Genomic DNA, 49,557 nt, shown 5'->3' on the forward strand with positions numbered 1-49,557 from the left:
CTCTAGCGCCGATGGTACTTGGACCGCAGGGTCCTGGGAGAGTAGGAAGCCGCCAAGCGAAGAACCACTGCCGATGTAATCGGCGGTGGTTTTTATTTTTTTATAGATATATTTAGTGAATTTATTCATCAAAAAAAGGCCTTATTATATAGTACATTTTGACAAACATACCATTCCAATTGGAACGGTAATTTGTCTCATCTTTTCATTTGTCCTCAGTGTACATACATATGTGTTCAACAGACAGTACACCCTATAGAAGAGGGCGGTTTTCCTTGACAGTCTAAATAGCGCTTTGCTATCATGGCAATAATAAATTTTTAAGTAACGTACTTTTTAGGAACATACAGCCTGGAATCAACAGATTTTGGACCGTAAAGCAGAGCACATATTAAGGAGGAACACCCGCGTGTGGGAAGACAAATTTGGTAAGGAAGGCTTGACCTTCGACGATGTTTTGCTGGTGCCACGGAAATCCGAGACACTGCCTAAAGAAGTAGACGTATCCGTTCGTTTGAGCGATAACGTGAAATTGAACATCCCTTTGATCAGTGCCGGGATGGATACCGTAACAGAAGCAACAATGGCAATTGCCATCGCTCGGGAAGGCGGCATTGGTATCATCCATAAAAACATGTCCGTCGAACAACAGGCTGAAGAAGTGGACCGTGTTAAACGTTCCGAGAGTGGCGTCATCACCAATCCGTTCTCTCTCACTGCCGATCACCTGGTATCCGATGCCGAAGCGGTTATGGCTAAATACCGGATTTCCGGTGTGCCGATCGTGGATGCCGATCAAAAGCTGGTCGGTATTTTGACAAATCGCGATTTGCGTTTCATTCACGATTACGGAATCAAAATCAATGATGTAATGACTCGTGAAAACCTGGTAACTGCTCCTGTCGGCACAACGCTGCAAGAAGCCGAGGGGATTCTGCAGAAGCATAAGATCGAGAAGCTTCCTTTGGTGGACGAGACGAACACCCTTAAAGGGCTCATCACCATTAAAGATATCGAAAAAGCAATTCAATTCCCGAACGCAGCCAAAGATGCTCAAGGACGCCTGCTCGTCGGCGCAGCGATCGGCATTTCCAAAGATACGTTCGAACGTGCCGAAGCATTGGTACAAGCCGGCGTGGACCTGATTACGGTTGATTCCGCTCATGGTCATCACATTAATATCCTAGATGCGGTTCGCCAATTGCGTGAACGTTTCCCGAACCTGACCATTGTTGCAGGCAACGTTGCAACGGGTGATGCAACACGCGACTTGATCGAGGCAGGTGCTTCGGTAGTCAAAGTGGGTATCGGCCCGGGTTCGATCTGTACAACCCGTGTTATCGCGGGAATCGGCGTTCCGCAAGTAACGGCCGTATACGATTGCGCAACGGTTGCACGCGAATACGGTGTACCGATCATCGCCGATGGCGGGATCAAATATTCCGGCGAGATTACAAAAGCTCTTGCTGCCGGGGCTCATGCAGTTATGCTGGGAAGCCTGTTTGCAGGTACGGAAGAAAGCCCGGGCGAGTCGGAGATTTATCAAGGACGCCGCTTTAAAGTATATCGCGGAATGGGTTCCCTCGCTGCCATGAAACAAGGCAGTAAGGACCGTTACTTCCAAGATGACGACAAAAAGCTCGTTCCTGAAGGGATCGAAGGCCGCGTTGCTTACAAAGGGCCGATCTCGGATACGATTCACCAGTTGATCGGAGGTCTGCGTTCCGGTATGGGATACTGCGGGACAAGCAACCTGGAGCAGCTGCGCAACGATACGGCGTTTATCCGCATTACCGGAGCAGGGCTTCGCGAAAGCCATCCGCATGATGTACAAATTACAAAAGAGGCACCTAACTACTCCTTGTAATCAGAAGGGTGTCATTTATTCCCAAGGCAGGCTCGGCGATTTTCGCCGGGCTTGTCTTTTTTTGCGGATACCCCTGTGATAGAATAGTAAGGGTGGTTACGGACCATTGGGCAAACGAGGGCGAAGCGACATTGTTGTTAAAATTGCCCGGACAAGCCTGTGGCGTTTTTATGAAGGGTTTCTCGTTTATTGAAGTCCTTGCTGCATGGGCCTTATTAAGAGCACCGATGCAGTTTCTGTTTTATCATTATGAAGCGCATATGTCCTTCTACATAAGCATGTAGATATGCTGATTAAGTGACGATCGATCTTGTACTTTCAGAGCGACGGCATCGCTCTTTCGATACAGCGCATATACAAAGAAAAAGATTCACACCAACATCTGCACGGTTCAGGGCAAAAAAATATCACAGTTCAAGCTGTTCCACAGCTTCGGATGTGAAGGGAGAATTTACTACATTGAAAGCTAAACGAACGAATAAAAATAAACGCCAATTGCTCAAAAAAAGCGTAGCGTCGATGATGCTGGTCAACATGCTCTGCATGTCCGCGGTCATGCCGGTCATGGCGGCAGCGAATAATTCGGGTCAGGTTCTTACTGCGGCAGCTACCAAAACACAAACGGTAAAAGCAGCACAGATTCCATCCGTGGATTCCCTCGGGCTGAAGGTTAAATCGGCGATTCTCATGGAGGCCTCCACAGGGGAAGTTCTTCTGAATGTGAATGCGAATGAAGCTATGCCACCTGCGAGCATGACCAAAATGATGACGGAATATATCGTGGCTGAACAGGTCAAGCAAGGAAAATTCAGCTGGGATGACGTCGTTGAGGTTAAGGATAACGCAGCAAAAAGTATCGGTTCCCGCATTTTTCTCGCCAAAGGGGACAAGCATACAGTTAAGGAGCTGTACATCGCGATGGCCGTAGGCTCGGCAAATGATGCTACTGTTGCGCTGGCGGAATATGTCGCTGGCTCTGAAGCCGAGTTCGTAAAAATGATGAACGAAGAAGCACAGCGTATGGGCATGAAAGATACGTATTTTATTAACTCTACAGGTCTTGATCGTGCTGACATGCCGGAGGATTACCGTCCTGCCGAAGACAAGGAAACGGTGATGTCGGCGTATGATGCGGCGATCCTATGCAGATACATCATTAAAGACCATCCGGACTATAAGGATTTTACGACGATTCAATCCTACAAATTCCGTCCAAACGACAAGGCGCCAATCATTAACTACAACTGGATGCTGGAAGCAAATAAAGATATCACCAACTTCAAAAGCTTTGCTTACGAAGGTTTGGACGGCATGAAGACAGGTCACACTACGAAAGCAGGCAACAATTTCACGGGAACTGCTGAGCGTAATGGATTGCGTTACATCAGCGTAGTAATGGGCACCACTTCTGAAGCAGCACGCTTTACGGAAACACGGAAGGTACTGGATTATGGATTTAACAATTTTGAGGTCAAGCAGGCAGTTGCTGCAAAAACGAAGGTAACCGGTCTGGAATCCGTTCCTCTTAAAAAGGGGAGTGAAACAACAGTTCCTGTCGTGACCGATAATGCGGTAAGCTTTGTCGTTCCGAAGGGTACGCAGAACCTGGATGTTACGTTCAAGACGAACGTATCGAACGATAACGAACTGGTGGCCCCAATCAAAGCAGGAACCAAGGTTGGAACGGTAACCTACACCTATAAAGCGGACGGCATGGAGCCTCAGGAGAAAACGGTAAACCTGATCACGGCAGAAGACGCGGAAAAAGGCGGATGGTTCCGGTTGTTCTTCCGTGCCATTAAAGATTTCTTCGTTGATCTGTTCGACGGAATCAAGAACCTCTTCTAACGAGCAGGGCCGATCCGAACCATCCATGAATATTACGCAAAGGTGGCAGCAGAGGATAAGCCTTCAGCCGTTTGCGTGTTATTCGATCGGATGGATTGTAACTTGGTTGGTTTTCCGGTAAAATATCAAGTTAGGATTCTACGTATAATCTGATGATTTTCCAGCTTAACCACAGTAATGAAATCTCCAAACTTGCCCCTTCCGAGCGCATGCAGGATCGTGGCATGTAAGGGAAGGAAAATGCGAAAATGAAGATTGGCGTTTTGGCACTTCAAGGTGCGGTAACCGAACATATACGCAGCATCGAACTTGCCGGGGCAGAGGGCGTACCTGTCAAGCAGGTTGAGCAATTGGCTGAATTGGACGGCCTGATCCTTCCTGGCGGAGAGAGTACGACGATAGGCAAGCTTATGCGCAAATACGGCTTTATGGAGGCCATTCGTTCTTTTGCAGCTGAAGGAAAGCCTGTTTTCGGCACATGCGCGGGATTGATTGTTATGGCAGAGCGTATAGCTGGACAGGAAGAGGCTCACTTGGGCCTTATGGACATGACGGTATCCCGGAATGCGTTTGGTCGTCAGAGGGAGAGCTTTGAAACGGATCTGCCTGTCAAAGGCATTGAAGGACCGGTAAGGGCCGTATTTATACGCGCGCCTTTGATCGAAAGCGTAGGGGAAGGGGTAAATGTGCTTTCCACCTATAACGACGAAATCGTCACAGCTCGTCAGGGGAACTTGCTGGCATGCTCCTATCATCCGGAGCTTACGGACGATTATCGTCTGCATGCTTATTTTGTAGACATGGCTCGTTCCGCTAAGAATGCTGTACCTAACCATGAATAAATAATGCACAACCTATGATCTCCCGATATCGATCACCCCTGTGATGGTTATGCCATTGCTCAGGAATTGTATGTGATCAGATGCCTGATGTTGCCCGTATCTGCTTGATGAGACAAAGCGGGGATCGCAGCGTGGGGTATCTTGTCACCGGGAGATAAAGGTTGTTTTTTTGGTTCCATGAAAAGCGAAGTTATAAGGGCTCCCTAATAATGCCGATAAAAGAGTAAGGGGCTTATTACGCGGAGGATTTAGGAGGGGTAGTAGTGCTTGATGTAAGAATTTTGCGAAATGAATTGAATCGAGTGGAAGAAGCGCTTAACAACCGCGGCAAGTCGTTGGACCTGATCTCGGGGTTCACCGAGCTGGATACCAAGCGCCGCGAGCTACTGCAGGAGAGCGAAGCGTTGAAAAACCAGCGAAACACCGTTTCCGCCGAGGTGGCCAAACGCAAAAAAAACCGTGAGAATGCGGATGAACTCATCGTTGAAATGCGTGAGGTTTCTGATCGGATCAAAGCAATGGATGAAGAGGTTCGCGAACTGGAAGCCCAAATCAATGACCTGACCATGGCTATTCCCAACATTCCAAACGAGAGCGTGCCGGTGGGCGCATCCGAAGAGGATAATGTGGAAATTCGCCGCTGGTCCGAACCGAAAAGCTTTTCTTTTACACCAAAAGCACATTGGGAAATTGCGCAGGAGCTGAACATCCTTGATTTTGAAGCGGCTGCGAAAGTTACAGGTTCCCGGTTTACTTTCTACAAAGGGCTTGGAGCACGTTTGGAGCGTGCACTGATCAATTTCATGATGGATCTGCACAGCGATCAGCATGGATACGAAGAAATCTTGCCTCCTTATATCGTCAACCGAGATAGCTTGTTTGGTACAGGCCAGTTGCCAAAGTTCGAAGAAGATTTGTTCAAACTGAAGGATACCGAATATTATCTGATTCCGACAGCGGAAGTTCCCGTCACGAACTATCATCGCGAAGAAATTTTGAACGTGGAAGATCTGCCGAAGCATTTCGTGGCGTACAGCTCTTGTTTCCGTTCCGAGGCTGGCTCCGCCGGTCGAGATACACGCGGTTTGATTCGCCAGCACCAGTTCAACAAGGTGGAGCTGCTCAAACTCGCGACGCCAGAAACCTCGTATGAGGAATTGGAGAAAATGACCCAAAATGCGGAGCGCGTGCTTCAATTGCTTGAGCTCCCTTACCGTGTTTTGACGTTGTGCACAGGGGATATGGGCTTTACGTCTGCCAAAACGTACGATCTAGAGGTATGGTTGCCGGAGAGCAATACGTACCGTGAAATTTCTTCTTGCTCCAATTGCGAGGATTTTCAGGCACGCCGTGCCAACATCCGCTTCCGCAGGGAGGCTAAAGCGAAGCCGGAATTCGTACATACCTTGAATGGTTCCGGTCTGGCGGTTGGCCGTACCCTTGCAGCAATCCTGGAAAACTACCAGCAAGAGGATGGTTCGGTTGTGATCCCTGAGGTTCTTCGCCCTTATATGGGAGGCATTAGCGTAATCACCCGCCGTTCGTAGGCAATAAAAACCAAGTGGGGATCCGGCGTAACATTTCGTAATAAAACGCCGGATTTTAATCCCACATTGAGCAAAGTAAAAGGGTTGCTTCCGCATATAATGATGTGGTATGATATGTTTCGTGGCAACTTTATAGTTCTTTATAACCTGGAGAGATACCGAAGCGGTCATAACGGGGCGGTCTTGAAAACCGTTAGAGTGCAAGCTCACGTGGGTTCGAATCCCACTCTCTCCGCCAACTTATAATAATGACAAGGATTTGGGCGTATATGCCTGAATCCTTTTTTGATTTTCTTGGCTTTATAACGCTAACGGCAGCCTTCCATTCGCGTTCGAAGCAGATGCATAAAAACATGCTCAACGCCGCAACTTATAGGGGTGGAGGTGGTCAATAATGAACCGCGAGTTGAACATGGATCAAAATGAGCTTGTGGACGCTTGGCAGGAAGTGCTGCCCCAGGTCTTGAATGTAGGCGATCAGGCACAGGTAATGGCCGATGAAGCCGATCAGCAAGCGATACGCATACACATCGAGACGGCAGGGCATCAGATGTATTCCTTCGACTTTAAATGTGCTTACGTGGACTCGCGTGAAGTCGAGGTCCAGCTCGTGGACGTTGAACGGGATGGCAGAACTACCGATGAGCGCACCGAATCCATACAAGAACTAGCTTACGACTATAAACGTCACATCCATGAATGTGCCCAGTCTTTGCAGTCGAAAACGAACCGATAACTTGTGATCCAAAGGAGTGAGGAACTTGAGCAAAGCCAAAGCAGGCGTGGACAAAAATTTGCAAAACGTTGCCGCCGATCTGGAGCAGACTGTCGTCAATAGCCATCATGCCCAACAGATACAGCAGGATACCAACGACCGTCGCCATCAGGATTCCTTGAATCATGATAAAACGGAAGACATGGACCCATCCCATTCCTAATCTCTTGTACTGGAGGTAACCATATGAGCAAACCAAAGGCTGTGCCCGTACCCGAAGCTCAAGATTCCGGACAAAATCATCGGGATTCACGCAAGGATTCGACCATGCAAGAGCCATTATCCGGGTCGAAAAAAGTAAAAAACCGGAACCATGTGGGTCACTTGAATCCTGAAGGCTAGGCAGAATCAAAATATAACGGATTTTATATATTTAGCAAGACATAAAACTCTGGTTACCTAACCAGAGTTTTTGCGTATTAATACATATACCTTGGGATGGTAACGGTGCGCGCCTAAACCTAACATAGGTCTTTCTAGCTATTTTTCCGTGTTGGGACACAAATTTCCCAAAATGTGTTTCCGTTTTTCAATTTATGGTTTATCATTGAACTTGAATTGCTTTTTTGGGGGCAGACACACGAGAGGAGAGAAACAAATCAATGACAAAACGTATGGGGGCGCTTCTTCTTACATTGCTGTTGACGGTATCTTTGGCATTAACCGCATGCAGCAGCAAACAAGAACCGAAAGAAGCGTTAAAAACAGCAGCAGCGAACGCATCCAAACTGACTTCGTATGAGATGAAATCCAACTTTACCATTAACGAACTGAGCTATAAACCACAGGACCAATCGACGCAGGATCCGACCGTAACTCAATTCATGAGCATGCTGAAGGATGCCCAGCTGAATATTACGGGTGTATACCAAGCTGAGCCAATGCAAACCGAAATGACTTTAGGCATCGAGCTTAAAGGCGACATGGGCATGACGTTCAACATCCCGATGGTCTTAACTGCGGAGAAAATGTATGTTAAGGTTCCAAGCATTCCGTTCTTGCCGATTCCGGAAACGTTGGTAAACAAATTTGTCGAGATTGACCTGAAGCAGCTTGCTGAACAGGAAGGTACCGAATGGAACCCAAGCGCGATGGATGCGGCCAAAACGCAAAAGCTGAGCAACGAATTGATGGATGCCGTACTTAGCGAGTATGACCAAAACAAGTTTTTCAAAAACCTCGACACCAAGGATGCAAAACTGCCTGAAGGCGTAGATGCAAAACAAGTGGTTCAATTCACGGTAAACAATGACAACGTGAAGGAAGCCGTTACCGTATTGGTAACCAAAGCTTTGCCTAAAGTGATCGACATTATTTCCAAAGACGAATATCGCGAAGTGCTGCAACTGACGCAAGAAGATATCGATCAAGCTAAATCGGATTTGAAACTGACCGAGGAAGATAAAGCGGAGATGGAAAAGGATCTGGATAAACTGAAAGATGTACTGACCATCAATGCGTTCAACATCGATTTTGCTCTGGATAAACAAGACTTCCCGGTATACCAAAAAATGAATGCAGACGTTCTGATCAAAGATCCGGATACGAAGGATGAAATCAAACTTGCATTTACCGCATCGAATACGTATACGAAAATCAATGAAAAACCAGCATTCCAAATTAACATCCCTTCTGGCGATGACGTCATCAAAATGGATGAGTTGGAAGAACTGATGAATAGTTCTTACGGCTATTAAGCCTATCTGAAATAAAAACAAACCGTCTTTTCGTAAAATGAAGGAGTGATCCTTCATTTGAACGGAGGCGGTTTTTTTCTATACAAATGGGAAAGGCGAGAGATAAACTAAATAAAAACAATATTACGCAACGAAACAGGAAGGAGAAGGCAAGCATGACCCTTGGAGATGAACAGCTTGCGCTGGAATTCGCCCGGCATCCTGTTCGTGTTTACGGTGTTTATCGCACGTTACTGGAAGCAGAAAAATACTATGATGGCCACAAAGAAAAGCGAACCGAGAAATGCGCATTGCTCTTGGTGCTTAATGGTCGGGCGGAATTTCGTTTTACGGATATTCAGGGCCAACTGTGCAGGCTTTCACTACAGCCCGGGAATTCCTTTATTGGTGGTTTGAATATGAATTTGGAAATTCAGGTTGGGGAAGAAGACTTCGAATATGTACTAATTCATTATATGCCAGTATCCTTAATGGAGGGAGGGGGTTATCCGGCCCATACGCATATGATCCAGGAAATCAATATGGATCAGAACGACTCTGAGGTGAGCCTGCAGGCAGAGCTGATGCTGGCCCTTCTTGAAGTAGCTGCGAAGCCGGGGCATATGGAACAGTTGGAGAAACAGACATTGTTCTATCGTTTGCTCGAATCGGTGCTGCGCGCATCAAGGAACACCCGGAATCGGGAGAGCGGCAGAATAATGAATGCGGCGCAGGAGTTTATTCATCGTCAATACATGGAGCCGTTGACACTGGAAGGCTTGGCGGCGAGGTTCGGGATGAGATCCAAATATTTTTCTCACAGATTTCAACAGTATTCGGGAATGGGTCCGATGCGCTACCTTTCTAAATATCGCTTGAATCGGGCACGGGAACTACTTGAAGTAGGCAACTATAGCGTAAAGGAGGTTGCGGCCAAGGTAGGTTATGCAGACCCGTATTACTTCAGCAGGGTTTTCAAATTGCATATGGGCTTGGCGCCTTCCGAGATAAAAAAGAAGGGTAGGGAAGGGAAAAATCCATCCTGAATCGGACGATATCCATTGTATAAACAAGCTTCATCCGTATAATTGATAATGATAATTGTTATCATATTCGAGTGCGATACACACTGGAGGAATAATACGGATGTACAGAAAAAAGTATAAAAATAGAGGATTATTAGCTGCTCTCATCGTTTTGGTCTTCATGCTGGCGGCTTGCTCGGGACAATCGGAATCGGGTCAAACGCAAACAGATACACGACAGAGCGCTAACGAGAAGGCCGAAAACTCGAAAACCTCGGTGGATCCGGAATCGACGGAAGAGGCAAACGTAACTTATCCACGTACGATTCAGGATGCTCGTGGAAGCGTAACGTTGGAACAGCAGCCGAAAAGGGTAGCTCTCGCTCATTGGGGATTGAGTGATGATCTGTTGGTTTTTGAGCTGGATTCGATCGCCATCACGCTTCCATTTACGAAGAACCAATCTTTGTTGGATAGCGATATTTATAAACCATATGTCGAAGGAAAGAAACAGATCGAAGTGGTAGGTGAAAATACGCAGGTTAACCTGGAAGCACTGCTCGCCTATGATCCCGATTTGATCATTGCCGGAAGCGAGACCAACAAGGATATTATCGAGCAGCTTGACCAGATCGCTCCGACCATTGTTATAGATGAGACCAAAAGCGATGTTTTCAAGGAGTGGCGTGCCACCATTAACGAGTTCGGTAACATTTTGGGACAAGAAGAGACAGCGCAGAAATACATCAGTGATTTTGACGGCAAGCTGGCCGAGGGCAAGAACAAGTTGGCATCGATGGATGGCACGGTTGCCTTTCTGCAAATTCGGGAGAAACAAGCTTACCTGCAAGGGAAAGACTATATTACCGAGTATTATGAAGGTCTGGGATTGACACCGCCATCGACCGAGGCTGGAGAGTTAACGCTGGAGGGGCTGGCTGAGCTCGATCCGGATTATCTCTTCCTGGGATACTTCAATATGGAAGACCCGTCATTGCCGGCAGTTTCCGATGAGTGGGAAAAAAGTGCTGTCTGGAAGGGGCTCAAAGCCGTCCGAAATGGACATGTGTATAAAATAAACGGACAGATTGCATTCGGATTTGGTCCTATTAGCAAAAATTACGGAGTAGAAGCGATCGTCCATGCGGCCCAGGCCGAATAACGTCATAAAAAAACTGCACTGCCAACAATTCTGTGTTGAGGGTGCAGTTTTTTATGTCCTCACAAGATCATTCGTGTTCTTCGGGCAGATCCTCAGCAACAATAGCATAAATCCGGTGATCCTGATATTCGCCGTTGATTTTGAGATATTTACGGGCGATGCCCTCGGCCTGAAAGCCGTTCTTCTCCAGTACGCGCTGCGACCCCATATTGGAAGGCAAAATGGCGGCTTGAACACGATTCAGCTTTAATGCCCGGAAGGCATACGCTACAGCCAGCTTGACAGCCGCAGTCATGCGTCCGCCGCCTTGATAGTCGGGGTGAATAAAGTAACCCAAATCCGCATAGTTGGCAACGCCATGAACGACGTTGTTAAGACTCACCTGACCGATGAGGGCGTCGTCGCCTAACGAAAAAATCCCGAATTGATACCCCGTTCCTTGTTCGGCCGCATTCATTCGATCTGCAAGACGCCTGGTCTGGGCATCCAATGTGTAAAACTCGTCGTCTCGGATCGGTTCGACAGCTTGGTAGGGGACACGAGTAACCCGGATCATGTTCAAATAGGGCTCAGCATCCAAAGTGGTAAGCAAACGCATGCGGATCCCGTTAGGGGTATCATAAAGGGTCAAAGGCATATACAGCACGTCCTTTCATAAATAAACCAGTGTTATTTTTTTCGTAATCGCCTGAAAAACTCAGTTAAAAGCGAGGCACATTCCGGCTGCAAAATGTCCGCGATGACTTCGGTTTGATGGTTAAAACGAGGCTCCTGCAACAAATTCATCAACGTTCCAGCGCAACCGGCCTTGGGATCGGCAGTACCGAAAATTACGCGCGGCACCCGTGATTGCACAATAGCTCCCGCACACATTGGACAAGGCTCCAGCGTAACGTACAGGCTGCAGTCCAATAGGCGCCAAGCACCAATCGTTTCGCTGGCTTGCCGAATGGCTACCATCTCTGCATGAGCGGTTGAATCGAGAGTGGTTTCCCGCAGGTTGTAACCGCGCCCAACAATACGATCGTTTTGAACGATGACGGCACCGATCGGAACTTCCCCCAGCGATTCGGCTTGGCGTGCTTCGGCAATGGCTTCCCGCATCCAGAATTGATGCCGCTCCTCCTCGGAATAGGATGAGAAGTCAGTAGGGATGGAATGATCAAACATGCTTTAGTCAAACTCCTTCCAGAAGAGAACAATGTAAGAGAACAAACATTCGTTTGTTAACATGTTGTGTATAAGTCTGTGGATAACATAGTAGTTGCTCACATAGTTATAAACAGGATATCCACAAGCCTGTGGATTTGTGTATAAAATCATGATTGATTTTATTGTAGATGCGAAAATGACAAAAAACAATGAATTTCGACCTGATGACCCAAACGGTAACTTTTGGACTGTGGTCAATTCTCCTTTTCAAATACCCATTCAACCGTTATGATGGATATAGTATTTGCCATATATCGCCAAAGGTACAAGCCAAGAGGTGAACAAAAAATTTGTCTATCAAAACGAAGTTATCCATAATCATGTCGTGCTCGGTGTTTGTCATACTCGTTTTGAACATCGCGCTAAATTATTATACTACGGAAGAAAACCTGCGACAGGACAGTGAAATGAAAATGGTGCTCACGGCCAAGCAGATTGCAATCGCTGTCGAACAGAACCAGTACAGTTCGAATTATGTCACACGGCAAATCGGCAACAATTTGTGGCTTGCATCCATCATAGCTGCCGAAGAGCTGGACCCGGATATTAATAATATCACAAATGAAGAACTGGTTCGCCTGAGCCAAAAGGTCGGCGTTTCCCATATTTCGCTGTTGGAGCAAACCCCGGACGATATTGTCGTCACCCGTTCCTCTGATCCAAGGGAGATTGGATTGTCCACCAAATCAATGAGTTATTGGTATGAAGCATTCAAGCAGTTGTTCGATAAACATCAAGTTACGATTCCGCAAGGTCAAACGAAGGACCATTTCTGGTCAGACGGTTTCGAGTACTCCACTTCAAGCCCGTCGGATGTAGATATATGGGGCTATTATCATGATGGCAAGAGAAACTACATAATCAATCCCTTCTATAATAACGCCGAAGTTGATGACTATGTGAAGATCTCTAGCCCGAATGAGATACTGAACAAAATCAGAGAGGTCAATCCTTCCATTCTTGAAATTACCGGAATCAACCCTCTGACCTTCGGGAGTCCAACCATGAACGTGGACGGGAGAGACGAGAAGTTCAACAAGCTCAATAATAAACCCATCCGTTTCGGCACGTACCAGTACGGCACTGCTGAAGAAGATCATCGAGCCGTAGTCAAAGCCGTACGCACAGGCCAGAACGTCACCTTCGTGAGCCAAGCGCGTGGTCAAAAAGTGCTCAAAAGCTTTATTCCGATCTTTGCGCCGAATCAGTCCTCATACGTTATCAGCATCGTCACGGACTATAGGCAGATCTCTTCCATGATTTCCGAACAGTTGGTCAGCCATGCCTCAATCTCCCTGGTTCTGCTGGAGATTGTGATCTTTGGCAGTTATTTGCTGGCAGGGTATATTACGCGTCCGATTCAATCCATTCTGGACAAGGTGAACGATGTTGCCGACGGGCATTTCGACTTCCGCCTCAAAATTCGAAGGAGAGACGAACTGGGACAGTTGGCCAACCGGATCAATGCCATGATTCGCAATCTCGGACATTACACGAATCGCCTCAAGCAGATGTATGAGGAAAACAGGGCCGTAAAGGAACACCTCGAATCCGTCATCAATCAGACTGCGGATGCCATACACATTACCGATCTGGAAGGTAATGTGCTTAGGGTCAATCGGGCCTTCGAACAGTTATACGGATGGAAGAGCCGGGAGGTAGAGGGACGTAAGCTCAGAATCATTCCTCCGGATGCGGAGGAAGAGATGATGGAGCAGCATGCCCAACTCGTTGAGGGATTATCCATTACGTCCAATGAGACGGTGTGGATGAAGAAGGATGGAAGCCGGGTTGAAGTTAGCGTCAGTACAGCTCCGGTGAGAGACGAGGAAGGGGAAATTACGGCGCTCATCAGTGTATCGCGAGATATTACCAACCGAAATCGCATGGAAGAGCTCCTAAGACGCTCGGAGAAGCTGACGACCGTTGGCCAGCTCGCCGCAGGTGTGGCGCATGAAATTCGCAACCCGTTAACAACGCTGCGCGGATTTTTGCAGCTCCAACAACAGACGAACAAGTTGAACCATCGCCATTTGGACCTGATGTTATCCGAATTGGACCGAATCAACTTGATTGTGGGCGAGTTCCTGATTCTCGCCAAACCCCAGGCTGTGCATTTTCAGGACCGCGATATTCGCTTCATTCTGGGAGACGTGATCTCGTTGCTCGACAGCCAGGCGCATTTGCACGGCGTTGAATTTATATTGAATGCCTCGCCCGAATCGGCTATGGTACACTGTGAAGAGAACCAACTGAAGCAGGTGTTTATTAACGTGCTCAAAAATGGCATGGAGGCCATGCCTGAAGGTGGGGCGATTCGGATCAAGCTGAAGTATATGGAGGAACAGCAGCGGGTGCGAATCGAAATCAAGGATGAGGGCATCGGTATTCCTGAAGAGATTATGCCCAAGCTGGGTGAGCCGTTCTTTACGAACAAGGAGACCGGCACGGGGCTTGGTCTAATGGTCAGCCAGCGCATCATTCAATCCCATAAGGGCATGATGGATATTAAAAGCGTCATGAACAAAGGGACTACCGTAATCATTGAGCTTCCTTCTTCCGGGCTGCAACAGCAAGAGGAGAAACATCAGGAAGAAGATGAGGAAGAGCAGCCTCCTTTGGCAGACAAAGAGAATTAGATGGGGTGAGATGAGCTTTTGCGTATTAACAAGTTTATTAGTGAAACCGGCTATTGCTCCAGACGTGAAGCCGATAAATTGGTGGAAAGCGGAAAAGTGACCATCAATGGAGTGAAGGCGGAGCTTGGAAGTCAGGCAGAAGAGGGCGATGATGTCCGGATTAATGGCAAGCCCATTCGGGAGAAACGGAAGCATGTGTACATTGCCCTGAACAAACCGGTAGGCATTACGAGTACGACCGAGCGGCATATACGCGGCAACATTGTTGATTTCGTGGGTCATAAAGAGCGCATTTTTCCGATCGGCCGCTTGGACAAGGATTCGGAGGGTCTGATTCTAATGACCAACGATGGGGATATCGTTAACCGGATCCTGAGATCGGAGGGCCGCCATGAAAAGGAGTATATCGTGACGGTCGATCGTCCAGTGACGACGAGTTTTTTGAAAGGTATGAGCACGGGCGTGCGCATTTTGGGAGAAATGACGTTGCCCTGCAAAGTAAACCGAATATCGGAGCGAGTATTCCGCATTATTTTAACCGAAGGGAAGAATCGTCAAATACGCCGGATGTGCAGTGCCTTTGGTTATGAGGTTAAACGACTTAAACGCGTCCGCATCATGAACATTCATTTGGGCGAACAAGCTACAGGGGTATGGAGAGAGCTGAGTGCCGATGAGAAAGAGGAACTGGGCCGCATGCTCGACTATCACCTGGAGTGACGTAGCCGGAAATCCGTACGAGCCCTGTTGTCTAAAGATGACAGGGTTTTTTATAAACGGCGAATGTATGCGTTCCCATGGATGCGGGGCAATAAAAAAACCGTCCTCCGCTAGGGAGGACGGTCCAAAAATCAATGGGTCAGCGACCTTAGTTGTTAATTCTGATTCACAGACTGCGTGGCGGTGTTTCCGCTCTGGTATTTACGAATAATCGAGACCTCTACACGCCGGTTTTGGGCTCTTCCAGCCGAAGTATCGTTACTGGCAACCGGATGATATTCTCCATACCCGCTAGGCGTGAATTTGCTGGGATCGAGAGACGCATTCAACAACAATATTTTGAGGAAATTCAGGGCACGATCCGCACTTAAGTCCCAGTTATCCTTATATTGGCTGTTGGAAATGGGAACATTATCAGTATGACCGGATACAACCACCTCGTACTCAGGGAATTCAACCAGCATGCTGGCAATGGCTTTGGCCAATGCGCGCGATTCCGGTTTGACAGTGGCTTGTCCCGAGGCGAACAGCGCGTTGTCGCTGATCGTGATTTTGAGCTCGGATTGGTTCAGCTTGGTGTTTAACTGGTCCGAAAGACCGTTTTGTTTAATATACTGATCCAACCGTTTTTTGAGCTTCTCCAGATCTTCCTGCTCTTTCTGGGCCATCTGCGCATCGGTGATCTGATTGGTTTTATTTTTAGTCACTTCCTGAGGTTCCTGTTTCATTTTGCCCAGATCCGTGCTGGAGTCTGTCGGGTTCATGGACGTGTGGTCCAAAACCCCTGATCCTCCATTCAATGCGCTGCTTAGCGCACTGGCCATCTGCTCGAATTTGGCTGCATCGAGCGAGCTCATGGAGAACAGCGTAATAAACAGGGCCAGGAGCAAGGTCATCAAGTCAGAATACGGAAGCAGCCAGCTCTCGTCGATATGCTCTTCGTGCGCCTCGTGTTTCTTAGCCTTTTTCACCTGAAGCTCCCTCCTTCTCCTCCAGCTGTTTACGTTCGGAAGGCGTCAGGAATACAGACAATTTTTGATTAATGGCGATGGTGGACACACCGGATTGAATGGATAACAATCCTTCAACCATCATAAGCTTGATTTCGATCTCCTGCTTGGATAACCGCTTCAGCTTATTGGACATCGGGTGCCATAACACGTAACCGGTAAAAATACCGAGCAATGTGGCAATAAATGCAGCCGCGATCGCATGGGACAATTTTTCCATGTCACTGAGATCGGCAAGCGCCGCGATCAAACCGACGACCGCCCCGAGTACCCCGAGCGTAGGAGCGTACATACCCGCCTGGGAGAAAATCAATGCACCGGCGCGGTGACGCTCTTCCGTTGCGTGAATATCCTCCATCAGGACATCGCTGACGAATTCCTGATCGTTGCCGTCAATAATCATGCGCATGCCGCCGCGCAGAAACTGGTCGTCGATCTCTTCGACTTTCGATTCAAGCGCCAGCAGACCTTCCCGACGGGTGGTGGAAGCCCAGTCCATAAACGTGCCAATCAGGGAAACGCGGTCGATCAGCTGTTGCTTTTTGAACAAAATTCCGAATAACTTGGGAATCTTTTTGACATCCGACATGGGAAATGCCATAAAAATACTTGCTGCCGTACCTACAAAAATGATCATGTAAGCTGCCGGGTTGTTTACCAGGTTGATGATGGGAGCACCCTTTAGTATCATGCCGACTACAAGGGAAACAAGTCCCAAAACGAGTCCGATAATCGTTGAAATTTCCATTATACACCTCATCCATGAGATAAAATTGAATCCTTTCGAGCGGCTTCATTCGGGCTTCCGGACGAACGTAACGCCGCATTCCGCCTAACCGGGAGGTCTCGGGAACTACCCAATAGTTAAAACGGTCATGTATAGTATTTATCGACCAAGGGGCCTTTTTTTTTAAGGTTTATTTTCAGGTATAATAGGATTAAATCCGCTCCGCAGGGGCCGAACAGGAGTGAAAAGCCAATGGGCGTAAAGCATGGACGGGATTATGAAGGAATATTGACAGATTTGACAGGGGCGATCGGCCGGATACCGGACCGGTATGTTTTCTTCGAAATGGACGAAGAGGACTGGACCCGTTTGGATGCTCCAGAGCAACTGGAGGTCGATGAAGCTTTGGCGGAGGATCTGTTCTATGCGCTCGGCACACAGCCCGTCATACCGGTGGGGAGCGGCGTCGTCATGCACGACAAGGACCTGCACCGGATTAACGTGTTGATCGGAGAAGAGGAACTGACCTTTGTTCCGTTGATCTGACCATGGGATATTTATCTTTGTTGTGGTGAACACAAAAGGTGATGCTTTCAAATCCGAGCCGGCATCGCTGCGAAACCGCGTCCTGGTTGGATTAAAGGCTTCGCCGTGGTAAGATAATAGTCATGGAAATGCGAGCGGGAGTACGGAAGGATGCCTATAATTTCCGTCCAAAGGGGAGGAAGATGACACATGGTTTTTTCGCAAGAGGAGATCGAAGCGTATTTGGAAAGGCTGGAAGGCTGGGAGCTGGAAGAGGGACGCTGGATTGTACGCAAGTTCGTTTTTTCCAGTTACATGAAGGGGATTGCGTTTGTGGATGAAGTAGCCGCGATCTCGGAGGCGTTCAATCACCATCCTTTCATTACGATCGACTATACGACCGTGACACTGCGATTGACGTCATGGGACGAAGGCGGCATTACTTCGGTCGATATCAAGGAAGCGGAACAGTATAATGAAGCTTTCGAGAAAATGAGCTCGGAATAACTGAAACGGTTATTGCATAACGGCTGGAAATGAGTGAAGCATACATGTCAGAACAGAATCAGATGAGGCCTCTTATTGCTGTCGTGGGCAGCTTGAACATGGATCTGGTCGTGAAATCGGATATCATTCCGGAAGAAGGCGAGACCGTGACCGGAGAGGAGCTCCATTACCTGGCCGGGGGCAAAGGAGCGAACCAGGCTGTGGCAGCCGCGCGTCTTGGCGCCGAGACAACGATCATCGGCGCCATCGGCGACGACAGTTTCGGCCAGAGATTGATGGACAGCTTGACCGAAAGCGGGGTAGACGTTGCTCAGGTACGCGTACTGGATGAAATCGGGACCGGTACAGCCTCGATCTGGCTGTCAGGTGGAGATAACCGAATTATCGTCGTTCCTGGGGCGAACGGGAGCGTTGTGCCGGAAATGATGGATGAGGCTGATGCGGCAAAAAGCCTGAAGGAAGCGGCGGCCGTGCTGCTTCAGCTGGAGATTCCGCTGCCTGCGGTGACCCGCGCGGCGCAGCTCGCGGCCGAAGGCAGCGCTCTGGTGGTGCTTAACCCGGCTCCCGCAGTGCCGGGTCTGCCTGAGGAGCTCCTGCGGTGCGTCGACGTGATTACGCCGAACCGCAGCGAGCTCGCCGTGCTTACCGGCCGGGACCACCTCCGGCCGGAAGACGTCGATGCGGCGGTCGCAGAGCTCGCCGCATCCCTCGGGGCCGCCGTCGTCACGACGCTCGGCCCCGAGGGGGCTGCCTACGCGGCTGCGCCAGGCGGCCGCGTACAGGCAGGGCAAGCCGGCGCATGCCGTGCGCCCGGCTATGCCGTGAGCGCCGTCGACACGACCGGCGCCGGCGATTGCTTCAACGGCGCGCTGGCGGTAGCCCTGGCGCGCGGCGAAACGCTGGACGCGGCCGTAGGCTTCGCCATGGGCGCGGCAGCGTTGTCGGTGACCAAGCTCGGCGCCCAGTCCGGGATGCCGACGGCACGCGAGGTAGAGGCATTCCTCGCGGAGCGAGCGTCCAAATAGCCTTCTACAAGGCTTGGCGCTGCAGCAGCCGTGCTGCCTATGTTTTGCAATGGAAAAAGGCTCACGATCCTTCAATAGAGGGCCGTGAGCCTTTCTGCATGTGCACCCCGTGCGAAGGGCCATGCTTGCGTATTATTTCTTCTCCGACAACCACATCGCAATGTTGGCGATTTCCTCTTCTTTCAGCTTGCCTTTGAAGGAAGGCATGCCGCCTTTGCCCTTGAGAATGACGGAGTAGATTTTGTCCACGTCGTCCTGGCTTCCGATCTTTTGCAGATTGGGGCCAACGGCGCCTTGAAGCTGATCTCCGTGACAGGAGATACAGTTGGCTTTGACGGTCGCCTCCGCTTGGGCAGCGTCCATCGTGACTTCCGGCATGGTGGGTTTGGCCTCCTCAGCCACCTCCTCTTTCCCTGGAAGCGTAAACATTAACACGATTGCCAACGCGCATGCTGCAAAAAATATTCCGCTCATGATCCATTTGTGCATCCCTTAAGTCCCCCTCCAGAATGAAAGATCATCTTACTCCAACTGTCCATCTCATTATACCGGAACCGGGTGGGACAGCATAGCATTTTGTGGAAATTATCATAACCAATTACACCTTTGCAGGATTTGCGATGCTGGTTCACATATCATTCAATTCAACCGACTAATAGAGAGGCGGCCGTCCGGTAGAATTAAAAGCCTTCATAAACCATGCAGTGAAAAAGCTTCATTCCTTCCGGCGTCATTCGTTCATAGGTGTCGTGAATCGCAAATCCTGCCCTTTGATACACCCGAATGGCCCGATGATTCCAGGTCAGCACCTCCAGATCGATTTCATTTTCAGGATTGCGGCGCCGGGCCTCCTGGACGATGGCTGCCACGAACTCCATGCCCTGGCCCTGTCCGCAGCGCTCCGGCCTCATCCCGAGACCAATGCGCGTTACGCCTTCCAGCGGAAAGTATTGCGCGAATCCCGCTAATTCGCCATGCTCCGTGAGGACGGCGACATATTGTTCTCGTCTTAGCCGATCATCCCCAAATTCGATCTCAAGCGCCTTCATCTGTTCCCAAGGAAGGAACCCATAGATGTTGTACGGGGGATCATATGCCCAACTGCAGATCTGTTCGCCGTGTTCTTCCTGCATCGGAATAACGTTGAATGTGGTTGAACCTTCGTACACCACCGTGCCTCCTTTCCTGATGCGAAACAGGACAAGCTTTGAAAAAAGTGAAACAAAAGTCCTGTCTATTCCGTTATATATATTCATAATACGCCATTCGCCGTTTATATTATAACAGGATGGGTAAAATCATCATAAGGGCACGGACGCATGCAAAAAAACCGCTGGGATCATTCCTGCGGAGAATGATGCCAACGGTTTTTGTTCAAGCTTCGTTACAGTATGACGTTGCCTAGCTTGTCCTTAGTCGAGTGCAAGCGTCTCATATGCGTCCGTGCTCATAATGCGTTTGGCGCCGATATAACGGTCAGCCCAATAGTTTTCGCTCAGGGAACTGATAGTTACACCTTTTGATGAAGAAGAATGTGCGAATTTGCCTTCGCCGACAAAGATGCCGACGTGGGAAACGCCTTTACCTGTCGTGTTAAAGAATACCAGATCGCCTGGTCTCATTTCCATGCGGGATACCGAATCGCCCATTTCGTATTGAGCGCTTGATTGACGTGCCAAATCAATGCCCAGCTTGTCGAATACATAACGCGTGAATCCTGAGCAATCGAAACCGCTAAGGGTTGTTCCACCGCTTTTATATGTAGTTCCCATTGCCGAATCAATGACTTCATCCATTTTAGAATCTGCGAATGCGCTTCCTGCCCCAAGCGATAGTGCGAATGTTAGGCTGAGTACAGCTGCGGTGATTTTCTTCTTAAACAAAAGATTTTTCCCCTTCCAACGCCTGCGAGGTTAGCTTAAGGATTCGGTTGAAGGTCCCCTATGATCCCTCTGTAGCAAGATCAATTCACCCATAACTGGTTCCCCCGCTTCCCAGGTGCCAGGAATTTGGCTTATCATGATGTGCACCTGTGAAATCAATATGACAATTTTAAGTAGTTACAATTATGAAGTTAAAGATTACAAAGTTGTTACTAAAAGATCACTGGGAATATTGTAACAGAGGTGTACCTGTTTGGCAACGTTTAACAGCAAATTTAGCAAAAAAATCCCCGACCTTAGACGGGGAAAGGTCGGGGATTGCTGATTTTAAAGCGTTTTTATAAATAAAAGTTAACATGGAGATGGTAACAAATTTGCTCGCCAACCCCTGACTTAATGTTTGGCGAGCTTGGATTGCCAAAGGCGAAAATGAGCGCATATTTTCCACAGGCTGAGGATGCAGCGTGCAAGCGGATAGGTTTGCTGCAGGATCAGTCCGGCAAGACCGGTCAACCACCAGGAGAACGAGGTGAATGCGCCGAAGAGGAGCAGGTGGAAAACACCGAGAATAAGGGCAATGCCCGTCACGGTCATAATGCTCCGGAGCGCGATCCACAGCGCGTGGAACGCGCTTTTTATCGGTTCATGGCTTTCTGGAGCCGAGACCCCGAACTGCATGTACAACAAGGCATGATGCACGATCCAGCCATAGACGATCCAGCCGGCGATATAAGGAATCCCGGGCATCAGCAGGGCGAGTGAATGGAACCCGTCCATCAGAATGGCATACAGCTTTGGCAGAAGCCAGTAGCCGGGCAACAAGATGAGCAAGGTCCGGACCGTTTGCAGGAGCAGGATCGGCTTCCAAAGCTGGCGAATGCCTTTCACAAACGGGATACGTTCATCCGTTTGCTCGAAATGCTGCAGCGAGTACATCAGGCCGGCATGGATCAGGGGGCTGATTAGCATCCGCAAGAGCAGCATGGCCCCCAGAATCCAAAGGTATCGATGTACTTCCGGATGGGCAGACAGGCTGAGCTGGCTTTCCATTTTGAACAATAATGTGCTGAGTTCGCCCGCTTCAGGCTCAGGATAGCGCCGCAGGAGCGGCACGACTGCCGACTGTACCATCCGGAACAGGAAGTAACCCCAGACCAATTGATACAAGAATAAAAGCGCGGCAATGAACATGTGCTGGCGGACGAGAAACCAGCCTTCGCGTATTTTAGCTTTCACTGTTTCCACCTCACCATGTCAGACCTCCGAAAATGGCTTCTATTAGTTTGGTTGCGCCCAGGCTCCAGCGGAATTGGACGGGCTCATCCAGGCCGGCTTTTAAAAAATTGTTCATATGCCGGTTCTCCAGCACCATGCTGTACAGCGGGTCGGTCATGGCCCAGGAGACGGGAGAAGAATAAGTGAGACGGTAAGTAATCCGCTCTTCCCGTCCATCCCATTGCTTGTTCACGACGTGGCCGTCTTCAAACACGATCCGAACGGGCACGCCCTTGTAATCACTGCCTTTTTTCTGGACCGTGATAGACGATTCATACCAGGTGTTACCTTCCTTTTGCACGGGTTTCACCGAGATTTTTTCAACCGCGAAGTCGGCCATGCCGCTGCCGTATACGTACTGGTTGAAATATTCGGACCACGAGGCTCGCGTGACCTGTTCCACCACCCTCTGAAAATCCGTGGAGGAAGGATGTTTGAACCGGTACTTTTTGACGTAGGTCGAAAGAATACGTTCCATCGTTTTGGCGCCGACCTGCTGTTCGATGCCGAGAAGCACGAGTTTGCCGCGCGTATACACGTTGGAGGCGTAGTCATTCTGCGAATCGAACTTCCACGACTCTTGCGTAAGCGGGGCAGGGGAGGTAATGAGACCAGCTTGTACAGGCAGGTTGGGAATAAGGCCGTATTCCAGTTCCATCACCTTATCCTCGGCATAGGAGGTGAAGCCCTCATCCAACCAAGCCTCCTCGAATTCGTTGCTTGCGACCATACCGTAAAAATACTGATGCCCAATCTCGTGCACAACGGTGCGTTCCAGATCATAACCCGGGGACGTATCGTCCGCGCCAAACGCTGTAACGAGCGTTGGATACTCCATGCCGCCGGCACCGTTACCGGCTTTCGGAGGAACCACGATGGATAATGTGGAGTAAGGGTAACGCCCGAACCATTTGCTGTAATTGGTCAATGCGGCTTTGGCTGCATAGAAATAACGTTCTTTCAAGTCCTCATGGGCAGGATCCAAATATAGCTTGATGCGCACGCCAGGCACGTTGGGTGCGGAGAAGGGCTCTTCGGCATAGACGAAGTCCGGTGAGGCGGCCCAGGCAAAATCATGCACGTCGTCGGCATAGAATTGATAGATTTTTTCTCCGTTTTTTACGACAGAGGGTCTGGTTGGGAAACCTGTGGCTGCCACCTTGTATTTCTCCGGTACCCGAATGCGTACGCTATAGATGCCAAAATCCGAATAAAATTCCGAGTTGCCGTGGTACTGGTGCAGGTTCCACCCTTCAACGGCACGGTCTCTACGGCCTGCAGGCTCGTAGACGCTCAGTTTGGGAAACCACTGGCCTGCCATGACGAAATTGCCCGCGGTGCCCATTCGGGCAAAGATTTGGGGGAGCTTGACCTCAAATCGGGTATGCAGCGTGATGGTTTCTCCGCCTTTGACCGGTTTAGGCAAACGAACCTTGATTAATGTACGATCCTTGATATTACCGTCGTCCGGTTGAACATACTGCATGCGATGCATTAGGGAGAGCCCGTCCTCCGTTTTCATCTCAGTAATCGTCATGGAACCGTAACCGTTCGCCGGCATGACGTCACCTCGCAGTTTTCCGCCCGATTCTTGCATGAATGTTGTGTTTTGGGAGGAAAAGGCGTTGGGGTACAGATGAAAGTAAAGCTCGTTGACTGTCTTTTTGCCCGGATGGGTCCAAGTGAGGGTCTGCGTTCCTTGAAGGACGTTATCATCCGCCAGCTTCACGTCGATGTGATATTCCACCACGCGATCACTGAGCACTTCTGCAGTGGGTGTCTGCACGCTCTCAGGGGAGTTCGGGAGCTGTGCGGGTGCCACAGGCTTGCCCGATTCCGGAGCGAACGCGGGCAATTCGGATATTGTGGCTTGGGGTTTACCCAGAATGAACCATGCCGCTCCGGCTAGAAGAAAAAGGACAAGACATGCAGTGAGCCGGATCTTGGCGCGTCGTGAAATCATCATTCAATACCTCCCGTTGACAAGCATCTACAGCATGTATATGTTTGCAACCGGACGATTATTAGTTAAAATATTGGTATCAACCCTTGGAGGCTAGAACATGGATCAGAACGAGCAAAACGGCAAGAAACAGATTGCCTTGAATATCGTAAGTTCAAAAAGCAAGCATAAAGGTTTTGGAGCAGGATCCATCGACCTGAACAACCTTTCCCCAGTCATCATCGACCAAGGGGAGGCCAAAATCGATATTGGTGCAATGCATGCAAAAAGCAAGGTGGAGCGAGGCATCAAATTTTCAACAAATCGGGAAGACGTACCGAACGGACGCCAGGTTTGGCTGGTATGGGTAGCCGTGGATCGCAACGAGAACGGGCAGCTGTATGGTGGAGCTACCGCGTGCGAGATGTGGATCGATACAGAGGCAAAACGAGGCTGGAAATTGCTTGCAGATCACGTCAATCGTATGGACTACGCACTGAAACGCCGCATTATGCTGGATGAGCTTGGACCCGCGGAACGTGCGGCGCTCAAGAATTTGCTGATCTCCCACAATGAAGATTGGTGGAACGCTTCCCCGGATGAGTTGAAAGAAGCGTTGGCATAACAACGAAGCATTGGCGTAACTGCCGCTTGCATCATCAGGGTTTAACCTGATTGAACGAACGTCAAAAGAGCCCTGCAGCCTGATTCATTCGGCTTGCAGGGCTTTTGCGTTATGCCGCATTGGCTGCAGCGGTATTATTCGTCATTTGGATAATTCGGAAAGGGTGGGGTCAATAGCGCTATTCCACCCACCAGCGTTTAAAGTCCTTCCACCAGGAATGCTTTTCCTCCTGCAGCGCTTGTTCGCTCTGTTGATCAGGCTTACTGTGGTCTGCAGCATCTTTAGGATCCGAATCGGCACCCCGGCATACATCGGTTGGTTCCGTTCCCGCCATAAACACTTCGAGCCGCTTCTCTGCGCAACCGTTGCCTGCCAATTGTCCGGTTTCCGGATTGATGTACACGCTCACGACGTTATCCGGTACCGGGAATATTTTGGGCGGCACGCTCGCCAGCGCCTGTTCGGTAAATTGGGCAAAGATGGGAGCAGCCCGTCTTCCGTCCGAGGTGGATATGGATTTTCCTTGATCATAACCCACCCATACGGCAGTGGACAGCTCGGGCGTGAAGCCGACAAGCCAGGCATCGGTGTTGGTTGTGCCGGTTTTGCCTGCCACGGGGCGTTTCATCGTTGCCGATACCCGGTTGCCGGTTCCGCCACTCTCGAACACACTCTCCATTAAACGTGTCAGAACATACGCTGCAGAGGGCTCAACGACCGTTTCTGCCTTGGTTTGCGGCGCTTCATACAGCACTCTTCCGGCTGCATCCGTTATCTGGAGAATTGCGACGGGTGGGGTACGCTGCCCGCCTGCGGCGATAACGGAAAACGCCGAGGCCATCTCGAGCGGGCTGACTGGCGAAGTGCCGAGCGCAAGGGAAGGCACCGGGCTGAGGTTGCTTGTAATCCCCAACGTATGGGCCATGTCCACGACCTTTTCCGGTCCGATCTTCATGATCGTATTGACCGCATAGATATTGTCCGAAGCTGCTATGGCTTGCCTCAAATCAATTTCGCCCAAATACTTGTCTCCAAAATTGCCGGGCTTATAGGTTTTGCGGTCGTTATCATAATGGAACAAGGTAGGTTCACTATTAAAGATGGAGGCACTCGTGAGCTGTTTGGACTCCAGTGCCGCCAAATACATGATCGGTTTGAAAGCCGAGCCTGGCTGGCGGGTCGTTGCCAGCACATGATTGATCTGGCTGGTGCGATAATTTTTGCCGCCGACCATCGCTTTGATATACCCGGTTCGCGGGTCAATGGAAATCAGGGCCGTTTCCAGCTCGCTTTTGGGATCCATGCCTTTAGCTACAGCGTCCTCGGCTGCTTTTTGCATGCGCAGGTCAAGGGTGGTATAGATATTCAGTCCTCCATGGTCCAGCATGGCTTCACTGATGCCCAGCTCGTTGATCGCCAGGCTGCGGATATAGTCACGGAAATAAGGTGCCTGCTCCACCGTTTTGCGCTCGCTTTCCGGCTTGAAGGAGAGTATTTCCTCATAGGCCTTATCCGCCTCGGATTGCGTGATTTTTCCGGTTTCCGCCATGGAATTCAGTACGATGCGCTGGCGGTCTTTGGCGTTTTTCATATGATTATATGGAGAGTAATAGGTCGGACCCTTCGGGATGCCGGCGAGCATGGCGCTTTCCGCCAAGTCGAGCTGATTGGCCGATTTGCCGAAATACATTCTTGCGGCTGATTCGATTCCATACGCTCCATGACCGTAATAAATCTCGTTTAGATACATCTGCAGAATTTCATCCTTGCTGTACTTCATCTCCAATTGAGCGGTATAGATGGCTTCCTTGGCTTTTCGGGTCCACGTCTTTTCATGGGACAGATACAGGTTGCGTGCAAGCTGCTGGGTGAGCGTGCTGGCCCCCTGGGACATTTGCATATGCTGCAGATTGACCAATACGGCCCGTCCCAGTCCGCGAATGTCGAAACCGTGGTGGTCATAAAACTTGCGGTCTTCAACAGCCAACGTCGCGTTGATCAGGTCAGGAGAAATGGCATCAAGCTGCACGGGAACCGAATCTTTGCCTCCGGCAGAAAACGTGGCGATGACCTCGCCCTGGCTGTCCAGCAGCCTTGAATTCCGGTCAGAATCGGCTAAAGGCAGACTGGTTGCATATAAATAGACAAGTCCCGCAGCTGCAGCGATGAGGCTGAGCATGAGGAGCAGGGACAGGCCTTTGATCCACTTCCATAGGCGGAACCCGCGTTTGCGGGTCTTCTGGGCAGGTTGTTTCATGGGACGGGCTCCTTTCTTTTATTTCCAGTATGGGATTCTGTTGTAAGGTATATTCAGTTTAGCCGGAGTCCTTGTAAATTGTAGCATTTTCACGGAAAAAAACCGTTTTGCAGATGAAACATCTATCGCGTATAATGCAAAAGGGTAATGAAAAGGTACTGTTCAGCACAACATACAGAAGGCACGATCCATTGATCGGTATAACGCTGTGTAGTTTGGTTGAATGGTACGATACGGCTTATCATCTGATCCGGTTTGTCTCCTGTCGTAAATGAAGTGAGTGCGGACTTTCCCGCTGGCCTCAGCGAGTTCCGTTGCCAAGGCCGAATTGTTGGACGAGTTCGGACGTTCCTGATGGCGAAGCTTTCGGGACGCCCTGAGCATCAACTATACGGAAAGAAGGTAGGATCATGGAATTGTGGTTTACGGAGAAGCAGACTCCCACATTCGGGATCACTGCGAAGATCAAACAGACCTATGTTCATGAGCAAACGGAATTTCAGGATTTGGCGATGATTGAGACAGAAGAGTTCGGCAACATGCTGGTGTTGGACGGAATGGTCATGACCACGGTAAAAGATGAGTTCGTGTACCATGAAATGGCGGCTCATCCTGCCCTGAATACACATCCGAACCCGAAAAGGGTTCTGGTCGTGGGAGGCGGCGACGGCGGCGTGATTCGCGAGGTCATCAAGCATGATGCCGTAGAAAAAGCCGTTTTGGTTGAAATCGACGGCAAAGTCATCGAGTATTCCAAAACATATTTGCCCGAAATAGCCGGCAAACTGAACGAGCCTAACGTTGAAGTGCTCGTGAATGACGGCTATATGCACATTATTGAACATAAAGACGAATACGATGTCATCATCGTTGATTCGACGGAACCCGTAGGTCCTGCGGCGCCTTTGTTTGAACGCGGTTTCTACCAAGGCATATACGAAGCGTTGAAGGAAGACGGCATCTTTGTGGCCCAGACAGATAACCCCTGGTTCAAGGCGGATCTGATCCAAAAGGTCAACAAGGATGTTAAAGAGATTTTCCCGATCGTGCGCGTATACGGGTGCAATATTCCGACATACCCGAGCGGCCTTTGGACGTTCACGATGGGCAGCAAGACGCATGACCCGCTCAGCGTCGACGAGACTCGAATTCCCGAATTGGATACCAGGTATTATTCCTCGCGATTGCATAAGGCAGCCTTTGTGCTCCCCAAGTTCGTGGAGGACCTGACGAAATAAGGAGGACATTATTCATGAAATTGGATCAAGCCTATTCCGGCAACGTATTTATTTGCAGCTCCGAAGATTACGAAAACTCCAAAGCGGTGATTTACGGCATGCCGATGGACTATACCGTCAGCTTCCGTCCCGGCTCTCGTTTCGGCCCGTCCCATATCCGCCAGGCATCGGTTGGTCTGGAAGAGTACAGCCCATACTTGGACAAAAGCATTGTGGATATGACGTACTTTGATGCAGGCGATCTGCTTCTGCCTTTCGGCAATGCCGGACGCAGCCTTGACGTCATTAGCGAATACATCGGCGGCCTGCTGGCGGATGACAAATTTCCGATCGGTCTTGGCGGGGAACATCTCGTCACTTGGCCAGTCATTCAGCAAATGCACAAAAAGTATCCGGACCTGATCCTGATTCATATCGATGCGCATGCTGACCTGCGCGAGCAATACGAAGGCGAACCGCTGTCCCACTCTACGCCGGTACGCAAAGCTGCCGAATTGATGGGCGGCAAAAACATTTATCAATTCGGTATTCGTTCCGGTTCCCGCGAAGAGTTCCAATATGGCCGCGAAAACATCAACTTTTATCCGTTCGAAGTAGCCGCCCCGCTGAAGGAAGCCTTGCCAAGCATGGGCAACCGTCCGGTATACGTGACGATCGACATCGACGTGCTTGACCCGTCGGCTGCGCCAGGCACAGGTACCGCCGAAGCGGGAGGCATTACGTCCAAAGAGCTGCTTGAAGCGGTACACTTGATTGCAGGTTCCGGCGTGAACGTTGTGGGCTGCGACCTGGTCGAGGTGGCTCCGATCTACGATCCGACGCAACAGACGCAAATCGTTGCAGCAAAACTGATTCGCGAAATGCTGCTTGGATTCGTGAAGTAACCGAGAATAACGACGTCCTTTCTCTGCGTCAGGTTATGGCCTGCGCGGAAGGGGACGTTTTTTTTATGGCCGGATGGTTTGTTGTAACGGGCGCTGATACCTTTGCCATGGATCAGACACGGACGGTGGAACGATGTGGAAGCAGCGGTTGTCCTGGGATCGAAACACTACGATATACGCTCTGACTTTTGGCTAAACACGGGAAGGATATGAATTAATAATTCTGTTATTTCATATATTGAACCACAATTTGAAGGTACAGTGTGATTTGCAGCCCCGTTGGTGTTCCCCAGAGGATTTTCCCTGCTGTGATAAGCTGGAAAGTCTTTTTTTGTGCGGTGATAATAACGGTTGAAACCCATGCCAAAAAATAGTATTGTAAGCGATAACAATATAATTTGGGGAGGCAGGAATTATGGTTGATGTTATTTTAAATTCAAATTCGGATAAAGGATTAATAAATCGTAATATTTATGGTCACTTTTCGGAGCACTTGGGGCGGTGCATCTATGAGGGGTTATGGGTGGGGGAGGACTCGCCCATTCCAAATACGGACGGCATTCGCAATGACGTGTTGACAGCGCTGCAGAAGCTGAATATTCCGGTACTGCGGTGGCCGGGCGGATGCTTCGCCGATGAATATCACTGGAAAGATGGCGTCGGCCCCAAAAGCGAACGCGCGCGCATGATCAACAACAACTGGGGCGGAGTGGAAGAAAACAACCATTTTGGCACGCATGAATTCCTCCGTTTGTGCGAATTGCTCGGCACAGAGCCTTACATTAGCGGGAATCTCGGGAGTGGAACCGTTCAAGAAATGCAGCAATGGGTCGAATACATCACGTTTGACGGCGAATCCCCGATGGCGAACTGGCGCAAATCCAACGGGCGTGAAAAGCCCTGGAAGCTGACCTATTTCGGGGTGGGCAACGAAAACTGGGGCTGCGGCGGAAACATGAGACCCGAGTATTACGCCGATGAATATCGCCGTTACTCCACATATGTGCGCAATTATTCCGACAACCGCATTTTCAAAATCGCCTGCGGTCCCAATGAGGACAACTATGAATGGACGGAAGTGCTGATGCGCGAAGCAGCACGTTTCATGGACGGATTAAGTCTGCACTATTACACGCTCCCGACAGGGAACTGGCAGGATAAAGGGGAAGCGACCGGATTTGACGAAGCAGCCTGGTTCCGCACTTTGAAACGCACGCTTCATATGGAAGAATTGATCGTGAAGCATTCGGAGATTATGGACAAATACGATCCGGAGAACAAGGTTGCGCTGATCATCGATGAGTGGGGGACGTGGTACAACGTGGAGCCGGGAACCAACCCGGGTTTCCTGTACCAGCAAAACACGATGCGGGATGCGCTTGTGGCGGGAATTAACCTGAACTTGTTCAACAATTACAATAAACGGGTGCAAATGGCCAATTTGGCGCAGATCGTCAATGTGCTGCAAGCTCTTGTGCTGACCGAGGGCGAACGTATGCTGCTTACTCCGACGTATCACGTCTTTGACATGTATCAGGTGCATATGGACGCGCAGCGATTGGAATTGAACTATGAGAGTCCGGCATACACTTTCGGGGATGAGACCATTCCTCAGCTTAGCTTGTCCGCGTCCCGCAATGCGGAGGGAGTCGTTCATGTAACGGCGTGCAATCTGAGCCACACGGATGAATTGGAAGTGGTTTGCCGTCTGGACTCCTTCCAAACTTCCGATGCGGCATCGGTATCGGGGCGAATCCTCCACCATGACGACTTCGGGGCATACAATACATTTGAAGAACCGAACCGGGTTCAATTGGCGGATTGGAGCGATCTATCGCTAGAAAACAACGAATTGCGCTTCACGCTCCCTCCCGCATCCGTCGGCGTGATTGCGTTGAAGGCATGACGGCGCCAATGTCCCAAACGGATGAACGCACGAATCGGCAGGGACGCTGCAAAGGATGCAGCGAGGAGCACGGCGTGCAGATCAGCGAGGCCAAACTGGCCAAACTCGTGGAGCTGGCTTCTCGGGCTCGCGCGGTTGTGACGGATGAGCGATACGCTAATCGGCTATCCATCTGTTCAAGTTGTCCGGGTTTGCAGTACGGGACCACCTGCCGTTACTGCGGCTGCATTGTTCATGTGCGCGCCAAACTGGCCGATTCGGTCTGTCCGTACCCTTATGAGCCGAGATGGAATTGAACGCTTGCGAATAATGAACGAATTTGGATGGAGCTGTACACAATAAGTGCAGCTCTTTTTTGTCGCGGCTGGGCAAAAACTCTGAATTTGGATTTGAATTGAACGGTTGAACTGGATATAGTTATACAGTAGAGATTTTGAATGTATGGGAATCGAATGAGACATACGCAAAGAAATGCGCGGGAGGCCGAGCGTTTTCCGTATACTGAATGCGTATAGCGGTCGTGACGGGGGATGGGTTGTTCTCACCAGCCGCCCCGCTTTGTGCCGTCTTCGAATATATTGGAGGTTGTAACATTCATGTCGAACATGCGACCGGTTCGGATCCGGCTGCACAGCCGTTATGATGGTGAAAATGTAGTGCAGGATCTTCAGGGGGAAGCGACGCTAAAAGGAAAGGCATTATACGTGCGTTACGTAGAGCCTGAAGCGGGCCCGCAGGGCGGCATCACCCGCACGACCCTGAAGCTCAGTGCACAATCCATCAAGATCATGCGCCACGGCGAGGTGGAGTCGGAGCAGACGTTTGAGCTTGGGCGCAAGCTGCCCGGGTTTTATCGTTCGCCTTACATGTCGTTTGCGCTGTCCACGCACACCCGGAAAATGGAGCTTTCCATGGACGGGTTAAATGCAAAAGCGGCGTGGAGCTACGAATTTTACCGATTTGATGAAGCATCCGGACATTTTGCGATTAGTTTGCATATACAGGAGGAACCAATTTCATGACACGTAATCCACTCGATACGATTAACGAACGGGTAAGCACGGCTGTTGGCAATGCCATCGTGGCTGCAGGCATTGTTTCGCAGGAAGAGCTGCCTGTCATCACGCTTGAAGTGCCACGCGACAAAGCACACGGCGATCTGGCTACGAATGCAGCGATGCAGCTGACCAAAATTGCGAAGCGCAATCCTCGCCAAATTGCGGAAGAGATCATAAACCATCTGAATCTGGCGGAAGCCGGCATCGAAAAGGCCGACATTGCCGGACCAGGTTTCATCAACTTCAAGCTGGACAAGAGTTATCTGTACCCTGTGCTGGCGCTCGTGCAAGAGCAAGGCGAAAATTATGGCCGCATCAATGCGGGTGAAGGCCGCAAGGTCCAAGTGGAGTTTGTCAGCGCCAATCCGACAGGAAGCCTGCATTTGGGACATGCTCGCGGTGCGGCTGTCGGCGATGCGCTGTGCAACGTTCTCGATTTTGCGGGATATCAGGTTACCCGCGAGTACTATATTAACGATGCCGGCAACCAGGTATTCAACCTGGCTCGTTCCATCGAAGCCCGTTATTTGCAGGAGCTCGGCCAGGATGCCGAAATGCCGGAAGACGGATACCATGGAGAGGACATTATCGGTTTCGCGAAGGAACTCGTGGCGGAGAAGGGCGAAGAGCTGTTGTCCATGAGCCCTGGGGACCGTGCGGCGTATTTCCGCGACTATGGCCTGGAAAAGGAATTGGACAAAATCAAGCGTGACTTGGGACGCTTCCGCGTGCCATTCGACAATTGGTTCAGCGAAACATCGCTTTACGACAACGGTGAGGTGCTGCGCGTTCTTGACGAGCTGCGCGATCGCAACGAAATTTACGAGCAAGACGGGGCGACTTGGCTGAAAACGATGCAATACGGCGACGACAAAGAGCGTGTATTGATTAAAAACGACGGAACGTATACCTACCTCACGCCGGACATTGCCTATCACCGCGACAAGTATGCTCGTGGTTACGACATCATGATCAACATTTGGGGAGCGGACCATCATGGTTACATTCCGCGGATGAAAGCGGCCATGCAGGCACTCGGAAACGATCCTGCCAAATTGGTCGTGTTGATCGCGCAAATGGTCAGCTTGTTCCAGAATGGCGAGAAAGTGAAGATGTCAAAACGTACAGGCAAAGCGGTAACGATGGAGGACTTGATGGATGAAGTCGGCGTGGATGCCATCCGTTATTTCTTCACGATGCGCAGCATGGACTCCCATCTGGATTTCGACATGGACCTCGCCATTTCTACCTCGAATGAGAATCCGGTGTTTTACGTGCAGTATGCGCATGCTCGCGTATGTAGCGTATTCCGCCAAGCGGAAGAGCAGGGCATTCAATTGCTGCCGATCTCCGAGATCGACCTTTCGAAGTTGAACACGGAGCATGAGTATGATTTGCTGCGCAAAATCGGGGAACTTCCAGAGGAAATCGCTGCTGCGGCAGCCGGTTATGCCCCTCATCGCATGATTCGATACGTGTATGAGCTGGCATCCCTGTTCCACAGTTATTATCGCGCTGAACGCGTCATCACCGAAGACGCTGCTCAAACCCAGGCGCGTCTGGCGCTGATTGGTGCCGTTCGTACCGTGATCGCGACAACGCTCCGTCTGGTCGGCGTGTCCGCACCGGACAAAATGTAATTACATGACAGGCGCTCTGGCGCGCCTGCGCTGAGAAGCCTCCATGCATGCTGCGGGTTACGCCTGGCCTCATGTATGGAGGCTTCTTTTTCCTGCCTGCGCGGGCAGACCGTTCCGACCTATTCACGTTTCTCCTGCATCAGCTTGAGAGCATCGATCTCTCCGCCTCGAACTTTGGGCTTGGCGGCCGATGGTTTGCGGGCTCGCAACGGCACGGTTGCGCGTTTGACCAACGTTTTGATTTCGCCCGGCGACAAGCCGGGGTACTTGGCGAGCAGCAGGGCAATGGCTCCGCTGACATGAGAGGTGGCCATGGACGTGCCGCTCATCTCATGATGTTTTCCGTGGACCCAGGAGGAGACGATTTTGTCGCCTGGAGCATAAACATCCACGTAGGTGCCGCGATTGCTGAATGGCGCAATGCGCCGATTTTTGTCGGTGGCCCCAACGGATATTGTTTGAGGATAACGTGCCGGATAATCGATGCTGCGTCGTTTCCCGTCATTTCCTGACGATGCAACGATAACGATTCCAGCCTGGTAAGCGCGATTGACCACGTCGAGCAGGGCTTTGCTGCGCGTTTTCATGCCGAAGCTCATATTGATGATGTCGACCCGGTTGCGCACGCACCAATCAATGCCAAGGACGATATCGGATACGAATGCGGAACCGTTATGGTCGAATGCCTTTACGGGATAGATCAGGGAACGCGGGGCAACGCCGATCATGCCTGCCGTGCTGTTGGCTGCGGCGATGGTTCCTGCAATGTGGGTCCCGTGACCGTTGTCGTCGTGCGGAAGCAGGCTTCGATTGAGGAGATTGATCCCTTGGGCGAGTGAGTAGCGCAAATCGGGATGGTGGAAGTCTGCCCCGGTATCAATCACGCCGATTTTGACCCGATGTCCGGTGGAAACAGACCAAACCTTGGGTGCCCGAATCTGCTTGACGCCCCAAGGGATGCCTTGAACGCTGCTTGGTTTGTTGTAAAGGGCTGCGGTATGGATCGTGACTTTCTGATCCTTCTCCACGGTCAGATCATTTCCGAAACGAACCAATTCCTCAGGGCATGGCAGTGGAGCGATAATGGAACGGGCCAACCGGGAAGAGCGAACGGTTCCCAGGCCGGCGATCTCGTTTCGCATCCGGGATAATTGCATCAGACAAGCTTCATATTGCCCGGGTCTGGCGAACCGAATCAGATACCGTTCACTCTGCTCTGGTTCAAGGCGTTGCATTCCTTCCGCCAAATGATGCAATAAGCCGGTATAGTCCATATTGGGAGCCCCCTTCGGGATGAACATGCTGAAGTATTCTATGAATGCGTTCATCCCGGCGCATGGGGAACTTGCCCTTTTTTTGCGAAAACCCACTCCCTCCGTGTCAAAACGGGGACAGAAACATATGATGGATAGAGGGTTGGAGGGCTCTTGCGGGGACCCAGGGCGAGGAACAATCCTTTAAGGGCATACAGTCAGAAAGGCGGAGGAAACTCCGTCTTTTTCCCATTTGATTTATTTTCCGAAAAAAGGCGTGTAGGGTGCGGGGGACCTGGCGTTTGACAATATAAAAAATGGCTGGATAAAAACTTGCTTTTTGACGCTAAATAGGTTTTACTTAGGTTTGTTAATGGATATGTTATGCGTAACGGTCCATCTTGCAGGGATATAACGTGTTTGCGAATTATGTGTGAGAGGAAGTGTCAGTCAGTGAGTACCTCACTCAATTTGAAAATTGATAAAGAAAAAGTTAAGGAAATTCCTTTGGTCGATCTTGCGTTCATGGTACTTAAAGCGGCCAACACGCCGTACTACTACCTTGATTTGATGAACGAGGTTGCGAAACAACGCGGCATGACGGATGAAGAGATCAACGAATATATTGCCCAGCTGTACACCGAAATCAATATCGATGGTCGATTTGCATGTGTAGGTACAAGTCTCTGGGGGCTGAAGCGTTGGTATCCGGTTGGCGGGAACGAAGATGCCGTTTCGGGGACCAATCGTCCACGCATCATTAATGATGACGACGATGACCTGGAAGACGAGGACTTCGGCGAAGAGGAAGACAACTACAACGTGGATGATGACTTCAACGATTCCAACGATGATCAGGATGAGGATGAAGACGACGATATCTTTGACGAAGACGACAGCGACGAAGAAGTCTTGGTTGAAGACGACGACCTCGAAGAAGAAGACATTGAGGATGAAGAAGAAGAAGAGTTTGACGACGAAGAGGATTACAACGACGAAAAGGATCGCTAATCATCCGGCGTCAATATTTTGCCCTTTTTTCCCGGGAGAGTCAGCCTTGACACAGACTTGGGTAACGGGTAAACTATTGCATGGGCTTATGAATGAGCGATTGTATATTTATGATTTTTATAAAAAGTGCCCCGTCCTGCGGGAGTGCTTTTTTTTTGTGTTTTTAAGGCTGAATTCGTTAAAAAGTAATCTTTTTCCATGCTCCCGGCCAACGAATCTTGGTCCATTTAGGTTATAAAAAAAACCTTGTGCGCAAAGTCATTCTTGGAATGCATTGCCGCTCTGGACGAGGGTAGGCTTTACGGAAAAACGGTACGTTGACTTCGCCTGAAAACTTTATGCAACTGGCTTCGTGAAGGAGAGCGGCTTGCAGGCCGTGGCATTTGTTGCCAACTCCTTTTGACGATGATTACCTGGGAAACGGGTTACGATAACACCATATATCGCCTGAATTTTCGTACTTATATTAGGAGGGTTAAGAAAGTGACAAAGTATATTTTCGTGACGGGCGGCGTTGTGTCCTCCCTGGGCAAAGGGATTACGGCAGCTTCGCTGGGCAGATTGCTGAAAAATCGTGGGTTGAAGGTGACCATTCAAAAATTTGATCCGTACATCAACATCGACCCGGGTACCATGAGTCCGTATCAGCATGGTGAAGTGTTCGTAACCGATGACGGCGCGGAAACAGACCTGGATTTGGGTCATTACGAGCGCTTCATCGATATTAACCTTTCCAAAAACAGCAACGTCACGACTGGTAAAGTATACTCCTCCGTCATCAGCAAAGAGCGGCGCGGGGAATATCTGGGCGGCACGGTGCAAGTCATTCCGCATATCACGAACGAGATTAAAGAACGCGTATTCCGCGCAGGCCGCGAAGCGGGCTCGGATGTTGTTATCACGGAAATCGGCGGAACCGTCGGCGATATCGAGAGCTTGCCTTTCCTGGAAGCAATCCGTCAAATCAAGAGCGACGTGGGCCGCGACAATGTCATGTATATCCACGTAACGCTGATTCCTTATATCAAGGCTGCGGGAGAAGTGAAAACAAAGCCGACACAGCATAGCGTAAAAGAACTGCGCAGCATCGGCATTCAGCCGAACGTCATCGTTTGCCGCACAGAATATGAACTGTCCACAGACATGAAAGCCAAAATCGCCTTGTTCTGCGATATTGATGCCAACGCCGTTGTGGAATGCCGCGACGCCAGCACGTTGTATGAAGTTCCGCTGAACCTGCGCGAAGAAGGTTTGGACGAAATCGTCGTGAACCATCTGAAATTGACCACTCCTGCACCGGATATGAGCGAGTGGGAAGGATTGGTTGAGCGGATCAGCAAGCTGGAGCGTACGGTTGAAATCGCGATCGTGGGTAAATACGTGGCGCTTCACGATGCGTATTTGAGCGTTGTGGAATCCTTGTCCCATGCAGGTTTTGCGGCCAATGCGGACGTGAAGCTTCGCTGGATTCAATCCGAGGACGTGACCGAAGAGAACGTGGACGAGTTGCTGGGCGGCGTAGGCGGCATTCTGGTGCCCGGCGGCTTTGGCGATCGCGGAATCGAGGGCAAGGTAACGGCGATTCGATATGCACGCGAGAAACAAATTCCGTTCTTCGGTATCTGTCTTGGCATGCAGGTTTCCGTGATCGAGTATGCACGTTCCATCGTGGGCATGAACGGCGCGAACAGCTCCGAGATCAACCCTACCACCGAATTCCCAGTGATTGACCTGCTGCCTGAGCAGAAGGATATCGAAAACTTGGGTGGAACGATGCGCCTCGGGCTGTATCCGTGCAAGCTGCAGGAAGGTTCCCTGGCTGCGGCATGCTACGACGACGAATTGGTATACGAGAGACACCGCCATCGGTACGAGTTCAACAACGAGTATCGCGAAGAGATTGAAAAGGCAGGTCTGGTCATCTCCGGTACGTCCCCTGACGGGCGTTTGGTGGAAATCGTTGAGCTTCCGAACCATCCTTGGTTCTTGGCGGTTCAATTCCATCCGGAGTTCACGTCCCGTCCGAACCGTCCGCAGCCGTTGTTCCGCGAGTTTGTGAAAGCATCCTTGCTAAACGCTGAAAGCAAATAAGCCATAGCGATTCATCTATAAATGCGAAATCCGACAAAGGGTCGGATGCAGCGATATGGAATCTCCCGCACACTGAAGTGAATTCAGTCGTGCGGGAGATTTTTTTTGAGTCAGATAAACGTTTGATTTATATATGTACGTATAAAATTTGGAGTTAGTGCATGAAGAAAAACAATTCCGGTTCGTTTAACAAAGGTTAATTGAGGTAGAGGCAGTACCTGGGGGGACGGGGTTACTTTTCTACAGCCCAAGATTTTTCCATCAGGCAGGATTTCGTTGCACGAAGTAGAATACTTATCATGTCGACTATGGGATAGTTATCCAGTTCTCGATTGCGTACATGCTTTTCCTAATTGTAGGAGGTTTAATCCGTGGAAAACAAAAAAGTCTTAATTGTTGATGACCAAAATGGGATTCGAATTCTGTTAATGGAAGTGTTCAGCAGCGAGGGATATAACACCTTTCAGGCACCGAACGGCAAAGTCGCTTTGGAGATTGTCAAAAATGACAAACCTGATCTGGTGTTGCTTGATATGAAGATTCCGGGCATGGACGGGCTGGAGATTTTAAAACACATCAAGGAGATCGATTCGAGCATCAAGGTGATTATGATGACTGCTTACGGGGAATTGGATATGATCAAGGAAGCGACCGATCTGGGGGCATTGATGCATTTTACGAAACCGTTTGACATTGATGAAATGCGGGTGGCAGTCAATATGCAGCTCCGCAGCGATACGGCTGGTAAATGCAGTTGAGTCCTGTGTCCAGCAGGATTTTTTTGTCATGCTTTCGGTTGTTGGAGGCGGTTTGATAAAGGCAGGTCGTAAAAGGGGTATTGCGAACAGATGGCAGGGGAATATTGGATATGGGGAGCCCGTTATGCGTTGTCTATGAAAACTGTGCTGCATAGCACAGCATTTTTGCAAATGCTTGTTTAGTATTTGACACGGGATGTGGTATAATAAGCCCGTATGTGATTCGGCTAAAAACCATAGACACAACCCAAACCCCTAGGAGGATTGAAACCATGCCATTAGTTTCTATGACAAACATGTTGAACAAAGCACTCGAAGGAAAGTATGCTGTTGGTCAATACAACATCAACAACCTGGAGTGGACGCAAGCGATTCTCGCAGCTGCAGAAGAAGAAAAATCTCCTGTAATTCTCGGCGTATCCGAAGGTGCAGCGCGTCACATGGGCGGCTTCTACACTGTAGTGAAAATGGTAGAAGGACTCATTCACGATATGAAAATCACGGTTGAAGTTGCTATTCATCTGGACCACGGTTCCAGCTTTGATAAATGTAAAGAAGCAATCGATGCCGGCTTCACTTCCGTTATGATCGATGGTTCCCATCACCCAATCGACGAAAACATCGAAATGACGAAAAAAGTCGTTGAATATGCACACGCTAAAGGCGTTTCCGTTGAAGCTGAAGTAGGTACTGTGGGCGGACAAGAAGATGACGTAATCGGCGGCATCCAATATGCTGACCTGAACGAATGTATCCGTATCGTCAAAGAAACAGGCATCGACACTTTGGCTCCGGCTCTGGGTTCCGTTCACGGTCCATACCAAGGCGAACCAAACCTGGGCTTCAAAGAGATGGAAGAAATCTGCAATGCTGTTAAACTGCCGCTCGTTCTGCATGGCGGTACTGGTATCCCTAAACATGATATCGACAAAGCGATTTCCTTGGGTACTTCCAAAATCAACGTAAACACTGAAAACCAAATTGCATTCACTAAAGCGGTTCGCGAAGTGCTTGCAGCGAAGCCGGATGCTTACGATCCGCGCAAATACATCGTTCCAGGTCGCGACGCGATCAAAGCAACGGTTATTGGCAAAATCCGTGAGTTCGGTTCCAACAACAAAGCTTAATTTGCTTTTTTGCAGCTCCATATGGGTACAAGTGGAAAGAACACCGCCTAGCCGGTGTCTTTCCATTTTAACGCCCGTTTCACACCGAAAGCCGTCAGCATGAATTGCCGTTCATCGGCCGCAAAACACGTAGGGGGACTTTAAGCTTTATGGAAAAATTGATGATTAGTGGCGGACGCCCGTTGCAGGGGACTGTGACTATTAGTGGCGCCAAGAACAGCGCCATTGCGCTTATTCCTGCAGCATTGCTTGCCGAGTCGGAAGTCGTGCTGGACAACCTGCCGCTTTTGAGCGATGTGGCAGTTTATGCGGAAATTTTGGAGGAACTTGGGGCACGTGTATCTTGGGAAGGAAATCAGATGAAGATCGATCCTTCCGATATTAAATCCATCCCCATGCCTAACGGTCCCGTGAAAAAGCTTCGAGCTTCTTATTATATGATGGGAGCGCTGCTTGGGCGTTTTAAAGAGGCAACCATAGGTTTGCCTGGAGGCTGTAATTTCGAGCCTCGTCCGATTGATCAACATATCAAAGGCTTTGAAGCGTTGGGAGCGACTGTGACCAACGAGCATGGCTCCATCCATCTGCACGCCAAAGAACTGCGCGGTGCAAAGATTTACCTCGACGTAAGCAGTGTTGGCGCAACCATTAACATTATGTTGGCAGCCACTCGTGCCAAAGGTTCCACAATTATTGAAAATGCGGCCAAAGAGCCTGAGATTATAGATGTAGCAACACTTTTGAATTCCATGGGTGCCAGCATAAAAGGCGCTGGAACCGAGACGATTCGCATAGAAGGCGTTCCATCCCTGAGAGGGTGCCGCCATTCCATTATTCCCGACCGCATTCAGGCAGGAACCTATATGATTGCTGCTGCAGCAACGCGTGGGGACGTTCTGATCGATAATGTTATTCCCAAACATTTGGAGGCTTTAACGGCCAAATTGCTGGAAATGGGTGTGAGCATCGAGGAAATGGATGAGAGCATTCGTGTCATCGGGCGCCCGTCCTATAGTCATGTTGACGTGAAGGCGTTGGTGTACCCCGGTTTTCCGACGGATCTGCAATCTCCAATGACAAGTGTGCTTACCCAAGCCAGCGGCGTAAGCGTGCTTAGCGATTTCGTTTACAGCAATCGCTTCAAGCATGTTCCCGAGCTGGTTCGTATGGGAGCCAAAATTCGAGTGGAGGGACGTTCGGCCATTATTGAAGGCGGGGAACTGAACGCTGCCAAGGTCAAGGCGGCCGACCTCCGCGCCGGAGCTGCTCTGGTTATCGCTGGACTTACCGTTAAGGAAGGTGTAACCGAGGTGACGGGCGTAGAGTTGATTGATCGGGGTTACGATCACCTTGTAACCAATCTGCGGATGTTGGGCGCTGACGTATGGCGTGAAACGATTTGATTCGACTCCTGATTGGCAAGGGAAACAGCCTGCTCAATGTCGGCATGTCTCTTTTTGTGATGGAATCTTGTCGACAAAGTGTTTTTTTCTCGTTTAACTGCATATCTTTTAGACAACTGGGTTAACCTATACTAATAGAGTTCTCAGTCTCTCCGGAGTAAGTGGATATGGTTTGGTCTCCTTATCCGGAGGGTCTTTTTTTGAGCTGAACTTCAGTTTGCTCATTCCAACAGCTTGTATTCCATTCCCCGTACCCCGGTTTGTTTGAACTTCACTTCATCGCTGGTCACCCGGATCAATCGCCTCATGAATTTGTTCACTCACTACCGACAGCGGAATCTTGAATACCCCGCTCGGAAAACTTACATTCTAGGACAACGATTTGCAATATAACGGTTACATTCCGTACAATGGACAGAAGAGAGTGCAGCAGGAGAGAGTGCTGGGCTCGCTTGCCGGAATATCAAGAAAAACTATCCATTTCACGGACTTATTAATTGAATAGGTGGTTATTATATGGATCTACAGATCTCCGATTTGGAAGAAATGAAGCTTACGGATCTTTACAAACTGGCCAAAAAATATCAAATTCCATACTACGGCCAACTTAAAAAGAAGGAACTGATTTTTGCGATTTTGCGCGCACAGGCGGAACAGAGCGGATTAATGTTCATGGAAGGCGTGCTGGAGATTCTCCCGGAAGGTTACGGGTTCCTTAGACCGATCAATTACCTGCCGAGCACAGAAGACATCTATATCTCCGCTTCGCAGATTCGCAAGTTTGACCTGAGAACCGGCGATCTTGTATCCGGAAAATGCAGAACGCCCAAGGAAAACGAACGTTATTTCGGATTGCTGCAAGTGAACGCCGTCAATGGCGAGAACCCCTCGGCTGCTGCGGAAAGACTTCATTTCCCGGCGCTAACCCCATTGTATCCGCAAAAAAAGCTGGTTCTCGAAACATCCCCCAACCATTTGTCTACCCGAATCATGGATTTGCTAGCGCCAGTAGGTCTGGGACAGCGCGGATTGATCGTGGCACCTCCCAAAGCGGGTAAAACACTCCTGCTCAAAGAGATCGCGAATAGCATTTCAACCAATAATCCCGACATTGAACTCTTTGTGCTATTGATTGACGAACGCCCGGAGGAAGTGACGGATATGTCCCGTTCTGTCAAAGGTGAGGTTGTGGCTTCTACGTTTGACGAATTGCCGGAGAACCATATCAAGGTTGCGGAATTGGTGCTTGAACGGGCTCTGCGCTTGGTTGAGGCGAAAAAGGATGTGGTTATCCTTTTGGACAGTATCACGCGTCTAGCGCGTGCGTACAACCTGGTTATTCCGCCTTCCGGACGAACGCTTTCCGGTGGTATCGATCCCGCTGCATTCCATCGACCGAAGCGTTTCTTCGGTTCAGCGCGGAACGTGGAGGAGGGCGGCAGCTTGACCATTCTGGCTACGGCCCTCATCGATACCGGTTCGCGTATGGATGACATCATTTATGAAGAATTTAAAGGTACGGGGAACATGGAGCTGCATCTGGATCGCCGTTTGGCGGAACGCCGCATTTTCCCGGCCATCGACATTCGCAGATCGGGAACGCGCCGCGAAGAAGTGCTGCTGACCAAAGAAGAACTCGATACAATCTGGTCGATCCGCAAAAACATGAACGACTCTCATGATTTTGTTGAAAGCTTCCTGAAAAAGTTGCGCAATAGTAAAACGAACACCGAGTTTTTGGCCGCTTTCGATACGGCGGGGAGCAGCCCGACGAGCAACTCGGGAACGACGACAACTCGCCGGTCTACAAGACAGGCCGCAACCTCTGCGACAACAACCTAGTTTTGCCAGCCATCAGCATTGGCCCGGCTGCGGGCCATCTTTCTTCGGACGTTGACCCCGACGCGAGGATTAACCCATTAGATGTAAGGAGAACATCATGTATTTAGTGTACGCAGATGAACAAGGTAATGTTTTTGATCATCCTTCGTTGTTCGGGCTCGCCCGCAGCGGAGATATGATCGTGGAAATTATGGAGGACGAGTTGATTCCGTTGCCCGAGGGCGCGACGCTTGTGGGATTGCCAAGCACTCGTCCGATCGGGATGGATCCGGAGACTGGAGAAATGCTGCCGTTGCCGAAGGACACCCAGGCCGTAGGCGCGCTTCTGCCACAAGGCTTTACGCGTCTCTGTCTGCCTGGTTATGTGAAAACGGATAAGGAATACAAGCTGCCGCTGTTTGGATATTCGGCGGTTGTATGGAAAGAAGATGGTTTCTACGTAACGGCCCGGATGTCCGACCAGCCGGACCAGTGGAATCCGCTGAACTGCGATCGCGATGAGGTACGGAGTGGTGTGAAGCGCCTGACCGAGAAGTATCCCGAAAACCGGCTGTATACGCATTTGTCCAATTGTGCCCTTGGTTATGAGTGTCTGACATCATCCAATACGTTTTTGAATCGTTGGGAAGGTGGGGTACCTGTTTCGTATTCCTGTAATGCGGGTTGTTTCGGGTGTATTTCCGAGCAGCCGGATGACAGCGGTTTTGTATCCCCTCAGACACGCATGAATTTCCGTCCGCGCGTGGAAGAAATCGTTGAGGTCATGCTGGAACATCTCAAGACGCCGGAATCGATCATCAGTTTTGGACAGGGGTGTGAGGGAGAGCCTTCCACTCAAGCCAAATTGATCATTGAGGCGATTCGCGAGGTTCGATCCATTACGGATATGGGCTACATTAACATCAACACCAATGCTGGTTTGAGCGACCATATCCGCGGCATTGTTGATGCCGGGCTTGATTTGATGCGAGTAAGCACGATCAGTGCGCTGGATGATCATTATAATGCATATTACAAACCGCGCGGGTACACGCTGGCCAATGTGGAAAAATCGCTAAAATATGCGTCTGACCAAGGAGTGTATACGTCGATTAACTATCTCATCTTCCCGGGAGTAACAGACCGCGAGGAAGAGATTGAGGCGATGATCGAATTCGCCCGCAGAACAAATCTGCGCCTGATCCAGATGCGTAACCTGAACATTGATCCTGAAAGTTACCTGGAACTGATCCCGCCCGCTCAAGGAGATATCCTTGGCATGAAACAGGCGCTTGAGATCTTTGAACAGGAGCTTCCGGACGTCGTCATCGGATCTTATACGCATGTTCCGCCGGTGGGCATGGCGCGGCCGAAGCGGCTGATTACCCCCTTGTAATAACAATTGCAAGTCGGAATGTCCCGTGTTATAATCGTCAAAGTTGTTTCATTTACTCTGGGTCCGCTTGAGGCTCAGGGCGGAAAGAGGTGAAAGGAAATGAAAGCAGCAATTCATCCTAAATACACTGTAGTAAACGTAACTTGCGCTTGCGGTAACACTTTTGAAGCAGGCTCTGTTAAAGACGAACTGCGTGTAGAGATTTGCTCCGCGTGCCATCCGCACTTCACTGGTAAACAGAAGTTTATCGATGCAGGCGGCCGTGTGGATCGTTTCAAGAAAAAATACGGCATCTAATTCAGCCATTCGTTATGAACGGTCTGAGCATTGCTTTGCAAAACACCTCTGCCCTAGCGGCAGGGGTTTTTTTGTTGTAATGGCTTGTGTGCACGAGAGATGGTGACACTTCCCATTGCAGATTGGTTGCATTTTCGATGAGGTTACGCTATACTATTTCTTACCGTGCTAGATGGGGAGGTAGCGGTGCCCTGTTACTCGCAATCCGCTATAGCGAGGTTGAATTCCTGTTAGAGGTATTGTCGATGTGAGGTTTGGTCCCTGAATGGGGCGTTGACGGTTGGGTCCTTCGCAATGAGTACTCATGAACCTGGTCAGGTCCGGAAGGAAGCAGCCATAAGTGAGACCACTCTTGTGCCGAAGGGTTGCCTAGCCTGAGCTTTCGTTCAGGGGTGCCACTTGGATCGCAATTATCAATAACAGGTGCACGGCTTACGATGATATTTCAGAGATCTTTGCAGATATGACATGCAGAGGTCTTTTTATTTTACCAAAAAAGGATGCGAGATTGAGTCAGATGGAGTTTGGATTCACCCCGGAATATAGTATAATGGGGGAACGACAAGAGACTCGAATGCGAAGTGGAAGGAAGGTAACGCATCATGGAGCATATCGCGTTATATCGGGCGTGGCGCCCCCAGTCGTTTCAGGATATGGTGGGACAACAGCATATTATTCAGACCCTGCAGAACGCGATTCGTGAGCAGCGGACTTCCCATGCTTATTTGTTTAGTGGGCCCCGGGGAACCGGTAAAACGAGTGCCGCCAAAATTATGGCGAAGGCTGTAAACTGCGAACGCGGCCCTGCGCCCGAGCCTTGCAACGAGTGCGAGGCCTGCCGCAGAATTACTTCCGGCTCAGTTATGGACGTGCAGGAGATTGATGCTGCGTCCAACCGCGGCGTTGAGGAAATTCGCGATCTGAGGGAGAAGGTTAAATATGCTCCGACCGAGGTTCGCCAGAAGGTCTATATTATTGATGAAGTGCACATGTTGACGACAGAAGCTTTCAATGCTTTGTTGAAAACATTGGAGGAGCCGCCTCCGCATGTGATGTTTATTTTGGCTACAACCGAGCCGCATCGCCTTCCTGCGACGATCATATCGCGTTGTCAGCGATTCGATTTTCGCAGGGTGTCGCTGGATGAGCAGACTGACCGGCTTGAGCTGATCTGTGAACAGGAAGGCATGCAAGCCGACAGGGATGCCCTCCAGTATATTGCTCGACTTTCTGATGGCGGGATGAGGGATGCACTTAGCGTGCTCGACCAGATCTCTTCCTTCACCGACGGCAAGGTGACTTATCAGAAGGTTATGGATATGACCGGCGGAATTCCCTCGGAACAGTTTGCCAAACTTGCAGCTTCTTTGCTCAAGGGCGATGTCGGTCATATTTTACAGATGATCGAGGGCTTCATGCATGAGGGTAAAAGTGCCGATAAATGCATGGAGAACCTGCTGTATTATTTCCGCGACTTGCTTATGATCAAAATGGTACCGGATGCCGACAAGCTGACGGATCGCGTGCTTCACCCGGAGTCGTTCCGGGAAATGGCCGAAGCCTTTACCAAAGGGCAACTGTTTCAGATGATTGATACGCTTAACCGCTATCAGAGCGAGATGAAGTACGCTGTTCAACCGCAAACGTTATTCGAGGTGGCTTTGTTGAAGCTGTGCAGCATTCCTGGTCAACAAGGGTCGGATGGCGAAGCGGCGGCGGGCGTTTCTGCGCAATCTGCTTCCATGCCTGGCGATCATGGGGAAATCCAGCGTTTGAAACAGCAGGTATCGGAGCTTGAGAAGAAACTTGATCGAGCGCTTAAAGCCGGGTTGAGTGGAGGCGAGGCTGCTTCTAGTGGTCCTTCGCGTCCTGCGACGCGTGCTCCTGTGTCCAGAGGCAACGCACCTGCCAAACTTCCGTCGCATCTGGATCAGTATGTGGCACGGAAAGGGTCGCCGGAATTTGCGGATGTCAGCAAGCGTTGGGGGCAAATATTGCAGCGAGTGAAGGAAGAAAAGGTTACCGTTCATGCCTGGTTTATGGATGGCGAGCCGGTGTCGGTGCTGGAAGACAACGTTCTGGTTGCGTTTAAAAACAACATTCACCGGGAAACGACCGAGAAACAGGCGAATCGCGAAGTGATTGAACGGGTGCTTGCGGAACAAATAGGACGTCCGATGCGTCTCGTAACCATGATGCTGAAGGATTGGAATGGCGTCATAGAGGGAGCTGTTGAGTCCCCGAAGGAGGAATTTAAGCTCGAACCCGAACATGAGGATGGAGGCTCGGGAGGCAAGCAGCCGTGGATTGACGAGGCTATTCAGCTCTTTGGGGAAGACTTGGTCATTATTAAGGAATAATGTCGCAATGTCTTGTTGTCAATGCAATATCATTTTATTAAGGAGATGATTACAGATGAATAACATGAACCAAATGATGAAGCAAGTGAAGAAAATGCAGGAACAAATGCTGAAAGCGCAGGAAGAACTGGGCGACAAAACGGTTCAAGGTACTTCCGGAGGCGGCGTGGTTACGGCAGAAGTGAACGGACACAAAAAATTGCTCTCTGTTACGATCAAACCTGAAGCGGTAGATCCGGACGACGTCGAAATGCTGCAAGATCTCGTGATGACGGCTGTGAACGATGCACTGAGCAAAGCTGACGAACTTGCCAACCAGGATATGGGCAAATTCACTGGCGGCATGAAAATTCCGGGATTGTTTTAATTGAAATTGATCCTGCCAAAGGAGACTCGCGCGATTGTATTATCCCGAACCGATATCGAAGCTGATTGATGCCTTTACCCGATTGCCGGGGATTGGCCCCAAAACGGCTGCTCGATTAGCATTTCATGTGTTGAACATGAAGGAAGACGATGTTATTGATTTTGCTAAAGCGTTGGTCAGTGTGAAGCGCAATCTTCACTACTGTTCCGTGTGTTGCAATATTACGGATACAGATCCGTGCCGGATATGCCAGGACAAATCCAGGGATGGATCGGTCATCTGTGTGGTTCAGGATTCCAAGGATCTCGTGGCCATGGAGCGGACGAAGGAATTTGACGGATATTATCATGTGCTGCAGGGGGCCATATCGCCGATGGAGGGGGTTGGGCCTGACGACATTCGGTTAAAGGAACTTTTGGTCCGTCTTAGCGATGAACGGGTCAAGGAGCTTATACTGGCTACGAACCCGAACATTGAAGGAGAAGCGACGGCGATGTATATTTCCCGTCTTGTTCGCCCGTTCGAGATCACCGTCACCCGTATAGCCCATGGATTACCTGTAGGGGGGGACCTGGAATACGCGGACGAGGTTACACTGTCCAAGGCGTTGGAAGGAAGAAGAGAGATTCGGTAAGCATCCCTTGGTTGCTTTAGCTTGGGGTTAATCCGGGTTTGAAGGTGTTTCACAAGGAATAACAGCCCTTTGTCTGATTATGGGGGTGGAGAGAGCCGCAAGGCTCTCTTTTTTGTTTAGTAAAATATTAGAAAGGGTCATTAAGAATGCTCAAATCGGTTCTAAGTTTGTCCATCTGCTGATATGTATGAATGTATCAAGGTAGATCAGGAGGAGAGGCTTATGAGATGGTTTGGGAAAAAGGGTTCAACCGGCGAGAAACATGAATATCTCAAAAGAGAAGAAGAGGCGGCAAGGATCTATCTGGATATTGAACGGGCTAAAGCGGAATGGGAACGTGCGGTAAGACAGTTCGAGGAAGCGCAGGGGGAAGATGAGATTGATTATGCGATCTTTGTTCTTGAGGCTGCGGAGCGGAAATACCAGATCCACTTAAAGAGGGCTAAACAAGCCGGGGTCAATGGACCTTTAAGAGTGGACAGGGAAATGAGCGTCTGAATAAATCAGGATTTAATCCGGATGGGGGGATTTGTATGAAGACGATGATATTGGGCAGCATATTGGTGTTATCGCTGCTTGCGCTCTTCGTTATTTTATTAAAGAAGAAATTAGGCATAGCGTGGCTGACCTCCTTTGGCATCCATCTTGTTTTGTCAGCAGTAGCGATTTACGTCATCAATTATTCGGGGTGGGTCACAGGATGGTACATCCCGTTGAATCCCGCAACGATTGGAACTGTGAGTGTTTTGGGACTGCCTGGTATTGGACTTTTGCTTGGATTAAAATTTTCTTTGTTTGGGTAGTTGACCGAGGTGATTCATCTGTGATATATTATATTTCGTTGCTTTGCTTGGAAGGGATAGCAATTTTGAAATGAAATCAGTTCTTGAAAAGAAGGATTGAGAAAAAACTTCAAAAAAAGTGCTTGACTGAAACAAACAAAGTATGATATATTATTAAAGTCGCCGCTAACGAAAAGGCGGCAACGAAAACGAAGTTTGATCTTTGAAAACTGAACAACGAGTGAGTAAACTGATCTTGCTTGCAAGATCAAAACTTGAGATATTTTATCTCGTCAGATTCAAAATGAGCTAATCGCTCTTTTCAATACCTCAGATGATTTTTATCACGATTAACCTCGTGACCGAAATTCATCTTTATTGGAGAGTTTGATCCTGGCTCAGGACGAACGCTGGCGGCATGCCTAATACATGCAAGTCGAGC

Annotated in this window: 46 protein-coding genes, 1 tRNA gene, 1 rRNA gene, 1 other RNA gene and 1 riboswitch; of the genes, 38 read left to right on the forward strand and 11 right to left on the reverse strand. The window is 49.8% G+C overall.

From position 1 onward, the window contains the following. Window positions 1–409: 409 nt before the first annotated feature. The 11 genes from guaB (at window position 410) to L6H98_RS30625 (ending at window position 10,742) form a co-directional block, all read left to right on the forward strand. Window positions 410–1,867, forward strand: coding sequence for an IMP dehydrogenase (guaB, locus tag L6H98_RS30575; RefSeq protein ID WP_236421473.1), 1,458 nt, complete (start codon window positions 410–412; stop codon window positions 1,865–1,867). Window positions 1,868–2,386: 519 nt separating this feature from the next. Beyond that, window positions 2,387–3,715: a D-alanyl-D-alanine carboxypeptidase family protein gene (locus tag L6H98_RS30580; RefSeq protein ID WP_236421514.1), complete on the forward strand. Its 1,329-nt coding sequence runs from the start codon at window positions 2,387–2,389 to the stop codon at window positions 3,713–3,715. A gap of 248 nt (window positions 3,716–3,963) precedes the next feature. Continuing rightward, the gene (gene pdxT, locus L6H98_RS30585) at window positions 3,964–4,557 is read left to right on the forward strand and encodes a pyridoxal 5'-phosphate synthase glutaminase subunit PdxT (RefSeq protein ID WP_236421474.1); all 594 of its coding nucleotides are present in this window, start codon (window positions 3,964–3,966) and stop codon (window positions 4,555–4,557) included. A gap of 263 nt (window positions 4,558–4,820) precedes the next feature. Further along, window positions 4,821–6,104: a serine--tRNA ligase gene (serS, locus tag L6H98_RS30590; protein WP_236421475.1), complete on the forward strand. Its 1,284-nt coding sequence runs from the start codon at window positions 4,821–4,823 to the stop codon at window positions 6,102–6,104. A gap of 149 nt (window positions 6,105–6,253) precedes the next feature. Beyond that, window positions 6,254–6,342: transfer RNA gene (locus tag L6H98_RS30595), tRNA-Ser, on the forward strand. 156 nt (window positions 6,343–6,498) lie between these two features. Next, a complete protein-coding gene (locus tag L6H98_RS30600) occupies window positions 6,499–6,840 on the forward strand; it encodes a hypothetical protein (RefSeq protein WP_236421476.1) in 342 nt (113 codons plus the stop codon). A 25-nt stretch (window positions 6,841–6,865) separates the two neighbouring features. Further along, entirely contained in the window at window positions 6,866–7,042 is a 177-nt protein-coding gene (locus tag L6H98_RS30605; RefSeq protein WP_236421477.1) for a hypothetical protein, read from the forward strand. Window positions 7,043–7,065: 23 nt separating this feature from the next. Further along, window positions 7,066–7,221: a small acid-soluble spore protein P gene (locus L6H98_RS30610; RefSeq protein ID WP_236421478.1), complete on the forward strand. Its 156-nt coding sequence runs from the start codon at window positions 7,066–7,068 to the stop codon at window positions 7,219–7,221. A 260-nt stretch (window positions 7,222–7,481) separates the two neighbouring features. Then, a complete protein-coding gene (locus tag L6H98_RS30615) occupies window positions 7,482–8,576 on the forward strand; it encodes a hypothetical protein (protein ID WP_236421479.1) in 1,095 nt (364 codons plus the stop codon). A gap of 155 nt (window positions 8,577–8,731) precedes the next feature. Continuing rightward, window positions 8,732–9,601 carry an AraC family transcriptional regulator gene (locus tag L6H98_RS30620; protein WP_236421480.1) on the forward strand — a complete coding sequence of 290 codons (870 nt, stop codon included), beginning with the start codon at window positions 8,732–8,734 and terminating at the stop codon, window positions 9,599–9,601. A gap of 100 nt (window positions 9,602–9,701) precedes the next feature. Next, the gene (locus L6H98_RS30625) at window positions 9,702–10,742 is read left to right on the forward strand and encodes an ABC transporter substrate-binding protein (protein ID WP_236421481.1); all 1,041 of its coding nucleotides are present in this window, start codon (window positions 9,702–9,704) and stop codon (window positions 10,740–10,742) included. Window positions 10,743–10,809: 67 nt separating this feature from the next. On the opposite strand, the gene L6H98_RS30630 is transcribed toward L6H98_RS30625, so the two are convergent. Together L6H98_RS30630 and tadA are read right to left on the reverse strand one after the other, a co-directional pair. Next, complete coding sequence (locus tag L6H98_RS30630) at window positions 10,810–11,379, reverse strand: GNAT family protein (RefSeq protein ID WP_236421482.1); 570 nt, start codon at window positions 11,377–11,379, stop codon at window positions 10,810–10,812. Between the two features lie 32 nt (window positions 11,380–11,411). Beyond that, a complete protein-coding gene (tadA, locus tag L6H98_RS30635) occupies window positions 11,412–11,912 on the reverse strand; it encodes a tRNA adenosine(34) deaminase TadA (RefSeq protein ID WP_236421483.1) in 501 nt (166 codons plus the stop codon). Between the two features lie 332 nt (window positions 11,913–12,244). Between tadA and L6H98_RS30640 the strand changes: the two genes are divergently transcribed. Beyond that, a complete protein-coding gene (locus tag L6H98_RS30640) occupies window positions 12,245–14,593 on the forward strand; it encodes a PAS domain S-box protein (RefSeq protein WP_236421484.1) in 2,349 nt (782 codons plus the stop codon). Between the two features lie 18 nt (window positions 14,594–14,611). Continuing rightward, window positions 14,612–15,313 carry a 23S rRNA pseudouridine(2604) synthase RluF gene (rluF, locus tag L6H98_RS30645; protein WP_236421485.1) on the forward strand — a complete coding sequence of 234 codons (702 nt, stop codon included), beginning with the start codon at window positions 14,612–14,614 and terminating at the stop codon, window positions 15,311–15,313. A 155-nt stretch (window positions 15,314–15,468) separates the two neighbouring features. Here rluF and motB read toward each other — a convergent pair whose 3' ends face one another. Both motB and motA read right to left on the reverse strand, forming a co-directional pair. Next, window positions 15,469–16,284, reverse strand: a complete 816-nt coding sequence (gene motB, locus L6H98_RS30650; RefSeq protein WP_236421486.1) for a flagellar motor protein MotB — start codon at window positions 16,282–16,284, stop codon at window positions 15,469–15,471. After that, the gene (gene motA, locus L6H98_RS30655) at window positions 16,271–17,071 is read right to left on the reverse strand and encodes a flagellar motor stator protein MotA (protein WP_236421487.1); all 801 of its coding nucleotides are present in this window, start codon (window positions 17,069–17,071) and stop codon (window positions 16,271–16,273) included. The genes motB and motA overlap by 14 nt, the downstream gene beginning before the upstream one ends. Window positions 17,072–17,302: 231 nt before the next feature. Here motA and L6H98_RS30660 point away from each other — a divergent pair, with 231 nt between their 5' ends. The 3 genes from L6H98_RS30660 to rbsK all read left to right on the forward strand — a co-directional run bounded on the left by L6H98_RS30660 (window position 17,303) and on the right by rbsK (window position 19,107). Further along, on the forward strand, window positions 17,303–17,596 hold the full coding sequence (locus tag L6H98_RS30660) for a hypothetical protein (RefSeq protein WP_236421488.1): 294 nt from the start codon (window positions 17,303–17,305) through the stop codon (window positions 17,594–17,596). A gap of 189 nt (window positions 17,597–17,785) precedes the next feature. After that, the gene (locus L6H98_RS30665) at window positions 17,786–18,082 is read left to right on the forward strand and encodes a 4a-hydroxytetrahydrobiopterin dehydratase (RefSeq protein WP_236421489.1); all 297 of its coding nucleotides are present in this window, start codon (window positions 17,786–17,788) and stop codon (window positions 18,080–18,082) included. Between the two features lie 44 nt (window positions 18,083–18,126). Continuing rightward, on the forward strand, window positions 18,127–19,107 hold the full coding sequence (gene rbsK / locus L6H98_RS30670; RefSeq protein ID WP_236421490.1) for a ribokinase: 981 nt from the start codon (window positions 18,127–18,129) through the stop codon (window positions 19,105–19,107). 132 nt (window positions 19,108–19,239) lie between these two features. On the opposite strand, the gene L6H98_RS30675 is transcribed toward rbsK, so the two are convergent. From L6H98_RS30675 to L6H98_RS30695, 5 genes are all read right to left on the reverse strand, one after another. Beyond that, the gene (locus tag L6H98_RS30675) at window positions 19,240–19,596 is read right to left on the reverse strand and encodes a cytochrome c (RefSeq protein ID WP_236421491.1); all 357 of its coding nucleotides are present in this window, start codon (window positions 19,594–19,596) and stop codon (window positions 19,240–19,242) included. A 191-nt stretch (window positions 19,597–19,787) separates the two neighbouring features. Then, window positions 19,788–20,240, reverse strand: coding sequence for a GNAT family N-acetyltransferase (locus L6H98_RS30680; protein ID WP_236421515.1), 453 nt, complete (start codon window positions 20,238–20,240; stop codon window positions 19,788–19,790). A gap of 279 nt (window positions 20,241–20,519) precedes the next feature. Further along, the gene (locus L6H98_RS30685) at window positions 20,520–20,975 is read right to left on the reverse strand and encodes a C40 family peptidase (RefSeq protein WP_236421516.1); all 456 of its coding nucleotides are present in this window, start codon (window positions 20,973–20,975) and stop codon (window positions 20,520–20,522) included. A 19-nt stretch (window positions 20,976–20,994) separates the two neighbouring features. After that, window positions 20,995–21,132: riboswitch (cyclic di-AMP (ydaO/yuaA leader) on the reverse strand. Between the two features lie 251 nt (window positions 21,133–21,383). Next, window positions 21,384–22,226, reverse strand: coding sequence for a hypothetical protein (locus tag L6H98_RS30690; RefSeq protein WP_236421492.1), 843 nt, complete (start codon window positions 22,224–22,226; stop codon window positions 21,384–21,386). Between the two features lie 10 nt (window positions 22,227–22,236). Beyond that, window positions 22,237–24,228, reverse strand: coding sequence for a M1 family metallopeptidase (locus tag L6H98_RS30695; protein ID WP_236421517.1), 1,992 nt, complete (start codon window positions 24,226–24,228; stop codon window positions 22,237–22,239). A 100-nt stretch (window positions 24,229–24,328) separates the two neighbouring features. On the opposite strand from L6H98_RS30695, the gene L6H98_RS30700 reads away from it, so the two are divergent. Continuing rightward, window positions 24,329–24,832, forward strand: coding sequence for a YwhD family protein (locus L6H98_RS30700; protein ID WP_236421493.1), 504 nt, complete (start codon window positions 24,329–24,331; stop codon window positions 24,830–24,832). 178 nt (window positions 24,833–25,010) lie between these two features. Here the strand turns inward: L6H98_RS30700 and L6H98_RS30705 are convergent, their stop codons facing one another. Then, entirely contained in the window at window positions 25,011–27,089 is a 2,079-nt protein-coding gene (locus tag L6H98_RS30705) for a PBP1A family penicillin-binding protein (protein WP_236421494.1), read from the reverse strand. 410 nt (window positions 27,090–27,499) lie between these two features. On the opposite strand from L6H98_RS30705, the gene speE reads away from it, so the two are divergent. From speE to argS, 6 genes are all read left to right on the forward strand, one after another. Then, entirely contained in the window at window positions 27,500–28,327 is an 828-nt protein-coding gene (speE, locus tag L6H98_RS30710; protein ID WP_236421495.1) for a polyamine aminopropyltransferase, read from the forward strand. Window positions 28,328–28,341: 14 nt separating this feature from the next. After that, window positions 28,342–29,211, forward strand: a complete 870-nt coding sequence (gene speB / locus L6H98_RS30715; protein WP_236421496.1) for an agmatinase — start codon at window positions 28,342–28,344, stop codon at window positions 29,209–29,211. A 415-nt stretch (window positions 29,212–29,626) separates the two neighbouring features. After that, on the forward strand, window positions 29,627–31,117 hold the full coding sequence (locus L6H98_RS30720; RefSeq protein ID WP_236421497.1) for an alpha-N-arabinofuranosidase: 1,491 nt from the start codon (window positions 29,627–29,629) through the stop codon (window positions 31,115–31,117). An 8-nt stretch (window positions 31,118–31,125) separates the two neighbouring features. Beyond that, on the forward strand, window positions 31,126–31,413 hold the full coding sequence (locus L6H98_RS30725; protein ID WP_236421498.1) for a DUF6171 family protein: 288 nt from the start codon (window positions 31,126–31,128) through the stop codon (window positions 31,411–31,413). A 300-nt stretch (window positions 31,414–31,713) separates the two neighbouring features. After that, complete coding sequence (locus L6H98_RS30730) at window positions 31,714–32,139, forward strand: DUF1934 domain-containing protein (protein ID WP_236421499.1); 426 nt, start codon at window positions 31,714–31,716, stop codon at window positions 32,137–32,139. Continuing rightward, the gene (argS, locus tag L6H98_RS30735; RefSeq protein WP_236421500.1) at window positions 32,136–33,815 is read left to right on the forward strand and encodes an arginine--tRNA ligase; all 1,680 of its coding nucleotides are present in this window, start codon (window positions 32,136–32,138) and stop codon (window positions 33,813–33,815) included. Before L6H98_RS30730 ends, argS begins: the two co-directional genes overlap by 4 nt. 119 nt (window positions 33,816–33,934) lie before the next feature. On the opposite strand, the gene L6H98_RS30740 is transcribed toward argS, so the two are convergent. Beyond that, window positions 33,935–35,089 (reverse strand): S8 family peptidase, encoded by a 1,155-nt coding sequence (locus L6H98_RS30740; RefSeq protein ID WP_236421501.1) that lies wholly within the window; start codon window positions 35,087–35,089, stop codon window positions 33,935–33,937. Between the two features lie 432 nt (window positions 35,090–35,521). Here L6H98_RS30740 and rpoE point away from each other — a divergent pair, with 432 nt between their 5' ends. The 15 genes from rpoE to L6H98_RS30815 all read left to right on the forward strand — a co-directional run. After that, window positions 35,522–36,079: a DNA-directed RNA polymerase subunit delta gene (gene rpoE, locus L6H98_RS30745; protein ID WP_236421502.1), complete on the forward strand. Its 558-nt coding sequence runs from the start codon at window positions 35,522–35,524 to the stop codon at window positions 36,077–36,079. A 483-nt stretch (window positions 36,080–36,562) separates the two neighbouring features. Beyond that, window positions 36,563–38,170, forward strand: a complete 1,608-nt coding sequence (locus L6H98_RS30750) for a CTP synthase (protein ID WP_236421503.1) — start codon at window positions 36,563–36,565, stop codon at window positions 38,168–38,170. A gap of 371 nt (window positions 38,171–38,541) precedes the next feature. Then, window positions 38,542–38,928 (forward strand): response regulator, encoded by a 387-nt coding sequence (locus tag L6H98_RS30755; protein WP_290371514.1) that lies wholly within the window; start codon window positions 38,542–38,544, stop codon window positions 38,926–38,928. 272 nt (window positions 38,929–39,200) lie between these two features. Beyond that, window positions 39,201–40,055 (forward strand): class II fructose-1,6-bisphosphate aldolase, encoded by an 855-nt coding sequence (fba, locus tag L6H98_RS30760; RefSeq protein ID WP_236421504.1) that lies wholly within the window; start codon window positions 39,201–39,203, stop codon window positions 40,053–40,055. Between the two features lie 149 nt (window positions 40,056–40,204). Further along, window positions 40,205–41,458 carry a UDP-N-acetylglucosamine 1-carboxyvinyltransferase gene (locus L6H98_RS30765; RefSeq protein ID WP_236421505.1) on the forward strand — a complete coding sequence of 418 codons (1,254 nt, stop codon included), beginning with the start codon at window positions 40,205–40,207 and terminating at the stop codon, window positions 41,456–41,458. Between the two features lie 516 nt (window positions 41,459–41,974). Beyond that, window positions 41,975–43,300, forward strand: a complete 1,326-nt coding sequence (rho, locus tag L6H98_RS30770; protein WP_236421506.1) for a transcription termination factor Rho — start codon at window positions 41,975–41,977, stop codon at window positions 43,298–43,300. A 97-nt stretch (window positions 43,301–43,397) separates the two neighbouring features. Continuing rightward, complete coding sequence (locus L6H98_RS30775) at window positions 43,398–44,675, forward strand: radical SAM protein (protein WP_236421507.1); 1,278 nt, start codon at window positions 43,398–43,400, stop codon at window positions 44,673–44,675. 99 nt (window positions 44,676–44,774) lie between these two features. After that, window positions 44,775–44,972: a 50S ribosomal protein L31 gene (gene rpmE / locus L6H98_RS30780; RefSeq protein ID WP_236421508.1), complete on the forward strand. Its 198-nt coding sequence runs from the start codon at window positions 44,775–44,777 to the stop codon at window positions 44,970–44,972. Between the two features lie 163 nt (window positions 44,973–45,135). Then, window positions 45,136–45,403, forward strand: an RNA gene (gene ffs / locus L6H98_RS30785) — signal recognition particle sRNA large type. 171 nt (window positions 45,404–45,574) lie between these two features. Continuing rightward, window positions 45,575–47,332, forward strand: coding sequence for a DNA polymerase III subunit gamma/tau (gene dnaX, locus L6H98_RS30790; RefSeq protein WP_236421509.1), 1,758 nt, complete (start codon window positions 45,575–45,577; stop codon window positions 47,330–47,332). A 55-nt stretch (window positions 47,333–47,387) separates the two neighbouring features. Beyond that, entirely contained in the window at window positions 47,388–47,699 is a 312-nt protein-coding gene (locus tag L6H98_RS30795; RefSeq protein WP_236421510.1) for a YbaB/EbfC family nucleoid-associated protein, read from the forward strand. Window positions 47,700–47,733: 34 nt separating this feature from the next. Further along, window positions 47,734–48,333 (forward strand): recombination mediator RecR, encoded by a 600-nt coding sequence (recR, locus tag L6H98_RS30800; RefSeq protein WP_236421511.1) that lies wholly within the window; start codon window positions 47,734–47,736, stop codon window positions 48,331–48,333. A 222-nt stretch (window positions 48,334–48,555) separates the two neighbouring features. Next, window positions 48,556–48,831 (forward strand): DUF2508 family protein, encoded by a 276-nt coding sequence (locus L6H98_RS30805; RefSeq protein ID WP_236421512.1) that lies wholly within the window; start codon window positions 48,556–48,558, stop codon window positions 48,829–48,831. Between the two features lie 35 nt (window positions 48,832–48,866). Further along, on the forward strand, window positions 48,867–49,136 hold the full coding sequence (locus tag L6H98_RS30810; protein WP_236421513.1) for a pro-sigmaK processing inhibitor BofA family protein: 270 nt from the start codon (window positions 48,867–48,869) through the stop codon (window positions 49,134–49,136). Between the two features lie 354 nt (window positions 49,137–49,490). Continuing rightward, window positions 49,491–49,557: ribosomal RNA gene (locus L6H98_RS30815) — 16S ribosomal RNA — on the forward strand; the annotation flags it as partial.

It is taken from the genome of Paenibacillus sp. JJ-223 (genome assembly GCF_927798175.1).
In the GTDB taxonomy this organism is placed as follows: domain Bacteria; phylum Bacillota; class Bacilli; order Paenibacillales; family Paenibacillaceae; genus Paenibacillus; species Paenibacillus hubeiensis.

Excerpts from the sequence above, each read along its gene's own strand:
- L6H98_RS30580 (WP_236421514.1), top strand. The coding sequence starts at position 2,387 with ATGATGCTGGTCAACATGCTCTGCATGTCCGCGGTCATGCCGGTCATG.
- pdxT (WP_236421474.1), top strand. The coding sequence starts at position 3,964 with ATGAAGATTGGCGTTTTGGCACTTCAAGGTGCGGTAACCGAACATATA.
- L6H98_RS30600 (WP_236421476.1), top strand. The coding sequence starts at position 6,499 with ATGAACCGCGAGTTGAACATGGATCAAAATGAGCTTGTGGACGCTTGG.
- L6H98_RS30610 (WP_236421478.1), top strand. The coding sequence starts at position 7,066 with ATGAGCAAACCAAAGGCTGTGCCCGTACCCGAAGCTCAAGATTCCGGA.
- L6H98_RS30615 (WP_236421479.1), top strand. The coding sequence starts at position 7,482 with ATGACAAAACGTATGGGGGCGCTTCTTCTTACATTGCTGTTGACGGTA.
- L6H98_RS30620 (WP_236421480.1), top strand. The coding sequence starts at position 8,732 with ATGACCCTTGGAGATGAACAGCTTGCGCTGGAATTCGCCCGGCATCCT.
- L6H98_RS30625 (WP_236421481.1), top strand. The coding sequence starts at position 9,702 with ATGTACAGAAAAAAGTATAAAAATAGAGGATTATTAGCTGCTCTCATC.
- L6H98_RS30630 (WP_236421482.1), bottom strand. The coding sequence starts at position 11,379 with ATGCCTTTGACCCTTTATGATACCCCTAACGGGATCCGCATGCGTTTG.
- tadA (WP_236421483.1), bottom strand. The coding sequence starts at position 11,912 with ATGTTTGATCATTCCATCCCTACTGACTTCTCATCCTATTCCGAGGAG.
- motA (WP_236421487.1), bottom strand. The coding sequence starts at position 17,071 with ATGGAAATTTCAACGATTATCGGACTCGTTTTGGGACTTGTTTCCCTT.
- L6H98_RS30660 (WP_236421488.1), top strand. The coding sequence starts at position 17,303 with ATGGGCGTAAAGCATGGACGGGATTATGAAGGAATATTGACAGATTTG.
- L6H98_RS30665 (WP_236421489.1), top strand. The coding sequence starts at position 17,786 with ATGGTTTTTTCGCAAGAGGAGATCGAAGCGTATTTGGAAAGGCTGGAA.
- rbsK (WP_236421490.1), top strand. The coding sequence starts at position 18,127 with ATGTCAGAACAGAATCAGATGAGGCCTCTTATTGCTGTCGTGGGCAGC.
- L6H98_RS30675 (WP_236421491.1), bottom strand. The coding sequence starts at position 19,596 with ATGCACAAATGGATCATGAGCGGAATATTTTTTGCAGCATGCGCGTTG.
- L6H98_RS30680 (WP_236421515.1), bottom strand. The coding sequence starts at position 20,240 with ATGCAGGAAGAACACGGCGAACAGATCTGCAGTTGGGCATATGATCCC.
- L6H98_RS30695 (WP_236421517.1), bottom strand. The coding sequence starts at position 24,228 with ATGATTTCACGACGCGCCAAGATCCGGCTCACTGCATGTCTTGTCCTT.
- L6H98_RS30700 (WP_236421493.1), top strand. The coding sequence starts at position 24,329 with ATGGATCAGAACGAGCAAAACGGCAAGAAACAGATTGCCTTGAATATC.
- L6H98_RS30705 (WP_236421494.1), bottom strand. The coding sequence starts at position 27,089 with ATGAAACAACCTGCCCAGAAGACCCGCAAACGCGGGTTCCGCCTATGG.
- speE (WP_236421495.1), top strand. The coding sequence starts at position 27,500 with ATGGAATTGTGGTTTACGGAGAAGCAGACTCCCACATTCGGGATCACT.
- speB (WP_236421496.1), top strand. The coding sequence starts at position 28,342 with ATGAAATTGGATCAAGCCTATTCCGGCAACGTATTTATTTGCAGCTCC.
- L6H98_RS30720 (WP_236421497.1), top strand. The coding sequence starts at position 29,627 with ATGGTTGATGTTATTTTAAATTCAAATTCGGATAAAGGATTAATAAAT.
- L6H98_RS30725 (WP_236421498.1), top strand. The coding sequence starts at position 31,126 with ATGTCCCAAACGGATGAACGCACGAATCGGCAGGGACGCTGCAAAGGA.
- L6H98_RS30730 (WP_236421499.1), top strand. The coding sequence starts at position 31,714 with ATGTCGAACATGCGACCGGTTCGGATCCGGCTGCACAGCCGTTATGAT.
- argS (WP_236421500.1), top strand. The coding sequence starts at position 32,136 with ATGACACGTAATCCACTCGATACGATTAACGAACGGGTAAGCACGGCT.
- L6H98_RS30740 (WP_236421501.1), bottom strand. The coding sequence starts at position 35,089 with ATGGACTATACCGGCTTATTGCATCATTTGGCGGAAGGAATGCAACGC.
- fba (WP_236421504.1), top strand. The coding sequence starts at position 39,201 with ATGCCATTAGTTTCTATGACAAACATGTTGAACAAAGCACTCGAAGGA.
- L6H98_RS30765 (WP_236421505.1), top strand. The coding sequence starts at position 40,205 with ATGGAAAAATTGATGATTAGTGGCGGACGCCCGTTGCAGGGGACTGTG.
- rho (WP_236421506.1), top strand. The coding sequence starts at position 41,975 with ATGGATCTACAGATCTCCGATTTGGAAGAAATGAAGCTTACGGATCTT.
- L6H98_RS30775 (WP_236421507.1), top strand. The coding sequence starts at position 43,398 with ATGTATTTAGTGTACGCAGATGAACAAGGTAATGTTTTTGATCATCCT.
- rpmE (WP_236421508.1), top strand. The coding sequence starts at position 44,775 with ATGAAAGCAGCAATTCATCCTAAATACACTGTAGTAAACGTAACTTGC.
- dnaX (WP_236421509.1), top strand. The coding sequence starts at position 45,575 with ATGGAGCATATCGCGTTATATCGGGCGTGGCGCCCCCAGTCGTTTCAG.
- L6H98_RS30795 (WP_236421510.1), top strand. The coding sequence starts at position 47,388 with ATGAATAACATGAACCAAATGATGAAGCAAGTGAAGAAAATGCAGGAA.
- L6H98_RS30805 (WP_236421512.1), top strand. The coding sequence starts at position 48,556 with ATGAGATGGTTTGGGAAAAAGGGTTCAACCGGCGAGAAACATGAATAT.
- L6H98_RS30810 (WP_236421513.1), top strand. The coding sequence starts at position 48,867 with ATGAAGACGATGATATTGGGCAGCATATTGGTGTTATCGCTGCTTGCG.